The 56,931-nt window shown below is 58.3% G+C and carries 53 protein-coding genes (1 of these 53 running past the window's edge); 32 read left to right on the forward strand and 21 right to left on the reverse strand.

What is annotated here, in order from left to right:
* Positions 1 to 363, forward strand: the 3' portion of a protein-coding gene (locus ACRQ5Q_RS07875; RefSeq protein ID WP_439396876.1) for a Rieske (2Fe-2S) protein. It extends 33 nt beyond the left edge of the window; the window shows 363 of its 396 coding nt (coding positions 34–396); its start codon lies off the left edge, out of view; it ends in the stop codon at positions 361 to 363.
* Positions 364 to 372: 9 nt separating this feature from the next.
* On the opposite strand, the gene ACRQ5Q_RS07880 is transcribed toward ACRQ5Q_RS07875, so the two are convergent.
* Entirely contained in the window at positions 373 to 963 is a 591-nt protein-coding gene (locus ACRQ5Q_RS07880) for a hypothetical protein (protein WP_439396878.1), read from the reverse strand.
* A gap of 262 nt (positions 964 to 1,225) precedes the next feature.
* Between ACRQ5Q_RS07880 and ACRQ5Q_RS07885 the strand changes: the two genes are divergently transcribed.
* The 10 genes from ACRQ5Q_RS07885 to ACRQ5Q_RS07930 all read left to right on the forward strand — a co-directional run bounded on the left by ACRQ5Q_RS07885 (position 1,226) and on the right by ACRQ5Q_RS07930 (position 9,059).
* Positions 1,226 to 1,546, forward strand: coding sequence for an iron-sulfur cluster assembly accessory protein (locus tag ACRQ5Q_RS07885; protein ID WP_439396880.1), 321 nt, complete (start codon positions 1,226 to 1,228; stop codon positions 1,544 to 1,546).
* Between the two features lie 320 nt (positions 1,547 to 1,866).
* Positions 1,867 to 3,039 (forward strand): cysteine desulfurase NifS, encoded by a 1,173-nt coding sequence (gene nifS, locus ACRQ5Q_RS07890; RefSeq protein WP_439396882.1) that lies wholly within the window; start codon positions 1,867 to 1,869, stop codon positions 3,037 to 3,039.
* A 5-nt stretch (positions 3,040 to 3,044) separates the two neighbouring features.
* Positions 3,045 to 3,269 carry a putative nitrogen fixation protein NifT gene (nifT, locus tag ACRQ5Q_RS07895; RefSeq protein ID WP_271600047.1) on the forward strand — a complete coding sequence of 75 codons (225 nt, stop codon included), beginning with the start codon at positions 3,045 to 3,047 and terminating at the stop codon, positions 3,267 to 3,269.
* A 682-nt stretch (positions 3,270 to 3,951) separates the two neighbouring features.
* Positions 3,952 to 5,511 carry a nitrogenase cofactor biosynthesis protein NifB gene (gene nifB / locus ACRQ5Q_RS07900; RefSeq protein WP_439396884.1) on the forward strand — a complete coding sequence of 520 codons (1,560 nt, stop codon included), beginning with the start codon at positions 3,952 to 3,954 and terminating at the stop codon, positions 5,509 to 5,511.
* A gap of 10 nt (positions 5,512 to 5,521) precedes the next feature.
* Positions 5,522 to 5,746, forward strand: a complete 225-nt coding sequence (locus tag ACRQ5Q_RS07905; RefSeq protein ID WP_439396886.1) for a 4Fe-4S binding protein — start codon at positions 5,522 to 5,524, stop codon at positions 5,744 to 5,746.
* Between the two features lie 339 nt (positions 5,747 to 6,085).
* Positions 6,086 to 6,400 (forward strand): nitrogen fixation protein NifZ, encoded by a 315-nt coding sequence (locus ACRQ5Q_RS07910; protein WP_439396888.1) that lies wholly within the window; start codon positions 6,086 to 6,088, stop codon positions 6,398 to 6,400.
* A complete protein-coding gene (locus ACRQ5Q_RS07915) occupies positions 6,397 to 6,591 on the forward strand; it encodes a nitrogen fixation protein NifZ (protein ID WP_439396889.1) in 195 nt (64 codons plus the stop codon). Before ACRQ5Q_RS07910 ends, ACRQ5Q_RS07915 begins: the two co-directional genes overlap by 4 nt.
* A gap of 62 nt (positions 6,592 to 6,653) precedes the next feature.
* Positions 6,654 to 7,013: a DUF3024 domain-containing protein gene (locus ACRQ5Q_RS07920; protein ID WP_439396891.1), complete on the forward strand. Its 360-nt coding sequence runs from the start codon at positions 6,654 to 6,656 to the stop codon at positions 7,011 to 7,013.
* Between the two features lie 34 nt (positions 7,014 to 7,047).
* Positions 7,048 to 7,236, forward strand: coding sequence for a hypothetical protein (locus ACRQ5Q_RS07925; RefSeq protein WP_439396893.1), 189 nt, complete (start codon positions 7,048 to 7,050; stop codon positions 7,234 to 7,236).
* A 1,433-nt stretch (positions 7,237 to 8,669) separates the two neighbouring features.
* Positions 8,670 to 9,059 (forward strand): (2Fe-2S) ferredoxin domain-containing protein, encoded by a 390-nt coding sequence (locus ACRQ5Q_RS07930; RefSeq protein ID WP_439396895.1) that lies wholly within the window; start codon positions 8,670 to 8,672, stop codon positions 9,057 to 9,059.
* 403 nt (positions 9,060 to 9,462) lie between these two features.
* Here ACRQ5Q_RS07930 and ACRQ5Q_RS07935 read toward each other — a convergent pair whose 3' ends face one another.
* Both ACRQ5Q_RS07935 and ACRQ5Q_RS07940 read right to left on the reverse strand, forming a co-directional pair.
* A complete protein-coding gene (locus ACRQ5Q_RS07935) occupies positions 9,463 to 10,194 on the reverse strand; it encodes an OmpW/AlkL family protein (RefSeq protein ID WP_439396897.1) in 732 nt (243 codons plus the stop codon).
* Between the two features lie 460 nt (positions 10,195 to 10,654).
* A complete protein-coding gene (locus tag ACRQ5Q_RS07940; RefSeq protein WP_439396898.1) occupies positions 10,655 to 11,068 on the reverse strand; it encodes an ArsC/Spx/MgsR family protein in 414 nt (137 codons plus the stop codon).
* Between the two features lie 573 nt (positions 11,069 to 11,641).
* Here ACRQ5Q_RS07940 and nifH point away from each other — a divergent pair.
* From nifH to ACRQ5Q_RS07975, 7 genes are all read left to right on the forward strand, one after another.
* Positions 11,642 to 12,526 carry a nitrogenase iron protein gene (gene nifH, locus ACRQ5Q_RS07945; protein WP_128948000.1) on the forward strand — a complete coding sequence of 295 codons (885 nt, stop codon included), beginning with the start codon at positions 11,642 to 11,644 and terminating at the stop codon, positions 12,524 to 12,526.
* Positions 12,527 to 12,673: 147 nt separating this feature from the next.
* Positions 12,674 to 13,450 carry a nitrogen fixation protein NifQ gene (locus tag ACRQ5Q_RS07950; RefSeq protein WP_439396900.1) on the forward strand — a complete coding sequence of 259 codons (777 nt, stop codon included), beginning with the start codon at positions 12,674 to 12,676 and terminating at the stop codon, positions 13,448 to 13,450.
* Between the two features lie 487 nt (positions 13,451 to 13,937).
* Positions 13,938 to 14,075 (forward strand): hypothetical protein, encoded by a 138-nt coding sequence (locus tag ACRQ5Q_RS07955; protein ID WP_439396902.1) that lies wholly within the window; start codon positions 13,938 to 13,940, stop codon positions 14,073 to 14,075.
* Positions 14,076 to 14,328: 253 nt separating this feature from the next.
* Complete coding sequence (gene nifW, locus ACRQ5Q_RS07960; RefSeq protein ID WP_439396904.1) at positions 14,329 to 14,670, forward strand: nitrogenase stabilizing/protective protein NifW; 342 nt, start codon at positions 14,329 to 14,331, stop codon at positions 14,668 to 14,670.
* 902 nt (positions 14,671 to 15,572) lie between these two features.
* Complete coding sequence (locus tag ACRQ5Q_RS07965) at positions 15,573 to 16,682, forward strand: electron transfer flavoprotein subunit alpha/FixB family protein (RefSeq protein ID WP_439396906.1); 1,110 nt, start codon at positions 15,573 to 15,575, stop codon at positions 16,680 to 16,682.
* Between the two features lie 11 nt (positions 16,683 to 16,693).
* Positions 16,694 to 18,001, forward strand: coding sequence for an FAD-dependent oxidoreductase (locus tag ACRQ5Q_RS07970; RefSeq protein WP_439396908.1), 1,308 nt, complete (start codon positions 16,694 to 16,696; stop codon positions 17,999 to 18,001).
* 38 nt (positions 18,002 to 18,039) lie between these two features.
* Positions 18,040 to 18,336, forward strand: coding sequence for a ferredoxin family protein (locus ACRQ5Q_RS07975; protein WP_439396909.1), 297 nt, complete (start codon positions 18,040 to 18,042; stop codon positions 18,334 to 18,336).
* 225 nt (positions 18,337 to 18,561) lie between these two features.
* On the opposite strand, the gene ACRQ5Q_RS07980 is transcribed toward ACRQ5Q_RS07975, so the two are convergent.
* The 4 genes from ACRQ5Q_RS07980 to ACRQ5Q_RS07995 all read right to left on the reverse strand — a co-directional run bounded on the left by ACRQ5Q_RS07980 (position 18,562) and on the right by ACRQ5Q_RS07995 (position 24,249).
* Positions 18,562 to 19,110: a carboxymuconolactone decarboxylase family protein gene (locus ACRQ5Q_RS07980; RefSeq protein WP_439396911.1), complete on the reverse strand. Its 549-nt coding sequence runs from the start codon at positions 19,108 to 19,110 to the stop codon at positions 18,562 to 18,564.
* 6 nt (positions 19,111 to 19,116) lie between these two features.
* Positions 19,117 to 19,671, reverse strand: coding sequence for a peroxiredoxin (locus ACRQ5Q_RS07985; RefSeq protein ID WP_439396913.1), 555 nt, complete (start codon positions 19,669 to 19,671; stop codon positions 19,117 to 19,119).
* A 974-nt stretch (positions 19,672 to 20,645) separates the two neighbouring features.
* Positions 20,646 to 21,908, reverse strand: coding sequence for a molybdenum ABC transporter ATP-binding protein (modC, locus tag ACRQ5Q_RS07990; protein WP_439396915.1), 1,263 nt, complete (start codon positions 21,906 to 21,908; stop codon positions 20,646 to 20,648).
* A gap of 2,044 nt (positions 21,909 to 23,952) precedes the next feature.
* Positions 23,953 to 24,249 (reverse strand): hypothetical protein, encoded by a 297-nt coding sequence (locus ACRQ5Q_RS07995; protein ID WP_439396916.1) that lies wholly within the window; start codon positions 24,247 to 24,249, stop codon positions 23,953 to 23,955.
* Between the two features lie 887 nt (positions 24,250 to 25,136).
* On the opposite strand from ACRQ5Q_RS07995, the gene ACRQ5Q_RS08000 reads away from it, so the two are divergent.
* Complete coding sequence (locus tag ACRQ5Q_RS08000; protein WP_439396918.1) at positions 25,137 to 26,783, forward strand: NEL-type E3 ubiquitin ligase domain-containing protein; 1,647 nt, start codon at positions 25,137 to 25,139, stop codon at positions 26,781 to 26,783.
* 278 nt (positions 26,784 to 27,061) lie between these two features.
* On the opposite strand, the gene ACRQ5Q_RS08005 is transcribed toward ACRQ5Q_RS08000, so the two are convergent.
* The 11 genes from ACRQ5Q_RS08005 to ACRQ5Q_RS08055 all read right to left on the reverse strand — a co-directional run bounded on the left by ACRQ5Q_RS08005 (position 27,062) and on the right by ACRQ5Q_RS08055 (position 39,751).
* Positions 27,062 to 27,781, reverse strand: coding sequence for a hypothetical protein (locus ACRQ5Q_RS08005; RefSeq protein WP_439396920.1), 720 nt, complete (start codon positions 27,779 to 27,781; stop codon positions 27,062 to 27,064).
* Between the two features lie 59 nt (positions 27,782 to 27,840).
* A complete protein-coding gene (locus tag ACRQ5Q_RS08010; protein ID WP_439396922.1) occupies positions 27,841 to 28,590 on the reverse strand; it encodes a hypothetical protein in 750 nt (249 codons plus the stop codon).
* A 1,455-nt stretch (positions 28,591 to 30,045) separates the two neighbouring features.
* Positions 30,046 to 31,488: a M16 family metallopeptidase gene (locus ACRQ5Q_RS08015; protein ID WP_439396924.1), complete on the reverse strand. Its 1,443-nt coding sequence runs from the start codon at positions 31,486 to 31,488 to the stop codon at positions 30,046 to 30,048.
* Between the two features lie 11 nt (positions 31,489 to 31,499).
* Positions 31,500 to 32,873, reverse strand: coding sequence for a M16 family metallopeptidase (locus ACRQ5Q_RS08020; protein WP_439399720.1), 1,374 nt, complete (start codon positions 32,871 to 32,873; stop codon positions 31,500 to 31,502).
* Between the two features lie 1,597 nt (positions 32,874 to 34,470).
* A complete protein-coding gene (locus ACRQ5Q_RS08025) occupies positions 34,471 to 35,061 on the reverse strand; it encodes a tetratricopeptide repeat protein (protein ID WP_439396926.1) in 591 nt (196 codons plus the stop codon).
* Between the two features lie 54 nt (positions 35,062 to 35,115).
* Positions 35,116 to 37,191: a type III secretion system export apparatus subunit SctV gene (gene sctV / locus ACRQ5Q_RS08030; protein ID WP_439396928.1), complete on the reverse strand. Its 2,076-nt coding sequence runs from the start codon at positions 37,189 to 37,191 to the stop codon at positions 35,116 to 35,118.
* Between the two features lie 9 nt (positions 37,192 to 37,200).
* Entirely contained in the window at positions 37,201 to 37,626 is a 426-nt protein-coding gene (locus tag ACRQ5Q_RS08035; protein WP_439396930.1) for a tetratricopeptide repeat protein, read from the reverse strand.
* Between the two features lie 2 nt (positions 37,627 to 37,628).
* A complete protein-coding gene (locus ACRQ5Q_RS08040) occupies positions 37,629 to 38,165 on the reverse strand; it encodes a hypothetical protein (RefSeq protein ID WP_439396932.1) in 537 nt (178 codons plus the stop codon).
* A 33-nt stretch (positions 38,166 to 38,198) separates the two neighbouring features.
* Complete coding sequence (locus ACRQ5Q_RS08045) at positions 38,199 to 39,092, reverse strand: SctD/MshK family protein (RefSeq protein ID WP_439396933.1); 894 nt, start codon at positions 39,090 to 39,092, stop codon at positions 38,199 to 38,201.
* 115 nt (positions 39,093 to 39,207) lie between these two features.
* The gene (locus tag ACRQ5Q_RS08050) at positions 39,208 to 39,399 is read right to left on the reverse strand and encodes a hypothetical protein (protein ID WP_439396935.1); all 192 of its coding nucleotides are present in this window, start codon (positions 39,397 to 39,399) and stop codon (positions 39,208 to 39,210) included.
* Positions 39,400 to 39,442: 43 nt separating this feature from the next.
* A complete protein-coding gene (locus tag ACRQ5Q_RS08055) occupies positions 39,443 to 39,751 on the reverse strand; it encodes a hypothetical protein (RefSeq protein WP_439396937.1) in 309 nt (102 codons plus the stop codon).
* Between the two features lie 909 nt (positions 39,752 to 40,660).
* Between ACRQ5Q_RS08055 and ACRQ5Q_RS08060 the strand changes: the two genes are divergently transcribed.
* Positions 40,661 to 42,115, forward strand: coding sequence for a DUF1521 domain-containing protein (locus ACRQ5Q_RS08060; protein ID WP_439396939.1), 1,455 nt, complete (start codon positions 40,661 to 40,663; stop codon positions 42,113 to 42,115).
* Between the two features lie 668 nt (positions 42,116 to 42,783).
* Here ACRQ5Q_RS08060 and ACRQ5Q_RS08065 read toward each other — a convergent pair.
* From ACRQ5Q_RS08065 to ACRQ5Q_RS08075, 3 genes are all read right to left on the reverse strand, one after another.
* Positions 42,784 to 42,987 carry a hypothetical protein gene (locus ACRQ5Q_RS08065; RefSeq protein WP_439396941.1) on the reverse strand — a complete coding sequence of 68 codons (204 nt, stop codon included), beginning with the start codon at positions 42,985 to 42,987 and terminating at the stop codon, positions 42,784 to 42,786.
* Between the two features lie 540 nt (positions 42,988 to 43,527).
* Complete coding sequence (locus tag ACRQ5Q_RS08070; protein WP_439396942.1) at positions 43,528 to 44,394, reverse strand: hypothetical protein; 867 nt, start codon at positions 44,392 to 44,394, stop codon at positions 43,528 to 43,530.
* 298 nt (positions 44,395 to 44,692) lie between these two features.
* The gene (locus tag ACRQ5Q_RS08075) at positions 44,693 to 45,388 is read right to left on the reverse strand and encodes a secretin N-terminal domain-containing protein (protein ID WP_439396944.1); all 696 of its coding nucleotides are present in this window, start codon (positions 45,386 to 45,388) and stop codon (positions 44,693 to 44,695) included.
* Positions 45,389 to 45,572: 184 nt separating this feature from the next.
* On the opposite strand from ACRQ5Q_RS08075, the gene ACRQ5Q_RS08080 reads away from it, so the two are divergent.
* From ACRQ5Q_RS08080 to ACRQ5Q_RS08135, 12 genes are all read left to right on the forward strand, one after another.
* Positions 45,573 to 46,067, forward strand: coding sequence for a nodulation protein NolB (locus tag ACRQ5Q_RS08080; RefSeq protein ID WP_439399722.1), 495 nt, complete (start codon positions 45,573 to 45,575; stop codon positions 46,065 to 46,067).
* 8 nt (positions 46,068 to 46,075) lie between these two features.
* Entirely contained in the window at positions 46,076 to 46,942 is an 867-nt protein-coding gene (gene sctJ, locus ACRQ5Q_RS08085; RefSeq protein ID WP_439396946.1) for a type III secretion system inner membrane ring lipoprotein SctJ, read from the forward strand.
* An 11-nt stretch (positions 46,943 to 46,953) separates the two neighbouring features.
* A complete protein-coding gene (locus tag ACRQ5Q_RS08090; RefSeq protein WP_439396948.1) occupies positions 46,954 to 47,589 on the forward strand; it encodes a nodulation protein NolU in 636 nt (211 codons plus the stop codon).
* Entirely contained in the window at positions 47,586 to 48,206 is a 621-nt protein-coding gene (gene sctL, locus ACRQ5Q_RS08095; RefSeq protein WP_439396949.1) for a type III secretion system stator protein SctL, read from the forward strand. Before ACRQ5Q_RS08090 ends, sctL begins: the two co-directional genes overlap by 4 nt.
* Positions 48,203 to 49,558 carry a type III secretion system ATPase SctN gene (sctN, locus tag ACRQ5Q_RS08100; RefSeq protein WP_439396951.1) on the forward strand — a complete coding sequence of 452 codons (1,356 nt, stop codon included), beginning with the start codon at positions 48,203 to 48,205 and terminating at the stop codon, positions 49,556 to 49,558. The genes sctL and sctN overlap by 4 nt, the downstream gene beginning before the upstream one ends.
* Positions 49,534 to 50,070, forward strand: coding sequence for a hypothetical protein (locus ACRQ5Q_RS08105; RefSeq protein WP_439396953.1), 537 nt, complete (start codon positions 49,534 to 49,536; stop codon positions 50,068 to 50,070). The genes sctN and ACRQ5Q_RS08105 overlap by 25 nt, the downstream gene beginning before the upstream one ends.
* On the forward strand, positions 50,067 to 51,188 hold the full coding sequence (sctQ, locus tag ACRQ5Q_RS08110; RefSeq protein ID WP_439396955.1) for a type III secretion system cytoplasmic ring protein SctQ: 1,122 nt from the start codon (positions 50,067 to 50,069) through the stop codon (positions 51,186 to 51,188). The genes ACRQ5Q_RS08105 and sctQ overlap by 4 nt, the downstream gene beginning before the upstream one ends.
* Positions 51,181 to 51,846: a type III secretion system export apparatus subunit SctR gene (sctR, locus tag ACRQ5Q_RS08115; RefSeq protein WP_439396957.1), complete on the forward strand. Its 666-nt coding sequence runs from the start codon at positions 51,181 to 51,183 to the stop codon at positions 51,844 to 51,846. Before sctQ ends, sctR begins: the two co-directional genes overlap by 8 nt.
* A gap of 2 nt (positions 51,847 to 51,848) precedes the next feature.
* On the forward strand, positions 51,849 to 52,124 hold the full coding sequence (locus ACRQ5Q_RS08120) for an EscS/YscS/HrcS family type III secretion system export apparatus protein (protein ID WP_439396959.1): 276 nt from the start codon (positions 51,849 to 51,851) through the stop codon (positions 52,122 to 52,124).
* A gap of 10 nt (positions 52,125 to 52,134) precedes the next feature.
* Complete coding sequence (sctT, locus tag ACRQ5Q_RS08125) at positions 52,135 to 52,956, forward strand: type III secretion system export apparatus subunit SctT (protein WP_439396961.1); 822 nt, start codon at positions 52,135 to 52,137, stop codon at positions 52,954 to 52,956.
* Positions 52,953 to 53,990, forward strand: a complete 1,038-nt coding sequence (locus ACRQ5Q_RS08130) for an EscU/YscU/HrcU family type III secretion system export apparatus switch protein (protein WP_439396963.1) — start codon at positions 52,953 to 52,955, stop codon at positions 53,988 to 53,990. Before sctT ends, ACRQ5Q_RS08130 begins: the two co-directional genes overlap by 4 nt.
* A 1,220-nt stretch (positions 53,991 to 55,210) precedes the next feature.
* Positions 55,211 to 55,612 carry a hypothetical protein gene (locus ACRQ5Q_RS08135; RefSeq protein ID WP_439396965.1) on the forward strand — a complete coding sequence of 134 codons (402 nt, stop codon included), beginning with the start codon at positions 55,211 to 55,213 and terminating at the stop codon, positions 55,610 to 55,612.
* Positions 55,613 to 56,931 lie beyond the last annotated feature (1,319 nt).

Here is a 56,931-nt window from a genome sequence, read left to right on the forward strand (position 1 = left end):
TTTAACGACATTCCGAGCCGCCAGGCCACGGGATTCCATCTAATGGTCGTCGAAGATGACGGCAATCACCGGCCGTGGCCCATCGTTGTGGTGCGCTGGGGCAAAAAGGTGCTTGGCTATGTGAATAAATGCCCGCACAACGGCGTCAATTTGGACTGGGAACTGAACCAATTCCTCGATCCATACGGCATCCGGCTGATGTGCGGCAAGCACGGTTCGACCTTCGAACTCGGCACCGGGCGGTGCGTCGAAGGTCCATGTCAAGGCAGAGCGCTCACGCCGATCGCGTTAGTCGTTCTGGATGGTGACATCTGCGTCGTCGGTGTGCATCTTGTGGAGGACGATGCGTCGGCCAACAACTGAAGACCGCGCTCAGACCGGCCGGTTCTCGTTGCGGTTTTTCACAGCCTCCATCTTCTTGAGCCCGTCGTCATACGAGATCTCCTCATAGGATAGATCGAGATCCTTTGTGGCATCGAGGAGGTAATCGAGCTTGCCGCCCGGATCGAGCTTCTTGACGTCGTCCTTGTTCAGCCCGACCAGGTCCATCAGCTCCTTCCAAACGGTGGATTCATCGCACGGTAAGACGTGGAAGTTAAACCCGCCGAGCTTAACTCGGTATTTAGCCAGCAAATCGATGTTGTTGCAGAAAATGAAGTAGCGGCCGGTTGGGCTTAAGGCACCGTCGAGGACGGTCGCGACGTCAGCAAGATACGCGAAGGAATGTAAGTAGCCGGCCAGCACAGGAATGGTGCGTTCTCCGTCTAGCGCGATCGTCAGAACCTGCTCGATCGAATAGTCTGGCGGACGTTTCTCGTCAGCGACCTGAGTCTGGAACTTTAGTGCGATGTCGCCCCGAAAGCCGAACCGGCCTGGCTTGGTGGTCGCGCCTTTGAGTACGGCGTTGAGAAGGCGGCCCTCCTTCTCAAGTCTGCCGAGTGCGGTGTTCTCGATTGCAGTCATTAAATTGTCCTCGACTAAGCTCCTCACCGACCCTTTTGTCGGTGTCAGATGAGATGCAAATCGCCTGCCGCCGCATGCGTGGCGGCGGCCTTCAATGTAGCTTAGAAAGAAAACGCGCCCGTGGCCGGAACCGCCTCAAGTAGCCTTGTCATGATCCCGACATCCGTTCCGAAGCCGACCGCGCGAAAGTGAGCATCACTCGGCGTCAGCGCGCTGGCACGTGACTTGCTCTTAGCTGGGTCCAAGCTGATGAGGGAAAGACGTGATCAACCTGACGGATAGCGCAGTGAATGCAATCAAAAGCGCCATTTCATCGTCGGCGCGCCCAGCCGGCGGTCTGCGCGTCATGATCGAAGCAGGCGGCTGCAATGGATTCAAATACAAGATGGGCCTCGTCGAGGAACCAAAGCCTGACGACACCGTAATCGAACGCGATGGGCTGAGGGTGTTCGTAGATAACAAGAGCCGTGAGCATCTGGTCGGCACGACTATTGATTTCGTGCTGTCACCGGAGAGCTCTGGCTTTACCTTTCATAACCCGAACGCGACGGCGAACTGCTCCTGCGGAAAATCGTTCGGCTGATGGAAAACATTGGTCAATGATGAGGAGAAGGCATTGAACCGAGCCGGCCGAACCAGAACAACTGAGGAGATCGTCGTTCACTACGAAGCGGGAAGGTCGCGTTCGCTGCACGCACGAAGAGATCCGGCCCAATCTGCAAGCCGGCGGTGGCGATTGTTAGCTGATCGGCACGGTAGCAGCATGCACTTGGCAGGGCCGGCCGGTACTGGCAGGTCGTGCAAGCTTTCGAGAAGGTTAGGAGGCATTCAGGCGCGACTGGTAAATACGATCGGAGGATTGGATCGCCTGGTCCTCGTTGCTGCTGCAGGCGAGGTGGTGGATTGAGCGAAAATCGAGCGCCGATCTACCTCGATAACAATGCAACGACGCGGACTGATCGATCCGTCGTGCAAACCATGTTGCCATTCTTCACTGAGCAATTCGGCAATGCCTCGTCAACACATGCCTTCGGCAGCGAAGTCGCAGTCGCTGTGAGGCAGGCCCGGAGAAGCCTGAGCGGCCTGTTGGGTAGTGCATACGATCACGAAATCGTCTTCACCTCGGGAGGGACCGAGGCCAATAATGCCGCAATCCTCTCTGCGCTTGCGACGCAAGAAGGTCGGGACGAGGTGGTCACCACTTCGGTTGAGCACGCCGCCGTACTTGCGCTAACGGAGCAGTTGGCGGCAAGGGAAATCAAGACGCGCATTGTACCCGTAGATGCTTGCGGCAGGCTCGACATCGAGGCGTTTCGCTGCGCGATTGGGCCACGAACAGCGATTGCCTCGGTTATGTGGGCCAATAACGAGACCGGAACGATGTTTCCTGTGGAGTTTCTGGCCGGGTTGACCCGTGAGGCGGGCGCGCTGTTTCACACAGATGCGGTCCAGGCGATTGGTAAGGTCCGCTTAAACCTAAAGGACAGCGCGATCGACATGTTGTCGCTATCCGCGCACAAACTGCACGGCCCCAAGGGGGTCGGCGCGCTATATTTGCGCAAAGGGATTAAATTCCGGCCGCTGCTCTGGGGCGGATCACAGGAACGAGGCCGACGCGGCGGGACCGAGAATATTCCCGGAATCGTCGGGCTGGGAAGAGCTGCCGAGCTTGCGGCGGAGGGGCTTGAACCCGAGCGCCTCCGCATTGGCGCGTTACGCGACCGCCTTGAGCAGGGAATTTTGCGCAATGGCGACTGCGCTGTGCTCGGCGACATCGGCAATCGGTTGGCGAACACGACCAATATTGCCTTCGACCATCTCGAAGGCGAAGGCATTGTCCACCGTCTCAACCGGGCGGGCATCGCCGTGTCGCTCGGATCAGCCTGCAGTTCGGGCTCAATGCAGCCATCGCATGTTCTGCGTGCCATGCAGGTGCCGGCGTGGCGGATTCACGGCGCTATTCGCTTTTCTCTTTCGCGTGAAACCACCTTCGCTGAAGTCGACGAGGTCGTGTGCACAGTGTCAGATGTCGTGGCTCGCATGCGCGCCACCTCCAGCGTCACAGTCGGGGAGTAGACCTCGTGAAAATCATGATCCGCCGTTCTCCGGACGCGGGCCTGTCGATCTACGTGCCAAAAAAGGATCTCGAAGAGCCAATCGTGGCCTCCGAGTACGAGACCTTATGGGGGGGCTGGATCAAAGTAGCTAACGGCTGGGTGCTCGATTTGCCCGAGATGGCGAGCGACACACGGTTACCGATCACAATCGACGCGAAGAAGCGGGATGAGAGCGGCGACGATCCGTGAAAGGCACTCACGGATATCGGCTTTGTCGATGTGGTGGACGCAAAGCTAACTTTCGTGGACCTCGGCGCCCGCTTGGGGACCGGAAGTATTGTCATCTATCTCGTCCTGGTGTGACGGAATTATCCATATGCGATGTGCTGAGCGCACCCAGAGGCACCGGTCGGCTTCCTTTGCCCGCAGATTGGCCCTGCCCCGGGAGAATTTGGGGAAAGAATGGCTGTCGGCGCAGCATATCAAGATCAGCACGTGAGCCCTCCGTGACGGCTTGGTTGTCGCAGACAACGCTCGGCCAGTTGAGTCGAGGCGATCGCACCATCATCTTTTGCCCTCATTGCTGCCCGTCATAGTAGGACGCGTGTCGCCCGCTATTAGCCTTCAGTCCGGATCCACCCAATTGCAAGCGGTAGCGCGTGAAGGCCCGTTTAGATGAAGCCGCATGCGGACGCGTCCAGTGCGAGAGTGGATGCGCGCAAGCGATGGAGCTCTGAGTGAGAACGGCGACGCGTCTGTCGCTTGTCCGACAGGCTCATCATTGCTGTTCTTGCAAGCGCCAACGCTATCGTCGTGATAACTCGGTGGTTACGGTTGCAATCGCACATCCTTGCCATGGCATGCAAGTTGCTACGCAGCGAAGCGCGCTCAAGAATGACCTGGGGCGATGATGCTTGCAGAGAGAATGGGAATGAACGCGGTCGTGGGACGCGGAAAGTATATCAATGCTGCAGTGAATGGCGGAAATATTATGCAGCCCATCACCGAGCATAAGGGCTGCCGCGCTTCGGCCAACACCGGGCGGGCGAGCTGCGGCTCGCAGGACAGTCAAGGCGATCTGCCGATCGGGATCTGGGAAAAGGTCAAAAACCACCCCTGCTATAGCGAAGATGCGCATCATCATTACGCTCGCATGCATGTCGCGGTCGCGCCTGCTTGCAACATCCAGTGCAATTACTGCAACCGAAAATACGACTGCGCCAATGAATCGCGTCCCGGTGTGGTGAGCGAGAAACTCACCCCTGAGCAGGCGGCGAGAAAAGTGATTGCGGTGGCGACGACCATTCCACAAATGACAGTGCTTGGCATAGCTGGTCCCGGCGATGCCCTGGCCAATCCAGCAAAGACGTTTAAAACGTTCGAGCTGGTCAGCCAGGCGGCTCCCGACATTAAGCTGTGCCTGTCAACCAACGGACTCGCACTGCCGGACTATGTCGATACGATCGTCAACGCCAAAATTGACCACGTCACCATAACGATCAACATGGTCGATCCGGAAATCGGAGCCAAGATCTATCCGTGGATCTTCTTCAACCACAAGCGATACACCGGCCTCGAGGCGGCAAGGATCCTCACCCTTCGCCAGCTGCAAGGCCTCGAGATGCTTAGCGAACGCGGCATTTTGTGCAAGGTCAACTCGGTGATGATTCCCAACATCAATGATGACCACCTGGTTGAGGTCAATAAGGCGGTCTCGTCGCGCGGTGCCTTCCTGCACAATATCATGCCGCTGATCTCCTCGCCCGAGCACGGAACAGCATTTGGCCTCAACGGTCAGCGCGGCCCGACGGCGCAAGAATTAAAGGCGCTGCACGATGCTTGTGAAGGGCAGATAAACATCATGCGCCATTGCCGCCAGTGCCGCGCTGATGCGGTCGGTCTACTCGGCGAGGATCGAAGCGCAGAGTTCACAAACGATCGGGTGATGAAAATGGACGTCCAATATGACTTAGCGATGCGCAAGGCTTATCAGGAAAAGGTAGAGAACGAGCGCCTTTGCAAAGTCGCCGCCGGCCAAAAGGAGCTTGCGGAATGTTCCGGAGACATGAGCGCGATCACTCTTCTGGTGGCGGTCGCCACCAAGGGCTCCGGATTGATCAACGAGCACTTTGGACATGCAAAGGAATTCCAAGTGTACGAGCTTTCCACATCCGGCGCCAAGTTCGTCGGTCTACGGCGTGTGGAAGGTTACTGCCAGGGCGGCTATGGCGAGGAAGATAGACTATCCGCGATCATGCGCGACATCCGTGACTGCCATGCGGTCTTCGTGGCTAAGATCGGCGGCTGCCCGAAAAGCAGTCTGATCAAGGCGGGAATCGAGCCGGTTGATCAATTCGCTCATGAGTTCATTGAGAAGTCGGCGATCGCTTGGTTCAGATCCTATCTCGACAAGGTGAAGCGCGAAGAGATCCAGCACGTGCAGCGCGGCGAGCCTGCGTGTCGGTTGGCAGATCGGGTCGATGCGGCGTAAGGAGAAATATGTGCCGTTCAAAATCATCGCCTCGCAGTGTACGAGCTGCTCAGCCTGCGAACCCGTATGCCCGAACGTTGCTATCTCGGAGAAGGGGGGAAGCTTTGTCATCGAAGCGGCAAAATGCACCGAATGTGTTGGCCATTTTGACGAGCCGCAATGTGCCGCCGCTTGTCCGGTCGACAATACCTGCGTGGTTGACACGTCGTTGCCTCGCTACCAAGCGCCAGTCTAAAGCGTGAGCCCCTCATGAGCGGCACGCCAGGACCTGGTGCTGAGTACGTCGTAGGCGTCGCCCGTTGGATCGCAGGTGCCGACGTTCGCTCTCCTTTATCGACGGCGACTGCTCTGGATTACCCTGCGATAGTGCTGTTGCTGGTCGGCAGCATGGCTAGGCGGCATTGCGGCGCATCGAGGCCGCTTCGTAATGCCGAGAGCGGCCTTCCCGGCCGCGCTCCCATCGTGGACGTGATTGACGATATCGCGCGCGGGCACGAAGTGATGTGGAATGTCGCCTGGCGGGCTATGCGGCGTCCCTGCATCTCTAGAGCGAGCGATGCATGAGGAGCGGTATATGAACAGAATTCTTCGCGACAGTGACGTCGTCGAGCTAAGAGATCCGCCGGTCTTCAGCTTTGGCCAGAAGCTTCGAGCCAATCGCACCATCCGCAATGATGGCACCTATCCCGGTAAGGAGATTGGCGACGTCTTAGTCAAGAAGGGGGAGGTGGGCTACGTCATCTCGATCGGTACCTTCTTGCAGCAATTCTACATCTACGGTCTAGAGTTTTTGGAAAGCGGCCGCCGCGTTGGCATGAAACGCAAGGAGCTGGAGCCAGTAGATGCCTGCGAAGAGGTCGATGATTTGCCATTACCGGAGGAGTCATGACTAAGCAAGGTGTTACCAAATATCGGCGGGGCCAGCGGGGCGAACCCGCCGCCAACCTCATCAAGAACCGCTCATCTACCAATACGCAGCCCGACGGACACCTGCTCGTCCCCAAAGCCACCTTCCAGACCGTCATCGATACTCTCACCAACGAAGCTTATGAGCCGATCTTTGTTGTGCGATTTTGGTGAGGAGCTGCTCATCTGCTGGTCTTCGAGATGAAATCAGAGTGCTTTGAAGGGAGGCCTTCGTCATGAATGCCGCACTGATGAGGAAAGCAAAGACGGGGCTAGTGCCTCACCCCAACGAGCTTGATCGCAAACGGATCGAGCGCGGCTTGAGCGCGCGGAAGCGCTATCTCTACGTCTCGCCAAACGTAACGCCAGTGAGGGGCGGCTACCTCATCGAGAGTCCCTGTTGCTCGCGCAACATCGACAAGGATGGCGCTTTGGTCGACGTCGCGCTGATTCTCTATGATTCCGTGAGCGGGATCTGGAAGCTGTTTCACAAGAATCACGCGGGGGGAGTCTGGGAATTTTACAGCCTCTATCACCGCTTGACTCCTGCAATCGACGAGTTGAACGCGGATCCCGAGCGCCTGTTCTGGCAATGAGAGGCTGCCGTGTCCGAGGGATAGAGGAACGACGATGACGCCCGCGACGGGCCGATTGATCGAATTCGAACAACTGCGTGCTGTCGATGACGCCGACATGGGTCACTTTGTCGAGCTGCGCCGCGGCTCTCCGCAGCTGGCTTGTGTGCGCTGTGATGCGTCAGATTTGTCGGATCAGCCGTTCCAACAGTGTCCTGGTTTCGATCTTCATCTGCTCGATTGATCGGACCACTGCGTGCAGCTTACGGCCGACCGAACGCGAGCGACTGGGATCGTATTGGCTAAGATGAAGCTTGGGCGGTGAGCACTGAACCAGCGGAATATGGCCTAGCGCATTTTAAGCCTTCCGATGAAATCCCACAGGGTGTCGAATGGTCGCGCAGTGTTACGGGGGGCATCTGCAATCATGTGAAGGTGTCGGGTCGCTTTATGTTGCGCCCGATGTGACAGAGGTGAGTTGATCGCATGCTCCCGGTTATGTTGAGGTGCACTTCACGCGATCGGAGCACTGCGTCGTTATCGATGAGCAGCGCGGCACACCGGTTGAAACGGTGTCCATATTGCGCGAATGCTTGCAACGCAACTAACCTATCGCCGGCTACGGATGTGGCTACTTTCTGCTTGCGTAGAAGATAGCCAATCGCGTCTTGTCGCTTCCATTTCACACCGGTCTCGCGAACAAGAAGTGCGAGTTTATCGTCGAGACCATGAAATATGTGGCGAAAACGTGGGCGCCTGCGCGGCGATTGACTGAGATGCTCGTCATCGAAGACAAAGAAGTACGAGAGGTTCACATTGGGGTGAGCTTAGGGTTTGTCAGCGCAAGTGATGAGCAAGCTGACCAAGGATACCTGGTTTGTACGGCGTTTCCGAGCGAGATCGTGATCCGCCCAGTGCAGGAGGGGGCCGGCCCGCCGAAGACAACGCATCCAGAATGCCGCAAGAGAAATGTTCCAGAAATCGGGAATCGGTATGAACTCTCAACAAGTCATCATCCACGTCCGCTTCGCCCCGAACGGGCGCGTGATACAAATCAGCGAGCGTCCAGCAAAGCTTACTCCGAACCAGTGGTTTGATGTCCTCAACACCCGTGCGAGCTCGGCTTATCGGCCGCTCGCTCGGGGCCGAGGGGTTTTTCGGCTGAGCCGGACTGCGGTCGATGCCTTCAAGCAGGAAGCCGCGGGGCCGGCATCAGCGAACTGATCGTCGGCGACTTGATGAGCGAGCAGATCGAATCAGTCCGACCGACGCATCATTCTGAGCGAGACCATGGGCTTTTAGCCCGATCTCGGATCGCTACTATGGGCGAGAATGCCGACATTGTTGCGACTGCGGCGAATTGGAAGACGCGCCCGTTACACATCTGGTGTGCAACTTGCTTTCGAGACTTTCGGTGCCAAGTGAGTGGTGAATGAATAATGAAATCGGGATGACGGAAGAAGACGTTGGTATCGATCAGGAAGCGGTTTCGGAGGCCAAGGTATCGATTGCTCATCTTAAGCGGCGACAACGACTATGCCGCCCTCTCATTCCGGCTGCTTTCGCAAGGCGAGTGAGAATCAGTCGTATCGATCGCCAACGGGCGTTCGTTGTTACACGTTGTGGGCGACTATGTGCTCACACCTCATCCCTCGTCCACTATCGGAGAATAGGTGTGTGAATTCAGAAAACAAAGTTGATCTTCCTCAGCTCTATAGGCATTATGTTTTCGCGTGCAACACGTGGCGTCCGCCAAGCCATCCGCACGGCAGTTGCGGCGCCTCCGGCGCGGAAGCTCTCTGGGATCGAATGGGCAACGCCATCGAAGCGCAAGGCCTCAACGATATTGGCTTCGCGACAGTGGGCTGCCTTGGCTTTTGTAACGATGGTCCCTTACTGGTTGTCTATCCCGACGGGGTCTGGTATCGCGCGACCACGCCTGAGGACGTTGACGAGATCGTCAACTCCCACCTCAAGCAGGGCAAACGTGTCGACCGCCTTGTCATGGTGCTTCAAGCGAAGCTAGGGGCGTCGCTTGCGGCCACTTGCCCTGGCGGGCGAGGATGAACGGCTTGTTCGTCCGTGAGCCGGCCGTTGGGAACTCAGATCGTCTGAGGTTAACCGGCACCTTGCGCTCAGGAGTCCGTTGACACCAGGTCATTGAGCTTGGCGCGGCGTACCGGTTCTATAAAGCCAAAACTGGAAAATGGCTCCGTTGCACCGCGCGACGAAACAGCCATATGATTATAAGCCGTGTCAAGGTTTGTGTACTGTGACTCTCGTGCGGCACGATCCGTAAGTGTCGCAGCGGGCGCAATGCTGCGAATGGGTCCCTCTCTTGCGAGCTGACGCGTCGTTGACGCGTCAGCCGGCTTCCTGTCACAGTGCGGTGAGAGTCCGAGATGCGCTCGATGAGCTCGCTGCGTCCGAGTTGATCAAACGAAGTCTCCTTTATGACCCCGTTCTCTGGTCAGAACTTGTAAGCGACGCCGCCGCTGACGAGCCATGGATCGATATTTGCGCGGCCGGTAACGCCAATCGCATTGTTTATGGTCGCCGAGTACTCCGGCCGCAGCCACAGCTTCTTCACGTCAAAGTTGAGGCCCCAGTGACGATCAAGCATGTAATCGAAGCCGAATTGGATCACAGCGCCGAATTGGTTTCTGAGGTGTAGATCGGTGACGGCAAGACCGGCGAGCGACGTGTTGGCCGCCGATTGATTGAAGAATACAGTGTAGTTGATGCCGGCGCCGAGATAAGGTTTAAGCGGCCCAAAATCGGGGAAGTGATATTGCAGGGTCAGTGTAGGCGGCAACAGCCAGGTTTTTCCGATATCGAGCCCAGTGAGCGCGCCATTGCCGCTGATGTGATGGCTAGTCACGCCGAGAATGAGTTCAGCGGCTAAGTTGTTTGTGAAGAAATAGGTGATGTCCAGCTCTGGTATGACTTGATCGCTGATCGAAAGCCCAGAACGTGGTGATGAGAGCGATGGCGTCCCGGAAACGTTGACCGAACTTCCTGCGGTATCCGGCAAAACGCCGAGCACGCGCAAGCGGATCATCCATGGGTTGCGGGGTTCAATTGGAGGCGCTTTATAGTAGACGGGCGCCGGATCCAGATCCGCACTACGTGCCGAGTTGCTGGCCAACGGGGGCGCTAGCGCGAGGACCGATGCCATCGCCAGAACTGTTCTTGCTTTCATCGAATTCTCCATTCCAAAGTCGCGCGAGATGCCGCGCAAGGTCTCTGTCACACATTGGGGCTGCCGGAGGATTTGATATCGATCAAAATGAGAGCGGCGGTTAGTGCAATCATGCCTGTAAGTTGTATTAGGATCACACCGGTGAAGCGTGGTGATCTGTTCTGATCGTTAGTGTATCCAAGAGGTCGTCTGAGCGAGGCTCTCGAAGCAGCTGCCTCTCGGCTTGGTGCTCTGATCTAATCCAAGCCACGGAAGTCATGCGTGATAAAGCCACCCCTGCGGCGAATCCTCTCATGGGTCGCTAAGGCGGACGGGCGACATTCAAGCGCAATATTGGCGATGCCTCCCTACGGAGTAGGCACCTGCGCGGGCCGTCTCAGCAGAGGCCAACTCTGTTACTGCTCGTGCAAGCCGCCAGTGGAGCACGTCATTTTTGGCATGGCAAACGCTCAGCGTTTCCTCACGTGTGCGGGCAACACGTGCGGCTCGCTTCTTGCGAGCATCCATCGAGCTCATCGTGAGCCTTGCGGCCAAGTAGCGACAGAACGAGCCCATGATCGAGTCCGGCACATCGTGCCCCGTCTACGTCAATCAGCGGTCGTCGTATCAGGAGCGGATCGCCAGCCATCAGTGCAAGTGCGTTTGCAGCATCGACAGCATCGGGGTTGACTTCGCCCGACTTGATACGAGGCGCGGCTCGGTTGAACCAGGAGCCGACGGGCATATTGCGGAAGAAGCTGCGCAATTCGTCCGCTTGCCATGGCTCTGTCAAGATGTCTTTGACGACCACGTCGTGGCCCGCGGATTGAAACGCTTGAATCTGACGCGCATTCGTGGCGCAGCCGGGCTTCTGATAGAAAATGATTGTCGCCACGGCAAACCTATGTACGCTCTGTGAGACGAACGGGTGGCACGGCGCTGCTGCATCCGGCTGCCGTGTTTGAAATGCTTGCTGATCATCTCCAATATCAGCGCACAAGGCGCCGTACCGTAGTTGCAACCGCCGCCGCGGGTACGCCAGGTTTCGAGCCCGACCGGCATGTTCATTCTCCTCAAATTGCCCCCTCTTATCAGAGGAACGGCAAGTTCCGTTCCACAACTGAGACATCGGAATAGGTGCCGTCAATTCCGTTTTCTGGCGCTGATGGTTGTGGTTTGTTCGATGTCCGACAGCCGCGCAGGTTCTGTTAGATCCAAATGGCCAACGATCACGCACCAGCTGGTTGGCTTTTGGTAACGTAATCAGAAGCTTAAGGTGCGCGGTCAAGCGTTGGCACGGCCGTTGCTAATAAGCGGCAGCAACACTGAGTGAGGGCTGAGTGCAGGCCGACGCGTAAGGCGAGCGATGCGCTCCTTCCCTTCAACCCGTGTGGCCCCCGCTTCTGCGAGAGAAACAAGCTCGCGCGAGAAGCGCGAGCTTTTGGACAATCGGTTGATGGAGAGCAACATGGCTTCACTAAGACAAATCGCGTTCTACGGGAAGGGCGGCATCGGCAAGTCCACCACTTCACAGAACACGCTGGCGGCGCTAGCCGAGCTGGGTCAGAAAATTCTGATTGTAGGGTGCGATCCGAAAGCGGACTCGACCCGCCTCATTCTGCACGCCAAGGCTCAAGACACGATTTTGAGCCTCGCCGCGAGCGCCGGCAGTGTGGAGGACCTAGAGCTCGAGGACGTAATGAAGGTCGGCTACAAAGACATTCGTTGCGTGGAGTCCGGTGGTCCAGAGCCAGGTGTCGGCTGCGCCGGCCGCGGTGTCATCACGTCGATCAATTTCCTGGAAGAGAACGGTGCCTACGAGAACATCGACTATGTCTCATACGATGTGCTTGGCGATGTCGTTTGCGGTGGCTTCGCGATGCCAATCCGCGAGAACAAGGCGCAGGAGATCTACATCGTGATGTCTGGTGAAATGATGGCGATGTATGCCGCAAACAACATTTCCAAGGGGATCTTGAAATACGCGAACTCTGGTGGGGTGCGGCTGGGCGGTCTGATCTGCAATGAGCGGCAGACCGACAAGGAACTGGAACTGGCGGAAGCGTTGGCCAAGAAGCTAGGAACTCAGCTGATCTACTTCGTGCCCCGTGACAACGTGGTGCAGCATGCAGAGCTACGCCGCATGACGGTGCTCGAGTATGCACCGGATTCCAAGCAGGCTGATCACTATCGGAAGCTCGCGGCCAAGGTTCACAATAATGGCGGCAAAGGCATCATCCCGACCCCGATCTCAATGGATGAGCTCGAGGACATGCTGATGGAGCATGGCATTATGAAGCCCGTCGATGAATCAATCATCGGCAAAACTGCCGCCGAACTCGCAGCTTCGTAAAGGTCGCGAGTCGCGGCCTTATAAAGGCGCGCGACAGATGCCGGTCTCCCTCACCATCCTCCCGGGAGACCGGCATACTGACAAACGAAGGTCGCCAAAGCCAGGGTGCGCCGTAACAATCCTTGCATTGGGAAGACCCACAGAGTTATGTCCGAGCCGCACATCTTTCCGTTCGTGGCTGCTTGTGCTGTTGATGCCAACAGCCAGTCGCATAGGGGAATTACGGCCTACCGTCTGCTCACCGGCAGGCATCCTGCAGATGCCGATATCGCCACAGATAGCAATTTCGATCGCCACGTTCTGGCGTCTATCCTAGCCGCTGCCACGATGGACGGTGGCTCCTTTCTTGAGAAGGTTGGCCTATCCGGCGTTGAACTAGCGGCCTTGCTGGAGCGGTACTTTCCCTCAACCGAGATCAAGGCCGCAGAGCAGGCTTTGCCTTTCAGGTGGGAAGACGACGAGGAGATCGCAATGGTTCGCGATCTGTTGCTCAAGCAACGCTCGACCGAAGGGGATATCGGCCGCTGGCTGGCCGCGATGATCGCGCGCCGCGCCATTGAGCCGGACCATCTCTGGGAAGCTCTGGGCTTGCGCAATCGTGGCGAACTCTCTCTGCTGCTGAGCCGGCATTTCGCGCCGCTCGCCGCGCGCAATGTCAATAATATGCGTTGGAAGCGCTTCCTCTACCGCATGCTTTGCGAGAATGAAGGGCTTGGGATGTGCACGACACCCGTGTGCACTCAATGCGACGACTTCAACATCTGCTTCGGCGAAGAAAGCGGCGAGAGCCGGATGGCCGAGCGCCGGCGCGATTTGCTGTTGCAGGCCACAGCTTGGCCGGATGTGGCCAGCGGCCAGGTATTTGAAATGCCAGGAGAGCCCGCAACCGCACCCTCACCCGAGACAGCGTCGTCGGATTTGTAGTCCTCCGGGTGAGAGGAGGACGTGGGTGACGCATTTGGATGCGAGCGGATGGCCACGTGTTCAAGGCGGCAGGATCGAGTGCTCCGCTACAATTCTCTCATCCTGATGCGCCGCAACGAACCTGTCGTAGGGAGGCGCGTTCCGTTTCATAACGCTGTCGCATTTGCGACAATCCATTGGCTGAAGAAGATCGGAAAAAGAGGCGTTAGCTTCTTCAATGGGTCGACTGTTACGACCGGCTGGCATGCTGGTTGCTGGAGTGTCGGCAGTTCAAACGATGAGGAGCTCCCGAGTGGTTGCGGCCAGCACCCCCGCCAAATCGGCTTGGTCCGATAAACCCGTGCGCCAACTCAACCGCGGTAAACGCGGCGCCGTTACGCCATGGCCAGCAGGCACGTGGCGTTGCGTTCGCCGACGAGGAGAAGCTGGCGATTGCGCGGCCGCCGGCGTGGGGCGGGGTCTCAAAGACTCCGACGGAACGCCGTGCATGAGCAACAAAGACATCGCTACCATCCGCGCCATCATCGAAGCAGATCTTCCGCTGCCATCACGGGCTGGTGCGCGGACACGGGAAGCCGGTCCCGACGTGGCGATCGAAGCAAAGGTGGTCATGATCAATACGTGATCCCAACCTGCGATATCCAGACCGCCTCCAAGCTGTGTGGTCATCAGGACTCGGTGTGGAATGGGTGAAGTAAGTACTAGGATATCGCGGGGTGCGAACATGAGGTCGCCGTCGATGATGAGAACTCCCTCCGCGCCGTCACCGATTTCTCATAGACGGATAGCCAGCGCAAAAGACGCGCGCGCGTCGCTTTAGTATTTCAGATCCGCTCAGTGTGGGCGCTGTTCAGAACTAATCCGAAGGAGAATGTTCCATGACCAACTCATCCCCAGGAGCGGGTATCCTGGATCGACTCGGCAAGGCCGCATCGGCAGAGGAGTTTTTCTTGCTGCTTGGGGTCGAGTACGACCCTAAGATCGTGAATGTCGCGCGCCTTCACATTCTAAAGCGCATGGGACAATACTTCGCCCAAGAGCAATTTACTGGTGCCGCAGAGCCGGAAATCAGAGCTCGATGCAAGGCGATGTTGGAGCAGGCCTATGCAGATTTCGTAGCATCGTCACCGATCCAGGAGCGAGTGTTCAAGGTTTTGAGGGATGCCGTCGTAGACCCTAGGAAGCCTGGGGCCTTTGTCCCTTTGAGCGAGTTGAAGTGACTGAGCATTCCACTGTAAGCGAAGTCTGCCCGAAGGGGCCGAGGCGCTCCGTTAATGCAAGCTTTCTGTTTTCGGGGGCAAGTCCCTGCGGCCATCACCCCAGCAAGGACTGTCGTATTCCCGCCCATGTCTGAATTGTTTTGTTCGTGACTACGATATCAGCAGCGGTTTGAAGTGTGGCGCAAGCCATTACTTTCCACCGACTTTCACCGTCTTTGCAACTGGTACGACACTTGCCTGATGTCCCGCTGATCCGATCATCAATGCCGACAGATGGTAGTGTCGGCAATGATTTTGAAGGAGGAGCCATGATGCTGCTGTTACTGCCTGCCGAGCCGCCCTGCGCCGTCTTATCGAGGCGCACGATCCCGGCAGGGCCCTTCGCAACGGTCTCTGACGCGGTCGCAGTTTCGTAGCGACGGTGAGATGGTGGTCAATGAATAAGTTTCCCCTTCGCGCTACTCCTATGGCGGGTACGCACAGCAGCATCCGCATCAAATCGGCTCCCGATTCCGCTCAAATTTGTCTCCATCTCATAGCGGTTAGAAACTACGCCACGAAGAGCGGTAGCATCGGCCCATACAGACTGCTGGCGCTCGAGGCGCGGCGAACGGACTCATCAACCAGGGCTGGGAGCGGCCGGTTAGAATCAGCACGGCGTCCTGGCCAGCCGCGGTGGCGCTCGTCGAACCTCGCCCGCAAGGATTCAGTTTGCAAGGTCTCTCCAAATCCGGCCGAACGGGTACGTCTATTGCGACGACGCGTATTGTTGTGCGACCGGTGTGAGCACGCAAGCGGGCATAGCAGTCAGCCACTTGCTGACCAAAAGTGAACTTCAGTTAACGCGAGCGAAAAAGCAACCCGTGGCGCGGGCGCGCCTATCGTTGAGAGGAATTTAGACTATGAGCAACGTCAGCAGAACGGCCATGCTATCGGGGGCCGGCCGCGGTGCAGCCAAAAAAGAACTGCCGGAGCACTTCAAGTCCTACAAGCACGTCTGGGTCTTCGTCGAGCTGGAGCGTGGCCAAGTGCATCCTGTTTCCTGGGAGCTCATGGGTGCGGGGCGCGGCCTTGCCGACAAGCTAAAGGTGAATCTTGCCGCCGTCGTTATCGGCCCGGAGGGGCAGCACACACGTAATGCCGCACTTGACGCCTTTTGCTATGGCGCCGATCTGGCCTATCTCGTGAGCGACAATGTTTTGTCAGATTACCGCAACGAGTCCTATACCAAAGCACTTACCGAACTCGTCAATACTTACAAGCCCGAGATATTGCTGTTGGGTGCGACGACGCTCGGTCGCGATCTCGCAGGTTCCGTGGCGACGACTCTGTCGACGGGGCTCACTGCCGACTGCACCGCGCTGGACGTGGACGCCGATGGTTCGCTTGCGGCGACGCGTCCAACCTTTGGCGGCTCGCTGCTCTGCACAATCTATACCTTGAATTATCGTCCGCAGATGGCCACGGTCCGCCCGCGGGTCATGCCGATGCCCGAACGTGTTGTGCGCGATGCCGCTCGTATTATCGTTCATCCGCTCGGCCTTCTCGAAGAAGATATAGTCACAAAAGTATTGTCGTTCCTACCCGACCGCGATGCAGAAACGTCCAATCTTGCCTATGCCGATGTCGTGGTTGCGGGCGGGCTGGGGCTGGGAACGCCTGAGAATTTTCGGTTGGTGCGCGAGCTCGCAACTCTGCTTGGCGCTGAATATGGCTGCTCGCGTCCTCTTGTGCAAAAAGGGTGGGTTACGCCTGACCGGCAAATCGGCCAGACGGGCAAGACCATCCGGCCGAAGCTCTATATTGCCGCGGGCATTTCCGGTGCGATCCAGCACCGAGTTGGCGTCGAGGGCGCGGATCTAATCGTGGCCGTCAATACCGACAAGAACGCTCCGATCTTCGACTTCGCCCACCTCGCGATCGTCAGTGATGCCATGCAATTGCTACCGGCGTTGACGGCCGCATTTCGCGCGCGGCTTTTGCCGGAGTCGCGCGCCAGGATTGCGGTCTAGAGGAGATTCTGATGATTGAAGAGAGATTCGATGCGATCGTGGTCGGAGCCGGTATGGCCGGCAACGCGGCGGCATTGACGATGGCCAAACAAGGTATGAAAGTGCTGCAGCTCGAGCGCGGCGAATATCCCGGATCGAAGAATGTGCAAGGGGCCATCCTCTATGCCGACATGGTGGAAAAGCTGGTTCCCAAGTTTCGAGAGGAGGCGCCGCTCGAACGGCACGTGATCGAACAGCGGTTCTGGATGATGGACGATCGTTCCCATGTCGGCATGCACTACCGTTCAGAGGACTTCAACGAGGAGCGGCCGAACCGCTACACGATTATACGTGCCCAGTTCGACAAATGGTTTTCTTCCAAGGTCCGGGAAGCTGGCGCGATCGTGCTGTGCGAGACGACCGTCACAGAGCTCGCGCAGGACGACCGTAAAAGGATCGTCGGTGTTCGTACAGATCGCCGAGACGGGGAAATACATGCCGACGTCGTCGTTCTGGCCGAAGGCGTCAATGGCCTGCTCGGCACGCGTGCGGGCCTGCGCGCGCGTCCGACCCCCGATACCGTTGCGCTTGCCGTGAAGGAAATGCATTTCTTACCTCGTGAGACCATTGAAGCGCGCTTCAACCTCAAGGGCGATGAAGGCGTCGTGATCGAGGCTGCCGGTACGATTTCCCGCGGCATGACTGGGATGGGTTTCATCTACGCCAACAAAGAGTGCATTTCGCTTGGCATCGGTTGTCTCGTCGCCGACTTCCAGCGGACCGGCCAAACGCCGTACGGCCTGCTCGATCAATTCAAGAGGCATCCCTCTGTGGCGCCCCTGATAGCAGGGTCGGAAGTAAAGGAATATTCGGCGCATCTCATTCCAGAAGGCGGGTACAAATCCATCCCGCAGCTTTATGGGGAAGGCTGGGTCGTAGTGGGCGATGCGGCCCAACTTAACAATGCCATTCATCGTGAGGGCTCAAATCTCGCGATGACCTCCGGCCGTATAGCCGCCGAAGCGATCGGACTGATCAAATCGCGCGGTGAACCGATGACTTCAGCAAATCTGTCAATCTACAAGAAGATGCTGGACGAAACTTTCGTCATCAAAGATCTGAAGAAGTACAAGGATTTGCCACCCCTCATGCATACCCACTCCCAAAATTTCTTTCTCACCTATCCGCAGCTCATCTCCAAGGCGATGCAGAACTTTGTGCGCGTCGATGGTACGCCCAAGGCTGAGAAGGAGAAGGCGAGCCTGAAATCCTTCGTCAAGGCGCGGTCATGGTCAGGTCTGGTCGGCGATGCTTGTCGTCTTGCCAGGGCCTGGCGCTGACCGCAACAGTGTGAAGCCCAACAATGGAACGCAAAAGCATGAATGTCGAACCCTCCGTGCGCGTCGAAGACAAGCTGTATTACAACCGTTATCTTGTCGACGTCGGCCACCCTCACGTCAGGATCCGTGCGCACAAGACGCCATCGCCGCAGCTCCTCGCACTTTTGAAGGCATGCCCGGCGCGATGCTACGAGCTCAACGACGACGGCCAAGTCGAGATAGCAGTTGACGGCTGCATCGAGTGCGGTACCTGCCGCGTGATCGCCGAGCCAAGCGGCGACATCCAATGGAGCCATCCGCGTGGCGGATATGGCGTTCTGTTCAAGTTTGGCTGACGAAGGGACGCAGGGCAGTGGTGGGACCAACGTTAGGCGTAATCTCACCGTATCCGTGGCGCGTTCACCGTCAGTTGGATCTCCGGGTATTCGAGCAAGACACGCCATGGGGACGCTGCGCAACGCATGACTTGCAAATATCACACTCGTTCGGAACCCGCAAAGGGCTGGTTGTGGCGCCACTGAGTGCGCCCCAGTGCCCTGGAGCGGATGGCAGAGGAAAGATCAGTCTCCCGCCTGAGGGGAGACAGGCCCAGCGGCCTCGATTGCGATCGCCACTGACTGTATGATCGCAGCAAAGCGCACGGCGGTTTGGATCGCTTCCGAATTGACGCCCACGGCTCTCAGTGTCTTCTCATGGGCATCGATGCAGACACCGCAGCCGTTTATGGAGGAGACAGCAAGCGACCACAACTCAAAATCGGCCTTGTCCACGCCGGGATTGGCGCTCACGTCCATACGCAGCCGCGGCGGCATCGTCTTGTATTCCGGGTTGGAAGCGAGGTGAGCGAAGCGGTAGTAGACGTTGTTCATCACCCCTAGAGCCGCCGCGGCTTTCGCTGCAGCGATCGCTACAGATGTCATCACGGCGGCGGCTGCCGATTCGACCGCGGCAATCAGAACTGAATTGCGGGTGGCAATGGCGCTCGCCAGCAGCACCCCGTATTTTCGTTGCGGCGAAAGCGTGTCATCGGCCACCAAGGAGGTCAAGTTAAGCCTGACATCCTCCGCGAAGTCGGGAATCCTCTCGTATATTTGTTCGATCGACGACATGCGACGTCAAGCAACTTTCAATGTTTCGCCGCCGATTTCGCGGTTGCAGGGACAGAGCTGGTCGGTTTGCAGTGCGTCCAGAACGCGGAGTGTGTCCTTAGGACTGCGCCCGACGCTGAGATTCGTCGCATAGACGTGCTGGATCGTGTTTTGGGGGTCAACAATAAAGGTGTAACGATAGGCAACCCCTTCGGGTGAACGCACACCAAGACCATCGACGAGTATTCCCTTTGTGTCGGCAAACTGCCAGATTGGTAGATTATGCAGGTCGACATGTGAGCGCCGCCAAGCGAGCTTGCAGAACTCGTTGTCAGTCGAACCACCCAGTACAACCGCATCGCGGTCAGCGAATTCCTTAGAAAGGCGGGCAAACTCAGCGATCTCCGTCGGGCAGACGAAGGTAAAGTCCTTGGGATAGAAGAAGATGATCTTCCATTTTTCCGGAAAGCTCATTTCGGTCAGCGTCTCAAATGCACTCTGTCCTTCTTCTTCCTGCGCTTGAAAACCGGGCTTCACGCCCGTGATTTCGAAGGGCGGCAACTGACTTCCAATTCCGAGCATGCTGTCCTCACACATTTTGCTTTTTTGGATCGTGACCTCACTGCTGGAGCAAACTATATGCCACCCCTTCCTAGGACGGGAATGGGCGCAACAAGACAAACCCAGCGGCTTGGTTTCAGGCATGCTCGCGCGCTTGGTGCCTCGATCCCGCTAAGCTGGCGGTCATCTGGAGCACCTGCGCTCGCACACAACGTGTTGGGGCCACCCTAAGAAACACCCCTCTACGCCAGCAGACGAATGCCTACGATCGCGGTGCCTTTGAGCTCGACAGTACGCGAGCGCAGGCTGGGCGGTTGGCGCGAACACGGCAGCCAGTCCTGAACCGTAGCAATCTCGTTCTCGACCGGCGGGCACGGCAGAGGCGACTAGGGGTTGACGTCGGCTTGGGCTATTTAGCGGACGAGCCGTTGAACTGCGACGTCTCGCCATTGAAGGCCAACAGTTGGCGCGTTCGCAAGGGATCAAGGCGGGCAGGAGCCGACACCCGAGCTAAGGCGGCTGCCGGAGATGGCCAACGAGTCCGATGGACGATATCCGAGCCGACGTACTCGGCAGCCTCAATGTCACCTTCAAGTGGTCCGGTATGGTCCTGACCAATAACCGTAGCTGCCGCGCGCCGCCGCTTGGGATATGAACCCTGCTGCTGAAATAGTCGACGATCACAAGGCACCAGCGTGCCAAGTTTCACGGTGAGGCTCGCCAGCCGGCAAGGCATGTTTCCGGAACGTCCGTTAGCCGCGGGTTATCGGGACGAATTCGGCGCGTAGGCGCCTGCCAGCTGCTTCTCGTTGTTTGGCGAATCCTCGATCTCGAGGCTCGGCTGCCGAGTGGTTGGGAATTCTAGATCTTGTTCCGTCGCAACGTCGATTGCGAGCATAATGTTCGTGCCATTTGCTTGCCTCGAGTGTCGCCGCTCCTGCGGCCGACGCCTACGCTTTGGCTGCGCGACATCGTGAGCCAATCCGGCCAGTAGCCTATCGACATCGTCTTTTGGAAGGTAGAGAACTGCGCAGGAAGCTATTCGGATCTACTTCATCTAGATCACGGCCGTGGTCTTGTTGGCGTCTCTCTCGCATCCGGGCATACCTGTCTCGAAGGTGCTCGTGCGGATGCGGCGGGTGTTGCAAGCAACCGGTCGGCAGCCCGAGCGGAACGGCGCGCGCGACCTCCGCGAATACTTCCGCTCCAATGCTGAGCCGTAGCACATCAAAGGAGCGGCGCGTAATGCGCGCCAAAAGCGGTACGCTAGAACGGCCGGTTCCAAGGATGAGAACCAAGGTGACCTCAGCCTCGCCGTGCGGCAGGGAGGCTGTTATGCGTGCTCGAAATGCATTGAGGATAGAGCTTGCGCGCGGACGTTCGCACGCAATGCTGACGTCGTCGGCAGCGATGCGCAGCCGCAGCTGTGCGCCCGGTCTAAGCGGCACTCCAGGTATGAGAAAGCGCGCAGCCTTGATGCGGAGCATGATCAGCCCATAGCGCCCGTCATAACCGCCGACCACCGTATCAAGACAGACTGCCGCTTCGCCGCGCTTGGCAAGCGCCGGATCGCCCTGAACGACATTGAGCGGACCGGCCGCAGTCACGGCGCCATCTTTCATTATGACGAGCTGATCGGCAATACGCTCGATATCAGCGATGTCATGGCTGATGTAAATCAATGGCAATGGAAGCGTTTGCCGCATGCGCTCAAGAAATGGCAGGATCTCGTATTTGGCGGCGCGGTCGCGCACAAGAAGCGGATCGTCCAGCAAGAGTAGCCGAGGCTGGCCTAAAAGCGCGCTGCCAAGGGCGAGTCGCTGTCGCTCGATCCCGGAAAGATGTGATGGCGAACGCTCGAGCAGCGGGGCCAGGGCGAGCAATTCGACCACACCATCAAAATCGATCAGTGTCGGTTCCGATTTTGAGGCGTTGTATAAAAGGGTGCGTCGTACAGACAATTGAGAGGAGAGAATTGGTGGCTGGAAGACATATGCGACGCGGCGCATATGAGGTGGTCGAAACGTCGTCTCATCCTGCCAAATCTCCCCATCAATCGCACAGAATCCATTTGGTAGGCGCTGCACGCCAGCGATGCAGCGCGCGAGTGTAGTTTTACCGCACCCGGGGGGACCAAAAATCGCTGTGACGCCTTTGGCGGGTAGGCTGAATTGCGCATCCAGCGGAATGCTTGCGGGAGAGCCGTTGAAGGCAACTTCAATATAGCCCTTTTTGGCTTCTCTGATGAACCTACGCATGTGCTGTATCTTCTCATCTGTGTCACGATCCCGGTGGCTGCAATGGAGGTGGTCGCCATGCCTCCGACGATCCATTCTATTCCGCTGCAGCAGGGTGTTTTCAGCTCGCCTGAGGGCCATAAGGTGCGAGGGCGGACCGTAGATCGGTGACAAGACCTCAGTCTTATTGGCCATCTCCGAGCCGCTAGGCTCGTGGCAATCGGACGCTGTGCGCTGCCCATTGAGAGGTAAGCAGCTTTCCAGCCGCGCGAGGTTGTCAGTCTCGTTGGCGGGCCGAGGGCTTCTGCTGAATGTTCGAATGGCGCGGCTTGAGCGGTGTGCCGGTAAAGATGTCGGATCACGCCAGGGCTGAACACCGGCTTCGGGACGGAAATCGGCCTCAAGCATCCCAGAGTTTCGCGAGCCGATTTGAAGTTTGCGCCGGTCCGCATGATAATTGCGGCCTTTGCACTCTCAGGTGCGAGCAGCATCAAAGCCAAATCAATCAGAATGAATCGAATAAGCCTCATTGGAACCCCGGTCCGCCGGCACCGCTTCCTTCGCGGCGACTGGCTGATCCTCACCCAGCAATCGGTGTGCCGTTTCAAGGAATATCTGGGCGGTTAGTGGCAAGCCAGGCTTTGTATCGGTCTCCACTCAGCGTCTCAAATCGTTGCATCTTATCGTAAGACTTTGGACGTTCGCGTCACCAACCGCACATGTAGGAGCTACGAGATGCCACCCGAATGATACGATGCCTCTCGCAGAGGGCATGATGCTTGGCGAATATGCGTCCGTATACTCGTCAGTGATGCACAAGCCCATGCCATCCGATTGGTGTATCTCCCCATCTGAGCAGAGGAGACGGATGGCGATCCGTCGTTTGGGAAAAGGGCTGATATGAGATGATATGCGGTGCCTGCGCGCTTAAAGCGCTTGAATCGACCGTAGCGTCAGGTTGTAGGCATTGCGGCGCAGAACGCCATATCGGGAGCCAACATCGGCACACAAGCGCTAAATGGCAGATCTCTGTTGCATCCCGGTCTTCGCAATGCGTGTTGCGAAAGATGATTTTGGCGCCCTAGTCATTGCGTCGGTCCGCACAGCGAGCCAGTGGCTGCGGAGGCGCTCCAATCCGGTAAACGGATCCCCCTCGCGGGGCAAAGAAAATAGTGAAGCATATGCGGATTAAGAGAGGTGTGGTGAAACAAGCGCGACTAATGGGCTGGACTTGCAACGCGCATCGCTGTGCAGCCGCCCTCGCTGCGATCGCGATCGCAGCGACGTGGTGCACAGCATACGCTCGAGCGCGAGATCGTCGCGCCGAGGACGTTTTGGTGTCGTGCAAACCAGACGTGATCCGCTTCTGTGACCGCTTTACAGGCCGCAGCGATGTTGACGTGGCCATTTTTTGTCTTAAGGACAACTTCAAAAACTTGCGCCGCGAATGCCGACGCATGATGCCAACTCCCGCGGACGGAAACGAAGGACCGAGAGAATCTCTGAATAGGCGTCCCGTGGGCCTTCATCGAGAGTGAGGGGCGGCAGTTGCGAGCTCGAACGCTAGGGAGATGCTCAAACTGACTAGCGCTGGGGGGTGGCCAGCGTGGTGGCAAGGCGATCGGGCTGGAGCATCAGCCTGCCGAGGTACAGCTTCAACTGTCTGAGGACTGATCCGTGAATCGATTGGCCTCGATCAGCGATGAGTGCGCCCACCCGTGTTACGTGCGCCCCTAATTTCGATTTCGTACTGCAGCATTTGTGCTTTATTCAGCGCTGCCGCATTCGGCGACTTCGAGGCATTCGTCAGAGGGCTGTCGGTTCGCTGTAAGTGTCCGGCGGACAATCTGCGTTGTAGAGATGATGGGCCGGACACATGCGGGAACTCTGTACTACTCACCAATCGATGGTGTCGTGGTCGGCACTAGGTGTTTTAGGGAGGTGGCGAAGTCGCTTGTGACAGGTAGAAGACCATCCCGGTTTTTCTTACATTTCCCAGCTGGCGATTAACCTTCGGCTGGTCCGCCGGCCTGAAGGCAACAGATTGAGCTAGAAAACTCTTTTGTTAGCCGCTGATCGACTTGTCGAAGGTAACGCTTGATGTCATCGCGGCGTTCTCGATGACCGCTTCAGGGGAATCGCTTCGCCCGGTGGTGCTCTCGACCGAATACACTGTTGACCCCAAGGTCAAAGGAAACGCCGTCGACAAGAGTCCTTCAAAGACAGAAAGCTGTTCAAGTAGCCGCTTCTCAACGAGCTTGCGCTCCGCGCTAGGAAGGCCAGCACTAAGTAACCGACGGCAGCGCCAGATTTCGTTTCGCAGCCATCTGATCTCACTGAGTGTATCATCAATCGAAGTCATACAGATGTTCGTCCCTGGAGTATCAAGCATGGCAATCGTCGTCGAGCGGCCGTCCCTCGGCTTTGCGTTCCGATTAGTTGAGCCGAGGACTTGCGATTTCCCGCGCCGTTCTTCCTGACGCGAGCAGTTCGATGTATGCAACTCTTGCCAATCAATATCACCCTACACTGCTCGCGTGACGATAAACCGCGGCAGATCATCGCCTTTTCACGGCGCCGCGATACGTGTGTCCTGCACAATTCCAGCGCTCTACAGGATTGGTGTGGCCGGAGAGTAGTTAAATAGATCCGCGCTGCTACGGGCATTCGCAATCGCCGATGTGGTCGCCAAACTACAGAATTGAACAAAAATCAGAGACTAAGTTCTTGCGCCAGGCGGAGAATGACGGTGGGGCTAGCTCGCCCCAAGCCACAGCAAGTTGCCGGCGTAAGGGCGCCGCTGCCGTCGTGCCTGCACGCAGCACCAGGCGGTCTAGCTCGAACTGATTCGTCTGCGCAGGACCGAGCTTAACGTTGAGAAATCGAGGTGGCCATCAGTCTTCTTCGTTGCTCCGGTGTCCGTCAGCTTAACGACACCTAGCTTCCATATCATGAACATCGCTACTCGCTCTCAGGCTCGGCTCAAAAGGCTCAAATCTCGGAGGCGAGACCGGGGTGGACTCCGATATCAGCCGATCCACGGGCGAGATGTCGCCGGCTGCACCGCCTGCACTTGCTCGGTGGCACTTGCAGAAGCCTAGTCGCGCCGGTCGTGCGGGAGGGCCGGATTGAGGGATCACACCTCGTTTCGATCGGCCGGTGGAGTGCCAGCGATAGTGGGGGAGTACCAGTCTAAGATGCGCCGCCCCGGCGCGTTCGCTCCATTTTGCTACCTAAGAAACCAAATCGATGAACCCAGAACAGCTCGGCGCAGGTACTCCTTCCGCAACTTCCGATTCCGAAAGCTCCCAACCGGGCTCTCCGGCCGCGTCGCAGTGGGGAGAGGCCTTGAGGGACGTGCACGCGTCCGCTGCCGAGGCGGCTCCCTGGCAGGAGGAGGTGCTGGCCGACTGGGCTGCCGAAGACGGGCAGGGGCAACATGAGGATCGGCAACAGGCGATAAGTCGAACGAGGGCTTGGCGGGGCACGGGTGATCTCGATGAGCCTCTAGGTCTCTCGTCTCTATCCCTGACTGCGTTATCTGCGCCCATTCTGGCCGGCGTGCGCCGCCTGAATGTCGACAACAATCAGCTGGCAAGCCTGCCCGAACAACTTCCAGCAACGCTTCAGGACTTGGACGCCAGCCGTAACCGCCTGACCCACCTACCCCGGCTCCCGGCCGGGCTCGAGTTTCTGAACGTCGACTACAATCAGTTGACGGAGCTGCCCGAACCTCTTCCGGCCGGGCTGGAATGGCTTAGCGCCAGCCACAATCGGCTGACCAACCTGCCTGAGACCGTCCCGCACCAGCTGATATGGCTCGGCGCCAGCAACAATCAGCTGACCAGCGTACCCGAGACCCTGCTGACGCGCCTAAGTGGTGAGTCGAGCGTTGATCTGGAGAATAATCCGCTCGCCGATCGGGTGCAGGTCGGTCTGGCAACAGCGATGCACGCCGGACACTATGCCGGCCCTCAGGTTTTCTTCTCGACCACGAATCGAGCGTTGGAGGTTGCGGCGCGATCCCTGCAAGAGGTTGCCGCGGACTGGCTCGAGGGCGAGCCCACGGTAGTGGCCGCTTGGCAACACTTCGCCCATGAGCCGGGGGCCGCGGACTATGCACGTTTCCTTGACAGGCTCCGGGGCACCGTGAACTACCATCATGAGACGTTCCGCCAGGCGGTTTCCGAAGGTCTGCGGCAGGCAGCCGTCAGGCCGCGTTTGCGCGAGCAGTATTTCGAGTTGGCTTCAGGAGCGAACGCGAGCTGCGAAGATCGCATTACTTTGGTCTGGAACGGCATGCAGACAGCGCGCCTGAACGCTGATGTGGAGGACGGCGTCTATGACGGGCGCGTCGGCGAATTGCTTCAAAACGGCCGCGTCATGTTTCGCTTGGAAGCGCTTGATGGGATCGCGCGCGAGAGGGTCAACTCGCTTCGTCGTGCCGATCCCGGCGCGGACGTCGATGAAATCGAGGTCTACCTTGCCTACCAGACCCAGCTGCGGGACGCGCTGGAGCTGAGGCACATCGCTCCCGACATGCGCTTCATGAACGTTTCTCACGTGACCGAGGAGGATGTGGCGAGGGCCGAGGCATCGGTGCGGGAGAAGGAAGCGGCGGAATTTCCGGACTATTTGGCAGCGCGCTGGCAACCATGGGAAAGTGCGGTGAGGCGCATCGCGCCCCAAGTCTATACTGAAATGCAGGAGCGGCTCGTCGACGCCATGGGCGTACAGTTTGAAACCCGCTTGAATGGGCGACTGGCCGAGCATGGCCTGACAGGCGATGCCGATGCCGAGCGGGTCCTCGGCGCAGAGATACGAAACGAGATCGCCCGGGAGATCAAAAGTGCGGTCTTGCATCAGGTGCTCGGGAAACTCGACCTTGAGCTATGAGCGCCCTCCGAAGGAAGGCCCCGCCGATCCGCCTAACCGATCACAACGTCAAGAGAGTCATCGATTCCTTCGACGACGTGCTCTTTGAAGAGGCATTCGCGAATGAGCCACCGTCAATTGCCCCTCGTGCTGTCCTTCGGGACGATTACGGTAAGGATGGAGATCCAAGCGAAGAGTCGCATACAAAACTCCATGCGTTCGCGTTGCGAACGCCATCAAAGTCAGGGATCAACGACCATTCAGAGCCCGGGCGAATAGATGGCGATCAGGCCGAACTCTCAAGTGGATCTTGTGCAACGTAGGCCATCGACATCCGTCCACCGCGGTCGATCGGACTTTCGCAGCGTCACACTCGAATCCAGATCGCGAAACATGCTGTAGTTCCGTCGGATCCATTGATGCAGCTCGGTGGACCAGTCCTTCTCGTTGCGCAGATATCCAGTGAAGGAAAAGCTAAGCCGGTCTATATACCTTTTTAGGAACAGCGGAAGTGCGGAAATGCGAATCACCCGCTCGCTATCCATCGCCTCAGGTAATCCGCCGCGCAGTACAAATTCATTGTGGACGGTGATCAGCGACGTCGGCGGAATTCGTCGCCGCAGCATGTCATAAGCGCGAAGGGAGATACGGTCTGCGGCTGCGACGAAGAGGATGATAGGGGCGACATAGCAGCGCGCCGTCTCCTTCATGAAGCCAATCTCCTCGCACATTTTGAAGAATTCGTCGAAGGCGTGAAAGCCGAGGTCAATTACCTTGGCTACACGATCGTGGATGATAAGAGGGTCCATCAGCTGCATCTTGCCGTAAGTGTCGATCACATCCGCGGTCTCCGTGATGTTGGGGAGGTAGTCGAGCAATGACGGATCTTTCAAGTTGACATCAAACGACAATGCTGTGCCGTTTTTCAGCAGCAAGAATTCGCTCATGGCCCGAGCGATGAGGGTTTTACCGACCTGCGGGCTAGGAGAGCAGATGATGTAGATGGGGGTTGCTAACATAGCCAGCAGATCAATTTCGTTCCGTACGTGGGCCCGACCTGAGCTCGCCAGATATGCGACTACTTCTCGCCGGCCCGGGTGGCGGACTTGGCTCCGGCCAACTCCGTCAAGTTGATTCGGTCAAATTCGCTCCAGACATTTGCCAGCCAGTGCCGGACATAGCCGCGCAGCACGAAGGAGTTGTTCGCGGGTTCATCGTTCCGTGCTTTGTTTGCGACGAAGTCTATGAATGGGACGGATGCGATCTCCACCTGCTCATAGGCCATCTCGTTAAGCTTCGGTATGGTCAACTCAGTCGCATGTTTGATGCGGTGAAAATAGGAATTGTAAGTCGCTTGGTCCCACTGGAAGAATTGAGTGTCGTTAATGAAGTTCTTGACCAGGTAGTACTTTGCGCCGCTCATGAAAGTCGCGGTTTCCGCGATCTCGTCTAGCGACGCGATGGATGATCCAAGGATGTGGAACACGGCAAATGTGATCTGGCCAGACCGTGCCGAGTCCAGAAAGCCGATGTCGCGCAAGGAAGCCAGCGCAGACGACAGTAGGCCTGCGCGAGCATCGATGACAGTGACGGACAGCCCTGAATTCAAGGTATCGAAGATCTTCATCTGGTCCGTGGTCGTCGTCATGTCGACGATCTCAGTAATCCCAGGATAAAAGCGCTTCAGCGTTCCCCGAGGCCACTCTGTGTCGAATGCGCGTGTTTGCACGTTGTTCACGCTGAAGTAGTCCAGTAGCGTTCGTGATACGGTCGTCTTCCCGACTCCTCCCTTGTCCGCACCGACCACAATTACCACGGGCTTTACCATAGAAACGTCTCCTGTGACTCTCGCTATCGCCGCGCGCGAAGTGCGCAATCGGCGGGTCTCTGCTTTGGTTGAGAACATGGCGGAAAGAAGGGGCAATGAATCTTCGATGCGAGAGTTCTGCAACTGATAGACGTTTTCAACATCAAGCGAGTAACGTCGTGTGGTGATGCGAGCCGGGGAATGGAGCAATCACCTGTAGCGGTGATTTACGTGAGGTTTGTGGGCGGCTGGAATGCGGGGGGCAAGAATCAACTTTCTGCCGGGTGATCGTTGCATTGCCATAGGTGAGCGATGGAAGCCGTCGCTACCACCATCCAATTTTCATGAAGCGAACGAGTCATACGTTGCGTCAGATTGCGAGCTAAATGAGAGCGAAAATCAAGCGATGCTATGCGGCCCGACTATGGATTGGCCGACCATCAAAGGTCTGCTGGATCAGATCGTCTTCTATTCGGACGAGAGCGAATTGGCTGCCTAATTCCCGAGAGTTGACCCTGAACGACCGAGCTCTCACTCTGCTGAAGAATGTCGGTATATGCGAACGCTGAAGCGCGTTGGTGATGCAATAGCAGGCATGCATCTGTTCGGTCTGCAGCGAGATTATCGCTGTCACTGAGACCAAGATCGAAGGGAGAGCTGACCGCTGGCCGACGGTAGGCACCGGTGGGGAGCGATATCGGACGCCCGTTAAAAGAAGCCGACGTCGGATGATCGGAACCGGCGATCTTGTCTTGGACAGAGATTTCGCCGAGCTACGTACTATCGGGCGACAAGGATTCTTAGTGGAATGAACGATAGCCTGGCGGGTGTGCACTCTCGTTGGGCGCTTCCTTGGGGCGGAAGACATTGTACGCTAGGGTTTTAAGGCGCCCACTCTGACCACCCTTCGATATGTTAGGCAGGTCCGCCTGAAATCGGTTGCGAGCTGCGCGTCAAGTTCTCTCTCTTCTGATCGATCGCGCTTGACGTAATTGATTTGCAAATTCCGGCTCGGCCTAAAGCTACGTCATGGTCAACTTCGTATAGAATAACAACCGGAGCATGCTGAGGCCGCCCGCTATAGTTTGCGCTCCAGGCGATCCTGCCGGTCTGGCAAGGCAATGCAACTCGAACACGCTTGAACGCGATTAAGCCGGATACTCACCGTAACAATCGAGGCATGCCTGAAAGGAGGGGGCGAGCTCGAAGCTGCCGCCGAAGGCGGGCCGAAAGTAGCGATCCCCCTGGCGCTGCGAAGAGCTCCGATCCGGGATCTCTGGCAGGTTGGCACCGTCTTATTTGGCTAACCCAAAGATTTTGGCTCGGATTGCCGCCTTGCTTAAACGCGTTTGCACAAAACCGGCCCCGAGCGAGGGCAGGGAAACTGCGTAACCAACGAATATCTCCACGAGCGAAGGCCAGTGGCCAGACGCACTCTGCGCGCAAGAGCAAGGCGCTTGCTAAGCGTCTGGGCTGTTAGACAGCTAAATTGGGCGGCGTCGTCGGGGCGGCGTCTAGCTGATCGACGCCTGGCGGGGGTGTGGGCCCCAATGGCACGGTAATCGGCCGCGCTGCGTCCGTTGGGGAGCGGCCGACGATAATTGTGAGCAGACCTTGGCCCCACAGCCGCTGCGCCGCTCTCTTGGCGTCCTCCAGCGTCACCCCATCGATCACGGCATTCTGCTTTTCGAAATAGTCGATGGGCAGCTTGTCAAGCTGATGCTGCAGTAGCGTTCGCGCGAGCTTTGATGATGTATTGAGAGCCACCATTTGCGAGCCCTTCAGGTAGGACTTTGCGTCATCGAGTTCTTGCTGAGTCGGTCCTTCCTCAGCGATGTGACGGACCTGCTTCTCGATTTCTTTGACCGTTTCGCCGGCGCGATCGGCGCTGGTGCCGCTGTTGCCGAGAAACATGGCTGAATGATCCAACCAGACAAGGCGCTCACCGACGGAATAGGCGAGGCCGCGCTTCTCGCGGACCTCGCGGAAAAGGCGGGACGTCAGTCCGCCGCCGCCGAGGATGTGGTTGACGATATAGGCGGGCATGAAATCCGGGTCGCTGCGACGGACGGCTGGACCGCCAAAAGTCACAATTGTCTGCGGCACATCGAGCCGAATGAAGACCCGCTGCGGCGGCTTTGCTGCGGTGACTTCGGCAACCGGCATCGCTTCCGCGCTGCTGGGCAGGCTGCCAAAGGTGTTGTCGAGCAACTTGCAGACGACCCCTGCATCGACGTCGCCGACCACTGCGATTTTGAGCGTGTCTTTTGCGATCACGCGTCGGACATAACCCTTCAGATCCGCGACCTCGATCTTCGGCACGCTTTCCAGCGAGCCTTCGGCTGGGCGAGCATAAGGATGATCCCCAAACGCGACTTCGAGAAACTTGCGATGACCCAGAGACGAAGGATCGGTCGACTCGTGCCGAAGGCGCGCGAGCACAATAGCACGGATCCGTTCGACGTCGGATGCGTCGAAACGTGGCGAGGTTAGCGCCATCCGTAAAAGCGCGAAGGCCTCGTCCGCGTTGTCCTTCATCGTGCGCAAGGCACCGCGGACGTGATCATGGGTCGCGTGAAAATGCATCTCAATAGCACGACGGTCCAGCCGCTGATGAAAGGTCTTGAAGTCAAATTCGCCGGAACCTTCCTTGAGCAGGCCAGAAACCATGCGGCCTACGCCAGGTCTTTGAGCGGGGTCCTGAGTCGCGCCGCCGGTGAAGGCATATTCCATCGAGATCACTGGGACAGTGGAATCCTGCACGAACCAGGCTTCAATACCGGAAGGCGAAATCAGGCGCTTGATCCTAGTCCGATCAAGTGACCACGGGGCGGCAACCGAATTTGGGGAAGCGAGCGTCGTGATGGAGAGCGAGGCTCCCCCGAGGAGGATCCCACGTCGTGTGCAAGGATGGATCACTAGAGCTTCTCCTAGTGTTGTGGAGTGGACTCTTTGATGAGATAGCCGGTCACCGCTCGTTTCTTGTCTAGCCATTTCTGCCCGACGTCGTGCACCTGCTGTGCACTGACCGCGCGGATGTGGTCCGGCCAGCGTTGAATATCCTCGATGCATAGTCCCGTCGTCAGGCCGCGGCCATACCGGTGCGCCAACATTTCCTGACTATCCAGAGCGTATGTGACCTGCGCGATCAGCCGCGTCTTCGCGCACTGGAGATCTTCAATGCTCGCGGGAGTGCGGGCAATGTTGGCGATTACCTCGTCGATGGCGCGCTCGATCAGGCCGAGGTTGATGCCAGGTTTTGGTATGGCGGAAATCTCGAATAGCGAGGGATCGAGCGCGGCAGCGTGGTAGCGCGCTCTGGCAGTGACCGCGAGCTGCTTTTCGACCACTAGCAAGCGATAGAGATATGAGTTGACGCCGCCGCCCATCAACTGCTCGAGCACCTCCAGCGCTGGACTCTCCCCCGCCACCGCGGTGCGAGCCGACGGTACGAGATAATAGCGGTGCAGGGCTGGCTGCTCGACGCGCGAATCGGCCAACGTCACCCTGCGCAGCGCGGCCGGCGTCGGCTCCTGCGGCCGCAGGCGCTCCGGGGCAATCGATGGTTGAGCGGGGATGGCGCCAAACGTCTCCTTCACCATCAAGCGCACTTCCTTGGGGGCTACGTCGCCCGCGACGATCAGGATCGCGTTGTTCGGTGCATAGAAGCGCTTGTAGAACGTAAGCGCGTCCTCTCGTGTAAGCTTTTCGATTTCCTGGCGCCACCCGATAATAGGGTGGCCGTAGGGGTGGTTGAGGTAAAGCACAGCCATCATCTGCTCAGCAAGCCGGTTGCCGGGATGGTTGGCGACACTCATATTGAATTCCTCAAGCACGACGTCGCGCTCGGACAGTACGTTCTCGTCCTTCAGAATGAGACCGGTCATGCGGTCGGCTTCAAATTCCATCATCGCGCCGAGGTGCTCGCGAGGCACGTGCTGGAAGTAGCTCGTGAAGTCGAATCCGGTAAAGGCGTTGTGATAGCCGCCGGCGCGCAGTACGGCCTTGGAGAATTCATCGGCCGGATGGTTGGACGTGCCCTTGAACATCAGGTGTTCGAGGAAATGCGCAAGCCCCGATTTGCCGGGCGGTTCATCCGCGGAACCCACCTTATACCAGATCATCTGAGTCACGACGGGTGTGCGATGATCCGGGATCACGACCACCTGCAGGCCGTTCTGAAGCGTAAAGCTTGCTGGTCGATCTGATCTTACCGTCCCGGCAGAAACGTTAGCCTCGCCAGAGAGGCAAAAGCCGGCGCTATCATCCGTTGTGCTCTTGACCGCCGGGGCGCGGCGCATCATCGAGCCCGAGGCTTTGTCGGCGCTGCCTGCCACGTTGGCGATGACCGAAATCCGGTTCTTCATGGCATCGCCTTTCCGTTCCATACTGGTTGCTGTGGTGAGAAAATCCGACAGGGAGGGTCGCCTCGTCATGGGAAACAGTAGAGCAAGAACCGGACCAATCGCGGCTTGGCGCCTCGCGCACGCAGCGGGACACAAAACAGAACCGCCGCGTAATGTTTTGGCCAAATGTAAACCGTCGACGTGTCGTGAACACGACCTTGCGCACAGCGGGTCACGATATGACGCCGGCACAACGCCCGGCAGGCTTGCCGTCACACATATCGCTCTACACGATGATTGGCTTGACAATACGTCTCATGGTCGCGAAGCGGGAGTGAGCGAGCAGCTCCGTAGACCCGGCCCCTCGCCAATAGCCGAAGAGTGCATGGAGAGTTCGTATCTTAGAAATGGCTTTCTGCTGCATAGGCGCGCCAAGTGCCATCTCATGAAGTGCGATCATAACCAGTAGCGAGGAGTCCTCCTTCAGATGTTTCAACAATCGCCCCAAATGATGCGATCAAGCGTCCCAAGCCGAAGCCTAGCTCCGTCACCTTAGCTAATTTTTCTCTCTGTTATCTGATCAACGAGCTGAACCCACGGGACGCCAAAAGCGCCCAGATTAGAGCACTGTCGGGCGGGTTTGATGTGGACGTGTTCCTCTGAAGACGTTCATGTCGGCCGCCGTCATGCCGGCAAGGCTCTTCATGCCGTCCGCTCCCGACGGCCAACGGACGAAAACGGTTTTCGACCAATTTCTTGCGCGGCTGGGGAGTAGATTCTCACATGACCGGACTGTCTGTCATGTTGAAGGTGCCGCCGGCACCGCGCTATAGCCTCGCGGTGCCGCTACACCGCGGGATTTCGGCTAATGCAAGCCCGCGTTATCGATAAACGGATGAGTAACCCGGACAGCTATTGTTGAGTTAGATTTCATCTCGCCCAGGAATTGTTCGCGCCAATCATGGTTGCTCTTAAATAGCTCACTCATGCAATCTCCGGGTTCCGTTCTCAGTAGCCCGACGCTCTTATTCCCGAGCTGATAGCTGAAAAAACGTGCTTTCTCCGAAATAGACTTCGTGCCGAAGCGAAACGCCATGTCCGCTGAGCGTTGAGCCTTTTGGAAATCCAACGAGAGTATCGCTGCGGCTTAGCAGCTATATCCTCTATCTCTCCTCCATAAAATCCCGCCAGCTTGTCCTCAAATGAAGATCTCGAGATCTCAACCACCGCCCGCTCGCCAAACAGCGCGTATGTCGGAACTGCTCGCGAAGATGCATCAGAACATGAGCTCGATGGCTCAGAATTCAGATGGAGAATACATCCGAAAACCTTTGACTATCCGTATAGGAGTCATCGGTCGCGCTCGTTCTCATTCATCGGACCCGGAAACACGTTCCCCATTTGATGGATTGTAAGTGTGCTTAAACATAACACTTCCTGTTCGTGCCGACGAGGGCCGTGCCGATTGAGAGTCCCCGCTCATAGTAAGCCTACTGTCGGCAAGCTGACAGCTAAGCATCGAAATTTGCTTTTCCGCCTCTTTCTTGATCGCCACTTATCTTGAACGAACCAATGCTTTCCGGCCGTCCGCCTTCGGCGCTGGGTCGCTGTCGCCGGCCTCCGCCTTGCCTTCAAGGGCGAGGGACAATCCGAAATTGTTGCGCAGCATCGGGTTTGCAGGTTCCACCGCGAGAGCTTGGCGGTACAGGTCCTGGGCCTCCTGGTGCCGGCCCTCGTGGTCGAGAACAACTGCTTTGGCATTCAATGCGCGCAGGTCGCCAGGGGCTGCCAATAACACGCCATCGAGCACCTCGAGGGCATCATTCGGACAGTTGCGTGCCAGCAGCGCTCGCGCAAGAGGGATAGCCGCATCGATGTTATTTGGCTGTTGCGTTAATGCATCGCGCAGAGCCGCTTCGTCAGGATCTCGGCCGAGCGCGTGCGAAATGCGCTCGCGCGCGGCTGGGTCGATCTCTTTGGTGTCTGCGAGGCCTGATGTGGACGTCTGCTGCGGGGATAGGCCATGATTACCTGGGCTAGCGCAGCCAGCGAGCAGCACAATAGCGAGCACCGCAAGCAAAGCCGGCCGCGGCGTCGGACTGGTGAAGCACAAATATCGGCGGCACCTGGTTTCATCAGATTTCATAGGCTACTCACGAGAAAGTGCCGCGCACTCTTAGCTTGCAGTTGTTAGGAGCCCTCATGACGAAGGCGCCTTGGGAAGCTTGACGGATCCAATCGGTTGGACCGTGAAGTCCGCGGCGAGATCTTGATAGGACAGAACAGGCAGGTCGATCCCGTTGCGCGTGAGAAAACCGCGCACAAAACGCCGGATATCCATCGAACCGAGGACGACAGGCTGACTCTTACTTTGCGCGATGGTCGCATGGATCTGACGAAATTGTGCAAGCAGCTTTTCGCTCTGCCATTCGTCCAGGACGAGGTATGGTCCGACGGCCGTTTCCCGTACTGCTCCGCGGATGATTTCCTCGCTCTCCCGCTCAATGATAAAGGCGACGACGACGCGATGGGCGTTGGCATACCGAAAGCAGATTTGCCGCTTTAAGGTAGCACGAACATATTCGGTGAGAAGGACGGCGTTTTGTTCGCGCTCGCTCCATTCTGCCAATGCCTCGAGGAGCAAGCGGGTATTGCGGATTGGAATGCCCTCATCGAGCAAGCGGCGTAGGACCTCGGCGATCCGAGGGACGGTGGCTGTACGCAGCACCTCCTTCACCAGATCAGGATATTCCTGCTCCATCCGGGCGAGCAATTGGCGGGTTTCCTGGATACCCACCAGGCGCTGTGCATAGCGCGTCAATGTGGAATGCAGACGTAAGGCAAGAACTTCGCTCAGCTGATGATATCCGATTCCGGCGGCCTTGAGGGCCGCTGCATGCCGTTCTTCGATCCAGACCCGATTCGTTTCAGGGTCTTGCTGAAAGGGGATGCCGCTCAATTCGATGTTCGCCAAATCGTCATTGAGCGCCAGGTGGCCAGGATTGATCACATCGCGTTCAACTGGCACACTATCGACATCCACCCGGAATTGCGACGAGGACAAGCTCTGGCCAATCTGGGCCGGGATGCGCGGAATAGTGATGCCAAGGTCCGCCGATACGAGCCTAGAAACACGCAAAATGCTCTCTTCCAGCTCGTCTTTGTCGAGCGAATCCGTCAGGTTAGGTGCAAGGAACAACGCGATCGGAAGTGCTTCCGCATGTGCGGTCTGCTTCTGAGCCGCTGCAGGGGTCGGCGCCGAAGCAGCGGCGCCAGCTCCCATTTTGGCAGTAGGCTTGTCGCCTTTGGGGGTGACCTTGACGTAGCTTGCCGCAGCGAACAGGACGGCCAGCGCGACAAACGGCGGCAAAGGAAAGCCGGGAACGAGCCCCATGAATACCAAGACGCAGGCGGCTAGCCTAAGTGCCTGCGTACTCGCGGTAAGTTGGTGAACGATATCGGCGCCGAGTTTGAGCTTGGAGGGTCCGTTGACGCGCGTGACAATGCTCGCGGCGGTAATTGACAGCAGCAACGCCGGAATCTGCGAAATGAGCGCATCACCGATCGTCAAAAGTGTATAGTGATGCAACGCTTCGTCGAGCGACATACCTTTGGAGAGCAGACCGATGCTGATTCCGCCCAGCATATTGATGCAGATCACGATCAGCCCGGCGATCGCGTCTCCCTTAACGAACTTCATGGCACCATCCATCGCGCCATGAAGTTGACTCTCTTGCTCCAACGCGGCGCGCCGGCGACGTGCTTCGTGTTGATCGATGTGGCTGTTGCGCAGTTCCGCATCGATCGCCATCTGCTTGCCTGGTAGCGCGTCAAGCGTGAAGCGCGCAGACACCTCTGCGACGCGTTCGGCCCCCTTGGCGAGAACCATGAATTGGACCATGGTCACGATCAAGAATATGACGATACCGACCGCAATATTCCCCGAAATGACGAAGTCGCCGAAGGTGTGAATGATGCTGCCGGCGTCGCCCTCGGCAAGGATCAGCCGCGTTGTTGCAATCGTTAGCGCGAGCCGAAATACGGTGGAGATCAGAATGACGCCCGGCAACGACGAAAAATCAAGCGGTGTGCTGAGATAGAGAGCAACCATCAGCAGCAATATGGCAAAGCCAAGATTGAAGCCGATTAGCATGTCGATCACGACGATTGGAATCGGCATGATCATCATGCCGATCGCCAGAAGCAGCATCAATGCAACCATGAAATCCGGCTGGGCCGGAGCGCGCACGAAGAAGTCACGCAGAACGTTGGCCATGATAGATCCCTATTGCGTTTTGACGAGCCCGGTGCTCGCGCGCAGTGACACATAGCGCTGGAAGACCTCGCGAGCCTCGGGCATGCGGCCTGCGTGCCGCAGGGCGTGACTGCGCAACAGCGTCATCGGTATGCGGGAAGAGGGTTGGATATCAAGTGCGTCCAGCCGGTCCAGAACATGGAGTGCTTCGTTGCCAAGGCCCTCGGAGATTAGCGTGTAGGCTAGAATGCGCAGTAAACCGACGTCGTTGGAATGCTCGCGAGCTGCAATTCGCAGCAGAGCCAGACTCTGTGCGCTCTGCCCGCACGCAAGATGGACATATGAGAGTGCGCAAAGAAGGTCGCGCTCCGGTCCGGAGATCGACGGAACATCGCCGGATTTGGAGACTTCTGGAACCAAGGGAGCGTCGAGATGCTGTCCATCAGGATCGTCCATGGCTATCCTTTGATTAAGCTGTTTTGATTTTGCCGGAGCATTAGTAACCGCTGACGTTCTTGCTGCAGGATTGCCAAACACTCTCGCGCCGTCTTGTCTTCCGGCGACGCCTCCAACGTTCGCGTCAAGCGTTCCAGAAGAGGACCATGCTTGTCGGCGCGCAGTACGTCCGGATGACGGAGGCGTGGAACGACGAACGAGAGTAGTCCGCGAGACAGATTGGGACCATAAAGCGAAGCTAATGCCGCACGTTGATCTGTCTCATTCGCTTCTGCCTCGCCTTCGAATAAAGTGACGCGCGAGACGGCGCGCACTGAATGGACCTCGAGCGCCGCTTCGTTCGTACCGTCAATTGGCAGATCATGCGAAATCGCATCTCGCCACGACGCGCGCTTCGTGCCGCTATCCGAACGGGCGCCTCCGACTTCGAGTTTGTCACCTTGCGAGGGAGGCGAGCCGATGGCCGCTGCGTGCTGGCCCGCATCTAATCCCTGCGATGAGGTGCCGAGCCCTACGGACTGCTGGGGCAGCCTAGCCATCGCCTTCTCCTTCTTTCTTGCAGGGTAGAGACCTTAGTAGGGCAAAGCGGCAGATCTTCCGTTGCGGCTGAGCAGAACTCGTCCATCCTCAATTCGATCAACGGTCCATCCATTACTTAAGAGCGCGCCGACAAAATACTTCTGCCCGGCAATAAGCAGATAAGGTTCGCTTCCACGCCAGACGGCTTGGACGGCAATCGAAGACGGCATCTTCTCCTCTTTCACGATGACAGCATTCACAAGCGTCGGGGTGCCATTGGTTTGACGATCGAACCATTGCTGGATTTCTTTCCATTTGGCGACGAGGTTCGGCGCAATTGTGCCTTCCGCAGTCACGACGCCGGGACCGCCCCCGATCTTGACGTCAAGAAGGCCCGCTCGTTCGATCTCTTGCCGCAGCGATACGGCCATTTCATCGGCAGTTCTCGCATCAAAATGATCCACGGGTGGCTTAGCGGCAATCTCGGCCGTGCGCGATGACTCAGTCCTTGTCGCCATCGCCCTATCGCCGGGGGCGAACATACTTGAGAAGGTGCCGATCGCGATACAGCTCAGCAAGATCATGCTGAGGGTCACGATCGAGCTGCGAGAGCGCTTGCTCGAAGCAACTGGCTGGACATCCTCTGTCGACCAGCGGATGGAGATCGCGCCGGCATGCACGACCGCGGGAAGAGGCACTCTGACGCGCTCACCTGAAGTGATGCTCGCGTGACCGTCTATGCTAATATTGGCAGCGAGGGCCTCGACCTCGATCCAATCACGCTGCGGGGTGATGCGAAGGTGATGCGGTTCAAGCCCTTGTTCAACGAAGATTAGGTCAGCATCGAGGCCGCTGCCCACAATGCTGTCGCCGCCCGCCGCCTTTCCTTTGAGCCCGGTATAGAGTCCCGAAAGCACCTCGAACTCGAGCGAAATAGAGTCGTTCACGATAATCTCCTGAATAACGAGAGAAGCCGTACGGCGGTGCCGTACGGCTCATCCAGAGTTCGTCATTCACGGCGCGGCGACGGTAGCAACTCGGTGAGCCACCCGTCTTGCAGAATTACTGGACGCGCTCGTCGGCGACCTTCTTCTCGGACGAGAGTTCGGTCGTAATTCTGCGCATTGCCACGGCCTGGGCCTGAACTTTCTGGCTCACACGCTCGAATTCAGCCATCTGGTTCTGGAAGCCGGTATCTCCGGTCTGCTGAAGACCAGCAGCGCCGCCATTTCCGCCAACATTGTCAACTGCCATGTCTATTTACCTTTCTTTTGGGATCTGACCTGGTTCTGATTTTTTACGAGAAGCGGGCCGGCGAAACGATCGCGGGAATGGAAAGAAACATGGGCGTGCCGCCGAGCGTGCTGAGCCCAAGGTTCAGTTCCGGGCTCTTGCAGGCAGTGTCGGGCTTGGGTTGTACCTCGCTCTTTTCGCCGGCGTCTTTGTGGTCTGCGGCCTTATCATGGCCAGCCTTGTCGGGCACCAAGGCGTGGACCACCGTGTCAAAGACCTTGTCCACGGTCCCGCCCAGCGCCGAACCAATGGCCGCTCCGGCCGGCCCGCCAAGGTATCCGCCGGCAGCGCTTCCGATCATTTCTCCGATCATCGCATTCTCCTATGCTCGTCTTTTGCGCTCAATAGGCAACTGCTCGCCTAGATTCAGCGGCCTTATGCTAGGGACGCTAGCTTTCGAAAAGCTGACGAGCCTCATGTTGAGGCGAGTGGACTGCACTTTTGCGGCTGGACTGCACCTGCTCGCAATCATCGTTTCTCCCGGGAGCGCCTATAGCCGACTTGGCTCAAGGCGCGTTGAGCGGTGCTTAGTACGCGTTCAGGAATGAGTTTACCTCGTGGAGGCTGCGCAAGCGCCGGGCCTGCAGGGTAGAGCGCGGAAGCGGGATAAGGTCACCGAGCCGTCGGACCTCAGCTCTCGCTTGTCGCGTTGTGGCTAACATGGGCAGCTTGCGAAAGGCTCGCGTTTCGCGAATTCTTAATGCTGAAAACCGGTGGCAGCGCATGTTCAAGCTTATCGACCGGTCCTCGCAGATGATTATGCGCGACCGGCGGGTGCGCTGGGTGTGCGGCGAGGGTGGGATGATTGGGTGGTGTCCGGCAGACGTCGCGTAACTTGCCATGAAGAAACAGGGGCACCTCTGGTCAGACGAGTCTTGTTGAGAGGAGCATTGAAGCTTGCCATACAGTTCACCGAAGGATGCGTTTCGGACATCTGATCAATGTCAAAGTGAGTGCGGCTTCGCTCGCTGATCGTCGTCAGCTTTTCGACAGGTATTCGGGCTACCGTCTCTGCGAGTTAAATGCGCGTGATGTGCTCGTGCGGTTACTGTGATGGGGCGAGAGCAAGGATCTCACTAGGGCTGCCGGACGGTTCTGGCAAGAGAAGTGGTCGTTCTAAATGATCCGTTCTCATGGAGATCTGAAGCGGCGCGCCTTAGTTGACTATGCGCGTAACGCTCACAGTTCTACAGATTTCGTCTATGCAACAGGAGTGAACTAAATGCAGTATCTTCCCGTGGCCGGTCTCCCAGTGGTGGGCGCGCCCGACTCGATGAACGGAGTGTTGCCAGAAGGCGCGGTTGTCACTCCCGCTTTCAACGCCTTGTTGGGGCAGTATGCTCCGGCGAGCTACCAGTACCTGCCGGTAGCCTCACCAGCCCTCGTCAGTTCTGTCGTTGGGAGTGTCGTGCCGGTCGCCGTAACGCCAGCCGTCGTTACGACCCAAGCGTACATGATGGCGCCTCCTCCTCCCACCATGCTGATGAGCCAGCTGAATCAGAATTCCGAGCCTGCTGTGGATCCGGTGTGGACGCATGAGGTCAAGGATGGCAAGGCCACAATCAATCTTGGGGACAAGTATACGATTACGGCCGATGAGAAGGACGGAACCTGGACGGTTCGCAACAACCAGACCGGTCATGTCACGGTAATTCATGGCGACCCCCACGTTGATGCCGACGGAGACGGGAAGGATGACTTCGATTTCAAGAAAGATATGACGTTTCAGCTCGACGACGGCACGAAAATTACTGTCAATAATGTGGACTACGGTAATGGTGAGGCCATCTCTTCAAAGCTTACCATTACCAACGGTCACAACGCGATGGTTGTCGAGGGCCTCGGCGACGACAAGGATGGCAAAAACAATCTGAGGGTGACGCAGTCCAATGCTGGGATGACCCTTGACGAGTTGACGTCCGATGGTGCTCAAACGATTCATGAGAGTGGCCAGGGATGGGTCGATGGCGCCGGACGCGCCGTGAATCAGGCGAGTATCGATGCAGGCGAACAGGGGCGCGGGCCGGGCAACTACCAGTATGCGAGCGCGGCGCCTGCCTCTACGGTCCCCGTCTTCTTCGTTCCTCCTCCTCCTCCGCCTCTTGCGATGGTGCCTGTTGCGGCCGCCCAGGTGCCCACGCAGTCGTCTCAGTCGGCGCCAGTGTGGTCGCATGAGGTCAGGGACGGCAGGGCTGAGATCAAGCTTGGTGAAAAATATTCGATGCTGGTCGACGAACATGACGGAACGGTGCTCATTCGTAACAATCAAACAGGCAAGATCACGTCGATTAAAGGCGATCCCCACGTCGATGCCGACGGTGACGGCAAGATCGATTTTGACTTCAAGAAGAACATGACTTTCCAGCTCGACGACGGCACGAAGATTACCGTCGACACCGTTGATATCGGCAATGGCAAAACGATGGCCTCGAAGCTGACCATCACCAACGGCGACAATGCCATGGTCGTCGAAGGGCTTGGAGACCGCTTCGACGGTAAGAACAATCTCAAGGTGACACAGTCGAATGCCGGCCGTACGCTTGATCAGCTGACTTCGGATGGTGCCCAGACGATCTATGAACAACCAGGCTCAGGCTGGGTTGATCGGTCTGGACACCAAGTGAACCAGGCGATCATCGACAGCAATGAGAATCCAGGCACACCGTCGGATGCTTGAATTGGGCGTAAGCCCGGCTGATGCTGCCAAGCGATCCCAGCCTATCGGGTAAGTCACTGAAGCGGGCGCCAGCGCCCGCTTTTCGTGTTCGCGAGGGAGACGAAGATGTTAAGTGCGGCGGCGTATCGATCAGGATCGCCGCTCTCATCGCGCGATCGGGCCTTCTGAGCTCGGGCGCCAATCGTACCGACAAACACGCTATGACCTCAGGATCGGGCACCCCCAACATGTCTCGATGCTGGGGTCAGCGGTCCAGGAGTTGTGAAGATATGGGCGCAGCGATGCTGATGTTACGGAAAATCTTAGAGAACCTCTCTGGCGCACGATCTCGCGGGCGGCTGCAGAACCAATCGAGGATAGCCGGCTGACGCAATTGATCATCAAGGGGGAAGTGCTCGGTTTCGCTTGAATCTCTATTGGCCTGGCTAAAGAGCGCTCCTGATGAACGCTCATCGAAAATATGGGGTATGCTCGGGTGAGCAAGGCGCTGCGGCGCCTTCCCAAAGTTCCCAGTGATTTGCGGACCGGCCGCACCGCTGGCCTGGAGGACCACCTAAGACGCGTCTAGCGGCTCCTATTGCCAAGTCCGCCTGCTTCGGCCCGACCGTTCTCGGTTCGGCTTGCCTTCCGGCAGATCCTTCCCTGTGCGCGTCTGATTATCTGGCCCTTCACCCATCATCTAGCTCGCTCATAGCGTCATCCATATCTGACTGGGAATCGCTTATGACCTGGGTAGCGACCGCAACCAGAGCCTTTTCGAAGGCTCGCTGCAACAATGCTGCGGGCGAATTGTCGCCGCCGTTCGCGGCGTTATCGTTGTTTGCGCCAGCTTCTGGCGCCGTGGCTGGAATATCGGCTGCGCCTGTGTCCATGTCGTAAAACCCAGATGGCGGTGGTGCCGCGAGATGACCTATTCTTGTCGTGCTAGCAGGGACAGCTTGCAAGAAGCTGACGAAGAGTGAGGCTGGATTAATGCCGTGATTCCTGCGCTCAGTGTTCTCAGGTGGTCCCGTTTCGTGGAGTTTTGATGCGCAAAGGACTTGCTGGTTGGAATCATCCGGCCACTGCGTGTCTGCCGAACATTGGCGCACATAGGTCCGGCTCCCGACGTTTGAGAGCCAGTGGATCGGATGGACATCTGCGTTCCGCTACTTTGGGATAGAGAGGTGGCCTTTGTCTCACGATAGGAGCCAAAAAAAGCGCGCCATGGAAGTGCACGTTTTGGCCCGCGCGAGCTTTGACTAGACCGCTGCCCTCGCGCGAGCTGATCTGGCACTTATGAAATGGCCTGAAAAGAGAAGCCTGGCCGCGGAATAGCCGCCGGCAAGGTCGCCTCTTACCAGGTGTCCTGCCATTGAAAAGGCCGGTGTCGGCCCCGCGGGAATCGCCCCGCCGTTGTTCGGCTACAGCCGTTAGCCGATCGGCGGATCTTCCGCCTCGTCAGGTTGCTCTTGCTCTCCCTCTTCAGGCCAAAGGGTCGGATCTAGCGAGGGTGCGAGACGAATGAAGTCCTCCTCTCTCCATTCTGCCGTATGAGGCACGCCGAGAATGGTAAAGATTGTTGTCGGGCGGTCCTGGCTTGGCTTCACTCCGCTTCGCTCAAGCATGTCGATCTGAGCGCCTGTGGCTGTTTGAGGCGTAAACACCCAATAGTCCTTGGCGAGATGTCCGTCCCACATACGGAACGCGGAAAGTTCGGGCGGAGCTGCGGAAGACCCAGCTCGGGACGGTGCCGCCTGCAATGGCTGGGCATGGGAGAGGCCGGCGTGCGCCGGCTCACCCTGAAAAGGGGCGGTACGCGATGGACCTGCATGCGAGGTCCCCGCTTGTGGCTCACTCTGATGTGGCTCAGCCTCCGATGGGCCGGCATCCAGAGCCTGCCATATCAGATCTTGATCGAAGCCGGGATGTTCCTCGATCGCCTGAGCGATGATCTGCGGCGAGAGATGCCGCGAGCCGTTATCCGGCTCTGGCGCGGCGACGGCCGCAGGCGCGGCATACAGACTATCCTGCCAACCCGAGCCTGCCGAATGGGGATGGGCTAAATCTGGGTAAGGCGGATAGAGGTGTCCGGTTTCAAAGTATGGAGAGTAGGGATGGCCCGCGTCCAGATAGGGTGAATAAGCCTCGCCCTGCCGCACGGGATGGGCGACGCCCTGCGCCAAAGCGGGGGTCTCTGTGCCGCGGAGCTGCCGCTCGAACTCGGTTGCATCTGTAGCCGCCCGTGCTGTGTCGGGCTCCGGGCTCGTATTGGCCGGGGCGACTGCATCGAAATCCACCCTGTTTCTCCTTCTCGCGCGCATCGAGCCTACGCGAAGCCTCAGCTTGCTCGAAAGCACGCGCTCGGAGGCCACGTTGATCCTTGATCCCTCGCGCTGCGTGCAAAGACAGCGCTATCCATTTCCCTCGAGCGTCCGGTTTCTGATCCATCTATCGGAGCTGTCACAAGCAAGGCAGCCGTCCAGACCCCGCAGGCTCATGCTGGGGACTCTAGCTTTCGAAAAGCTGACGACCGGATGATATAGGCGGACACCGGATGGACCGACTTCGCTCGGAGCGGTCCTGCAGCTTTCACCATCACTTCTGGCCTGGACCGGCTTCGTGCAAAATGCCCTCATGGTGCGGCGTTTCGGGAGAAGCTACCAGCCGTCCGTCCCGCAAGACCGTGCTCGAGGAGCCGCGAAACAACATCAAAACCGACTCGTGTTGTGGCCTCTCGGCGGCGACGGGACCGCGCCGGGCCTGCGATTCCGCCACAAGGCCCTTAAGGGTCTGGTCCACCAGCGCAACAAATCGGGGTGGGCCAGAAGCAAGGATGAGGCCCTCTCCCGGAGCCGGTTTCACGATATAGCGCTCATCCGAGATGTTGAGCGCGTCGAGCGCGGACTTGAGCACATCGAAGCTGATTGGGTTCAATACAATGAGCCTGCTTTGCGCCTCGTGGGCGGCGGAGATGTAAAGCACGAGCCCGTCGTAATACCACTGAAGATTGTACAGGGCAGTCAAACGATCAAGGAATTCTCGTGGCGGCAGGTCCGGCATTCGTCCGCGAATCCGGCCCCTGACGTCGGCGCTTACATTGACCCTGATATCGAGATTGTTTCCGAACTCCTGCAGCGCCGCAGAAAGATCCTGATCGAGAACGGTATAGCTATAAGGGGCGGACGGCAGCGAAAGTGATGCAGCAGACGAGCGCATTATTCCGATACAGATGAAAACGCCGGCACAAAGAGCTCTTTTCAAAATATGTACCACCGTGGATCGCGCGAGCATTCCTGGACGCCTTCCGCTCATCATGAGGTTGGAGTTTCGTCCAAGCTTGGAAGCCAAACGTGATCTTTAGATGACGCAGGCAGCCCGATCTCCGTCAGGTTTTCGTCAGCTCGCCTGCCTATGAACTTGATCGGTTCATCGGCTAACGCCTAGGTCTCAACAAATGAGCGCAATGACTCACTCCATGTTGTTAGGCGCAACGCCGTTCCCTCCCAATTCAGCCGACTGTCTTTCCAGTGCCTGCTCGCCGGCAGCTGCTGGCGAGCAGGCGCGCTTTGAGCAGTCCCTGGCGCAAGTAGCTTCCAATTCTGCTTTCCCGCCCGCGGACCGGCCCGCAGCAGCTCCGCCAATATTGGAGGTCCAGCGCACGAATGTGCTGGCGAGTCCGCCCGGTGACCGAATCCTCCAGACCCTTTCGAGTATCTACCAGGGCCGCGCCGTTCCTCCGCCGATTGCGCCGGCTGCCGTGACTGTCGTGCAGCCTGGACCAGCTGCGCAGCCGCTTTTGCAGGTAGATAACGTTGGCGCACATGCGACTGTTAAACCGGTTGGGGCCGATTTTGAATCGATGATGACGAATCTGCGAGACGTATACAGGGATGTTATTCAGGTTTCCCTCGTCTCCAAGGGCACCAGCGCCGTCAGCTCGTCGCTAAACAAGCTGCTGTCGGCCGGCTGAGTAAGCTGATGACTGGCCATATGAAAAGGGGTAGCTGCGGTGGCCATCAATCGTGGCGGCGGCTTCGCATGGGTTTTTCTATGCCCCTTCTCCTCTCGCTCATCGGTTGTAAGGCTGATCTCTACACCAAAATTCAGGAGCGCGAGGCTAATGAGATGCTCGCGCTTCTCCTTGGCAAGGGCGTTGATGCCGTCCGTGTTGTCGCCAAGGACGGAACCAGTACAATCCAGGTGGAGGAAAAGCAGCTCGCTCATTCGATTGACCTGCTCAATGTTGAGGGGCTGCCGCGCCAATCCTTCAAAAATCTTGGCGAGGTTTTCAAGGGATCGGGCCTCGTTGCCTCGCCAATCGAGGAGCGGGCACGTTACGTTTATGCTCTAAGCGAAGAATTGTCGCGCACGATTAGCGATATAGATGGTGTCCTTTCAGCGCGCGTCCACGTGGTTCTGCCGAAGAACGACTTGTTGCGGCAAGATGCGACCCCATCTTCAGCCTCGGTCTTCATTCGCCATGGCTCCAGCGCGAAGCTCTCGGCACTGCTGCCGCAGATCAAGATGCTCGTCGCAAACAGCATTGAAGGGCTGTCCTACGACAAGGTCGCGGTCGTCTTCGTGCCGGTCGAGCGCGCTCCAATCGAGCAGCCTGCCGCACCGGTAGTCCCTACGGCTCAATCAGCAAGAGCCGGCTCAGCGCCGTTACTTGCGCTGGCTGTTGGAGGCGCCGGAGCGGTATTGGGCATCGTATCTTGCGTATTGCTGGGCCCGCGCGTGCGTCAGTTTGGACAATCATCACGTAAGTTGAGCATATTCGGTCGGCGCTCGCGTGTGCCTGCTGACCAAGCGGCGGGCAAAAAGATGATTGCTGATGCGTCATAGTCTGGGCGCTCATGTCGGCATTAATGTCAACCACAACCACAAGACCCAATCCTTCGTTCACGGTTGCAGATCGGCTGCGCGAGCTTGCTGCCTCGGTCGATCCCGGTCGTGTTGCTGCGCTTCTTGACCCGCTACTTTCGCCTTCCACGTTGGCTCGGCTACAGCAGAGTGCCAGGCTGCAGCCAAGGCTTGCCGAACTGCTGCTGGGCAGCAAAGTGGAGGCTAGCTGCGCCGATTGGAATGAAGATGCTCTCTTCGGGCATGATCCGCGGCGGGCTGCTCTGCTCGCGGGCGGCATCTGGCATGCACGTTCCATCCTCAAGCTGGTTTCCAGGCACGATCTGCCCATATTGGTAGAGTCGATCGGTGCCGAAGCGCACGTTTTCGCTGTCCGGCATTTATCAAGTGCCGTCGCAACGACCCCGATCTTCGATCCAGAGCAATTGTCGCGACAGATCGAATATGACGGGCATGCTTGTCTCGGCGCCTGGCTCGAACAAACTTCGTCCCTTGCTCGTATCCGCGTGCTTCTACGCTTGCCCGTGGGGACGGCCGCCGAGATTCCAACTGCTGAGCACCGTAGCGCAGCAGGTCCGCTGCTTTCCCTCGTCTTGGCTCATTTGCGTACAGAGGATGCCGGAGCATGACGGCCGATGCCCTAGGATTACCCGCGTCCCCGCAGATTCGGCCTCTTGGACCCCTGATAACAGCTGCTCAGCTTGAGATCTGGCACGATGCCGTACGGGCGTGCGCCGCTGCCGAGCGGCATCTGCAGCGGGTGCGCGGGTGGGCACGCCAGGCCTATGAGCGGGAACGGGCGCGGGGTCGCGCCGAGGGTTCAAAGGCAGGCGCAGAGGAAATGGCTCGGCTTATTGCGCAGGCGACTTGTGAACTGGCGCAGCGCAAGGCAGTTCTTGAGCGGGAATTGCCGCAAGTGGTCTTTGAGATCGTTCGCGATCTGCTTGGCGCGTTTGATCCGGGCGAGATGCTGGTCCAGTGCGTTCGTCACGCCATCGAGCAAAGATATAAGAACACGGAGATTTGCCTTCACGTATCCCCACTGAAAGCCGACCTGCTAGCCAGTGAGTTCAAGGACTATGACGGAACTGAGGGCCGTCCGAAGGTCAGGATTGAGGCGGATCCAGCGCTAAGCACGGATCAATGTGTCTTGTGGAGCGAGTTTGGCAATGTCGATCTTGGACTTACCGCGCAGCTGCGCGCGCTTCGCCTCGGCTTTGGCTTGTCAGAGGAAGCTGAGTGGTGACCGTGCAACGATCGACCCATCATGCCGCGGCCGCAGAAGGAACTGTAAAGGCCGCACTCTCATCCTTGAGATCTTCCGCCAAGAACATCGATACACGCGCTGTCCGCGGCCGGATTACGCGGGCCGTGGGCACGCTGCTGCACGCCGTCTTGCCGGAGGCCCGGGTCGGGGAACTATGCTTGTTGCAGGATCCTCGCAGCGGATGGTCGCTCGAGGCCGAGGTGATCGGTCTGTTGCCGGACGGGGTGTTACTCACGCCCATCGGGGACATGGTGGGGCTGTCCAATCGCGCGGAGGTGGTGACGACTGGGCGAATGCAGGAAGTGGCTGTGGGCCCCGATTTGCTCGGCCGCGTCATCGACAGTTTTGGCCGACCGCTCGATGGCAAGGGCCCGATAAAAGTCGCCGAAGCCAGACCGCTGCGCGGCAGGGCGCCCAATCCGATGAAACGGCGCGGGATCGAACAGCCGTTCCCGCTCGGCGTCCGTGTCCTGGACGGTCTTTTGACGTGCGGAGAAGGTCAGCGGATCGGAATCTATGGTGATGCCGGTTGCGGCAAGTCGACGCTGATGTCGCAAATCGTAAGAGGCGCGGCGGCCGACGTCACTATCGTCGCGCTGATCGGCGAACGCGGTCGAGAGGTGCGCGAATTCATTGAACGTCATCTTGGCGAAGCCCTTCACCGTTCCGTCGTTGTGGTGGAGACCTCCGACCGTTCGGCGATGGAGCGGGCCCAATGCGCCCACATGGCGACAGCACTGGCCGAATATTTTCGTGATCAGGGCCTTCGCGTCGTTCTGATGATGGATTCTCTGACACGCTTTAGCCGCGCTATGCGTGAAATCGGCCTTGCCGCAGGAGAGCCGCCGACGCGGCGCGGATTTCCGCCATCCGTATTTGCGCTGTTGCCCGGCTTGTTGGAGCGCGCCGGCATGGGCGAGCAAGGCTCCATTACGGCCTTCTATACCGTGCTTGTCGAAGGTGACGGCACGGGTGATCCAATAGCGGAAGAATCACGCGGCATTCTTGATGGCCACATCATTCTCTCACGCGCGCTGGCCTCTCGGGAGCATTTTCCGGCTATCGATGTGCTGTCGAGCCGCAGCCGCGTCATGGATGCGATCGTGTCCGCGCCGCATCGCAAGGCGGCATCCTTCTTCCGTGATCTGCTCTCGCGCTACGCTGAGGCCGAGTTCTTGATCAAGGTGGGTGAATACAAGCAAGGCTCTGATCCGCTGACCGATCGGGCGATCGCCTCGATCGAGCAGCTGCGGGCCTTTCTGTGCCAGGGGCAGGGTGAGGCGTGCAGCTTTGAGGAGACGATCGCATGGATATCGCGTTTGACCGCCTAAGTCCCGCCCACGCCTCAAAGCTGCGGCTCGTAAAGGACATGCGGGAGCGTAGCGCCTTTCGAGAATTGTCTGACATGGAAGCCAAGCGCCACCTCGCGACTCAAGCTGTCCAACAAGCTTGCGAGCACCTTGCACTTGCCGAAGAGCGCCGCGCAAAGGTCGAAGCGGAGCTCTATCGGGAGATGCTCGCAGCCAATGCGATATCTGTGTGCGAACTGCAGCGGCGCTATCATCTCATCATTGGGCGACTCACAGACGAGATCACAGCGGCGCAGCGCATTCTTGACACCGCCCGTGCTGCTCAAGAGCAAGCTGAGGCTGCGGTTCTCGAGGCGAGGGCCGTTTGGACCAAGCGTTCAGCGGCGAGCCAGAAATGGCGAGAGATCGATCAGGACGTTCGGCGCATCACGAATACTCATTTCGAAACCGCCACCGAAATCGAAGCCGATGATGAAGTCTTGCTCCGCTACCGGCGAGGCCCATCAAGGCAGACGGGAGGTGAGCCAGCATGATTGCAGATACTCTCCCGCGCGAGCTAGGGGACTGCGGCGCGGAAGCCGCACCGGCATCATATCGACCGGCTGAGCCCGCAGCCTTCATGCCGGCGCTGATCCTCTCGCACGCCGTAGCCTCGTGGCTTAACGAGATCGCAGCGTCGCGTGCGCCTGTGCAAGGCCTCCTCGGAGAGAAGCCGCTCTCTGTGCGCGTGAGACGAACCGTCTGGCAGGCGGAGCCGGCTGCGGCGTCGATGCTTGACTGCGTCTTCGAGGTAGATGGTGAAACCTTGATCCTGTCCTTGCCAGGTAAGCTTGCGGAAGCGCTGGTTGGGACCGTGCAGGATGGGCTTACCTTGCCTTCTGAGCCGACGCGTTCGCTAGTCCTGGAACTTGCGCTTGAACCCTTGCTTGCCCCGCTGGAAAGAATGACGCAGCGGAAGCTGCAGCTTGTTCGGACCGAGGAAGCGCGGAGTACGAGGCCTTATCTTGAACTGGACATCGCGTATGGTGAGCTCGCCAGCAAGGCTCGGCTGCTTCTGTTCTCGCCGCTCGACGGTCCCGTTCCGCCTGCTTTCACCGTCCTCGGCGGGCTGCTCGGCCGATTACCGCGACAGACGGCCAGACTGGTTTCCGAATTCCCGGTCATCGCTGCAGGCCATATCGGTTCGCTCCGCGTCGCGATCGGCGTTCTTCGCCAAGCAGAGCAAGGTGATGCGCTGCTCCCGGACGCAATTCCACTCGCGCGAGGCCAGATCATTCTCGCTGCAGACCGATTGTGGGCCCCTGCAGAGATCGGCGGCGACAGGCTGGTGCTGCGAGGCCCATTCCGGTTGCGATCCCACCCCCTAAAAAGTGAAGATGTGATGCCCCAAAGCCAGTTGCAACAACAGCCGCCGTCAGAGGCGGATATCGACAGCATCGAGATCACACTCGTATTCGAATGTGGCCGCTGGCCGATGCCGTTGGGAACCTTGCGAACCATCAACGAAGGCCACGTGTTCGAACTTGGCCGGCCTCTTGATGGGCCGGTCGATATCGTTGCCAACGGCCAACGTATCGGCCGGGGCGACATCGTGCGGATCGGCGACGAGCTGGCCGTCAGGTTGCGCGGCAGGCTGGCGCTTAATGACTGAGATTCAACCCAGCATCCTTGCGCTTCTTGCGATAACCGTCGGCCTTGGTCTCCTGGCCTTCGCTATCGTCACAACTACTGCCTTTATCAAGGTCTCGGTTGTTCTCTTCCTCGTGCGCAATGCGCTGGGGACTCAATCGATCCCGCCGAACATCGTCCTTTACGGGGCGGCACTGATCCTGACCGTCTTCATCAGCGCGCCGGTCTTCGAGCAGACCTATAACCGCCTTACCGATCCACAACTTCGCTACCAGAGTTTCGATGACTGGGTGACTGCGGCCAAGGAGGGACAGGAGCCGCTGCGTGCTCATCTGAAGAAATTCACCAATGAAGAGCAGCGCCGCTTCTTCCTGTCGTCCACCGAACATGTCTGGTCGGAGGAGATGCGCGGCAGCGTAACGGCAGATGATTTCTCAATTCTCGTGCCGTCGTTTTTAATTTCCGAACTCAAGCGCGGGTTCGAAATCGGCTTTCTTCTCTATCTTCCCTTCATTACGATCGATCTGATTGTCACGACGATTTTGATGGCGATGGGTATGTCAATGGTATCCCCCACGGTGATATCTGTCCCCTTCAAGCTCTTTTTGTTCGTCACTATCGACGGCTGGTCACGTCTCATGCACGGGCTGGTACTAAGCTATACGACGCCAGGAGGTTGACCATGAACGAAGCCAGCATCCTTACGTACCTGAGTCAATCGCTCGTGCTCTTCATGATCTGGGTTTTGCCGCCGCTGCTCGCAGCTCTCATCTCCGGACTGATCATTGGCCTCATCCAGGCGGCAACTCAGCTCCAGGATCAAACCCTGCCACTGACGGTCAAGCTCCTGGTCGTCGTCGCCGTGCTCGCCGGGTTTTCTCCCGTGCTCAGCGCTCCACTGATCGACCAGGCCGAGCACATCTTCAGCGAGTTTCCAGCACTCACCGCGAGATATTAGCAGAGCTTGCATGGCTGGCCCGTCGCCCGCAGAGGCGCAAGCTCTCGTTCAGGGCACGATCGAATTCGTCGCCGCAACCGGCCTGAGCGCGGCCCGCGCCCTAGGCATCATGCTGGTGCTTCCCGTCTTCACTCGGCCGCGTATCAGCGGTCTCGTTCGGGGAAGTCTTACGATTGCTATCGGCCTGCCGTGCCTCGCTCAGATTAAGCTCGGGCTGCAGGCCCTGGACCCGAACACGCGCCTGGTCAGCGTTACTATGCTTGGCCTGAAGGAGGTGTTCGTCGGTCTTATGCTCGGCATCCTGCTCAGCATTCCACTGTGGAGTATACAGGCAGTCGGCGACATCATCGATACTCAACGAGGAATTTCGAGCCAAGTTGCGGGGGAGGATCCCGCGACGCACAGCCAAGCGTCCGGAACCGGGCTTTTTCTCGGTGTTACGGCGGTTACGATCTTCGTTCTGGTCGGCGGGCTGCAGACCATGGTGAGCGGCCTATATGGCAGCTACCTAGTGTGGCCTGTCTATCAGTTTTTGCCTGCCGTGACAGCGCAAGGGGCAATGGAATGTCTGGCCCTTCTCGACCGTATCATGATGACAACCTTATTGGTCGCCGGGCCGGTGCTGGGCCTGCTGCTGCTGGTTGATATCGCCGTCATGATGCTCGGCCGTTTTGCGTCTCAGCTCAAGATGAACGATCTCTCCCCGATGATTAAGAATGTTGCGTTCGGGGTCATCATGGTCAGCTACACCGTCTATCTGCTTGAATACACCGGAGCTGAAATCCTGACCTCGAACAACATGCTAGAGTATCTGAAGAAGCTGTTGAGATGAGCTCTACGAGTGAGGAGAAAAAGCTTCCTCCGACGCCCAAGAAGCTGCGCGATGCACGCAAGAAGGGGCAGAGCGCGCGCAGCTCGGATCTGGTGAGCGGCGTCAGCGCTTGTGCCGGTTTCGGTTGCCTGTGGTGGCGAGCGGGTGCGATCGAGGAAAAGTGGCAGGAGACGGTCCGGCTGGTCGATAAACTGCAGGAGCAGCCGTTCACAAGCGCGGTGCCACAAGCGCTCGGCGGCTTGCTAGAACTTTCGATTGCCGCTGTCGCTCCGTTGCTCGCCGCTGCCGTGACAGCAGCTCTTCTGGCCAATGTCCTGGCTAATGGCGGCTTTATGTTCGCTTCGGAGCCGCTCAAGCCGAAGCTCGAGAAACTGGATCCCATCAAAGGCTTGAAACGCATCGCCTCGAAACGTTCGGCCATCGAGCTCGGCAAGACCGTGGCTAAGGTGGTGGTGCTTGGTGCGGCCTTCTTTCTCACCGTGATCGCGAGCTGGAAAGCGCTGGTGTACCTGCCAGTCTGCGGCATGGGCTGTTTTGGCTTCGTCTTCACCGAGGTTAAGCTACTGATAGGGATTGCCGCTGGAGCTTTTCTGGTCGGCGGATTGGCTGACCTTCTCATCCAGCGCTGGTTGTTCATGCAGGACATGCGCATGACGGAAACGGAGGCCAAGCGGGAGAACAAGGAACAGCAAGGCAACCCGCAGGTGAAGCGTGAGCACCGGCGTCTTCGGCAAGAGTCGGCCAACGAGGCTCCGATCGGCATCAGTCGGGCCACGTTGATATTGCGGGGATCGGCAACCTTGATTGGGCTGCGCTATGTTCGCGGCGAGACCGGCGTTCCGGTCTTGGTCTGCCGCGGCGAGGGCGAAGCTGCTTCGCAGCTGCTTGGTGAGGCGCGCGCGCTGTGCCTCACCATTGTGGATGACGATGTCCTGGCGCGTCAACTGCTCGGCAATGCAAGGCTCGGCAACCCGGTTCCCTCGCAATATTTCGAGTCGGTCGCAAAAGCACTCTATGCGGCGGGGCTAGTCTAGGTCATCCTGTCCTGACGCTGCGATCTGCAGCCTGGCGCTCCATGGACGCTCGGATGTTCGGCGAGGCGACGATGCGCTAGCCCGAAAGCCTCTGGGCCGCGGCTTCGCCGACCGGATCACCGGATCAGCTGCGGCGCCAAGCGCAACAACTTGTTCGCCCATTTTCGAGAGCTTCAGCGGCTACACCCTCCAGGACGCCGACTTGTACTGAGGGGCCCTGCCGTTCGGTTGACAAGCCGGTAGTGCTGATCGTCAATTAGGACGGCTGCCATCTGGAGCATGCTCTCTGGTCGCCTATCTTGAGCCGCGCTGCTACAGGTTCATACGATTACAGCGCTTATACGTCTCAAGATCAGCCCGAGTGCCACATTGCGCCGGACACGTTCGAGAGCCGCAGGGCGTGAGTCTGCGTGCGGGGGGAAAAGCAAGCCTCCAGCTAAACTCGGGACGCAAGGGTATTGCCGCCATTGTCCATCAACGCCGTCTTCCAGCGCAGGGTGCCTGCAGCGTCTATTGCTTCACCTAACCCAACCCGCTAGCTGACACCGGACAAGCTTCGCCGAATATGGAAGGTTTGCGCCGGCAGTTAGGTCGTCCTATCGAGGCATGGATTTCGCATTCGGTCGGCAAGAACCTCTGGATGATCCGATATACCGGTGCCGCGGCGGTTAAGTGCCTGGCGGTCGGCCGGTTGCGCGAGCCGCCGAGATGGTTCTAATGGATCATGTACGCAGCCGGCCGTATCTGCTTCCAGCCGTCGAGGGCATCCACCGCGATTCAAAGTCGCTTTCATGTGGCCCGTGCAGGAGCGCTCGTTGGCTCAGATGGCAGGGCCGTCAACAGGCCGAGCAGGCTGCCAGTGAAGCCTTCGAAACAGGGTGGAAGCGATCGCCCGCTCCAGCGAGACAATTATTGCTACTCCACGTACGTACACTCACCGACTTTGAGGCCGCCAGCCATCTACGCGCGGCCGCGACCATCCTCCATCCGATCGCCCGGTTCTCAGCCTTTGGGCGGGCACCGGTGGGCATAGCGACAGCACACGGACGCGCTTTACAGCCAGGGCTCTCGCCGTATCGCGTTCACTCCCTCCTTTGCTGGCACGTTACCAAATGAGGTGGGTATCGCGTGTCGGCAATTGTGGTACCTTCTAGGGCATGATCGAAATGAGCCGCGAACAACTTGGTACGTTGTAAGCCCTTCAGGCTAGGAGATCTCGAATGGCACCGAATGCAAGCGAAGACGAGAAACGCGAGCGGCGGCCACATGTCGGGCACGACCCGGCTTTGGTATCGGGCGCTTCCGCCGATGGCGCTGGAAAATCTACGACAGCTGCATCGCCGATTCCATTTACGTTTCGGGAATGGCAGAGCTCGATCGAAGCGACAAGCAACCTGTTCGCTACGACACTGAAGGACGGACTAGGTTTGACTGCCTCCATTGTGCATGACCAGGCCACCTTTCTGAAGAATATTGCGGACTCCAAAACTTCCTCGGACCTGTTGAGGTGTCACCTGGATTTCCTGGAGAAATTCTGGTCGAGGTCGTTCAGCGCCGGGTCGAAAATATTGGATCATCTCAAGCCACAGCCATCACCTGCGGGAAGGCAGGCGATTCACTGAGCTTGCAATAAGAGCCCAATCGCAGCTACTTCCTTCAGAGCGGAGAGCATATGTCGCCACAGATGAAGGTGTGGAGCGCTGCAGTGGGTTCAGCTGACCCGCCAAGTACTCCTACGATTGCTCTGAACTCAAGATGCCGCGAGGTATCTACGATTCGTATTGCCGTAGATACCTCTCTTTTTGTCGGTTAGAGCTTTTGTTGGGCGGAGGCAGGCAGCCGCTGCGCTCAAGGGGGCGCAGATCCGGTTGGGCGGCTGATGCCGGGATGAGTGATGACGTGATCGCCACAAGCTGCGTCGGCCACTTGGCGGTCTGCCACCCTTCGACGTTTTTATCGAAGGCAACCTGGCGGAGAACCAAAGCGAAGAGCCGCCTACCGGGCAGAGCGCGAGCTCAACGACAAGGAAGAGGCCCTTCTGGTGGCCGCCGCCTGCAGTCCTCCGAGAGGCCGGGTGCTGCACACCGGAGCTGCTGGCTGGCGAGATGCTCAAGCTGACGTGATACCAGAGCCTGTCGCCGGAATGTCGTTCTCACTCTCGACCGCAACTGGCCCCACACGGGCCGCTTTCGTTTTGGGAATTGCCGGGTCTCGTCAGCTTTCTGTAAGCCAGCCGGGATACAGAGCCGTTGTGGTTAACGGGACGTGGCAGGGACAGCGCTATCTATCCAGAACGGTCAGCGCCGAGTCACGCTTTCCGCTAAACTCAACGGCAGCGCGGGGCGGCAGGGATAGTGCCTTTATCCAGCCCCCCAGGTCGGTAGGCGCCAGGCCGCGCCCGCGCTGCTACCTGTCGCTGACCTTCTGTGGTCAGCTTTAGTGGTTTTAAGCGTTCAGGGGGTAGACATGGACGGCTTCAACTCAACATCTTCGCCTCATGCACCGCAAGTGCGGCGCAACCAGCCGTCGCCAAGTTTGTCTCTTTATGTGCCCCCGAGCTGGCAGCACGGAGATCAGTGGGCGCCGGAAGAAGTCAAGTTGCGAATGGATTTGCACAAGCTTCTGCCATCCGTGTCTGAGCCAAAGAAATGTCTCACTCTCGGGGACGTGAACTACACAGCCAGTATTGGGCCGCCAGGCTCGGAACACGAGATTTTTCTCCGCAGAACTGAACTGGCTGCCGATTGAAATCAGCCAAGGCGGCGAGTCGCGCCCACGCTGCCTGCGATCCGAAGCTGATCGCCGAGCCACGAGAGGCGACTACCAGTCCTGGGGCGAGAGCTTCGTCGCCCTGGCCGAGGGTCTGCAGAACGCGCCGTGGTCGCTCGGCGGGCCAGCGCGTGAGCATCGCACCGGGCCAAGGCTGTTCAGTGACAATGGT

Source organism: Bradyrhizobium sp. PMVTL-01 (genome assembly GCF_051861855.1).
In the GTDB taxonomy this organism is placed as follows: domain Bacteria; phylum Pseudomonadota; class Alphaproteobacteria; order Rhizobiales; family Xanthobacteraceae; genus Bradyrhizobium.

Bases quoted from the DNA above. Each gene is read 5' to 3' on its own strand.
- ACRQ5Q_RS07880 (WP_439396878.1), bottom strand. From the start codon at position 963: ATGACTGCAATCGAGAACACCGCACTCGGCAGACTTGAGAAGGAGGGC.
- nifB (WP_439396884.1), top strand. From the start codon at position 3,952: ATGAACGCGGTCGTGGGACGCGGAAAGTATATCAATGCTGCAGTGAAT.
- ACRQ5Q_RS07910 (WP_439396888.1), top strand. From the start codon at position 6,086: ATGAACAGAATTCTTCGCGACAGTGACGTCGTCGAGCTAAGAGATCCG.
- ACRQ5Q_RS07915 (WP_439396889.1), top strand. From the start codon at position 6,397: ATGACTAAGCAAGGTGTTACCAAATATCGGCGGGGCCAGCGGGGCGAA.
- ACRQ5Q_RS07920 (WP_439396891.1), top strand. From the start codon at position 6,654: ATGAATGCCGCACTGATGAGGAAAGCAAAGACGGGGCTAGTGCCTCAC.
- ACRQ5Q_RS07925 (WP_439396893.1), top strand. From the start codon at position 7,048: ATGACGCCCGCGACGGGCCGATTGATCGAATTCGAACAACTGCGTGCT.
- ACRQ5Q_RS07935 (WP_439396897.1), bottom strand. From the start codon at position 10,194: ATGAAAGCAAGAACAGTTCTGGCGATGGCATCGGTCCTCGCGCTAGCG.
- nifH (WP_128948000.1), top strand. From the start codon at position 11,642: ATGGCTTCACTAAGACAAATCGCGTTCTACGGGAAGGGCGGCATCGGC.
- ACRQ5Q_RS07950 (WP_439396900.1), top strand. From the start codon at position 12,674: ATGTCCGAGCCGCACATCTTTCCGTTCGTGGCTGCTTGTGCTGTTGAT.
- ACRQ5Q_RS07955 (WP_439396902.1), top strand. From the start codon at position 13,938: ATGAGCAACAAAGACATCGCTACCATCCGCGCCATCATCGAAGCAGAT.
- nifW (WP_439396904.1), top strand. From the start codon at position 14,329: ATGACCAACTCATCCCCAGGAGCGGGTATCCTGGATCGACTCGGCAAG.
- ACRQ5Q_RS07965 (WP_439396906.1), top strand. From the start codon at position 15,573: ATGAGCAACGTCAGCAGAACGGCCATGCTATCGGGGGCCGGCCGCGGT.
- ACRQ5Q_RS07970 (WP_439396908.1), top strand. From the start codon at position 16,694: ATGATTGAAGAGAGATTCGATGCGATCGTGGTCGGAGCCGGTATGGCC.
- ACRQ5Q_RS07975 (WP_439396909.1), top strand. From the start codon at position 18,040: ATGAATGTCGAACCCTCCGTGCGCGTCGAAGACAAGCTGTATTACAAC.
- ACRQ5Q_RS07980 (WP_439396911.1), bottom strand. From the start codon at position 19,110: ATGTCGTCGATCGAACAAATATACGAGAGGATTCCCGACTTCGCGGAG.
- ACRQ5Q_RS07985 (WP_439396913.1), bottom strand. From the start codon at position 19,671: ATGCTCGGAATTGGAAGTCAGTTGCCGCCCTTCGAAATCACGGGCGTG.
- modC (WP_439396915.1), bottom strand. From the start codon at position 21,908: ATGCGTAGGTTCATCAGAGAAGCCAAAAAGGGCTATATTGAAGTTGCC.
- ACRQ5Q_RS07995 (WP_439396916.1), bottom strand. From the start codon at position 24,249: ATGACTTCGATTGATGATACACTCAGTGAGATCAGATGGCTGCGAAAC.
- ACRQ5Q_RS08000 (WP_439396918.1), top strand. From the start codon at position 25,137: ATGAACCCAGAACAGCTCGGCGCAGGTACTCCTTCCGCAACTTCCGAT.
- ACRQ5Q_RS08005 (WP_439396920.1), bottom strand. From the start codon at position 27,781: ATGTTAGCAACCCCCATCTACATCATCTGCTCTCCTAGCCCGCAGGTC.
- ACRQ5Q_RS08010 (WP_439396922.1), bottom strand. From the start codon at position 28,590: ATGGTAAAGCCCGTGGTAATTGTGGTCGGTGCGGACAAGGGAGGAGTC.
- ACRQ5Q_RS08020 (WP_439399720.1), bottom strand. From the start codon at position 32,873: ATGATGCGCCGCGCCCCGGCGGTCAAGAGCACAACGGATGATAGCGCC.
- ACRQ5Q_RS08025 (WP_439396926.1), bottom strand. From the start codon at position 35,061: ATGAAATCTGATGAAACCAGGTGCCGCCGATATTTGTGCTTCACCAGT.
- sctV (WP_439396928.1), bottom strand. From the start codon at position 37,191: ATGGCCAACGTTCTGCGTGACTTCTTCGTGCGCGCTCCGGCCCAGCCG.
- ACRQ5Q_RS08035 (WP_439396930.1), bottom strand. From the start codon at position 37,626: ATGGACGATCCTGATGGACAGCATCTCGACGCTCCCTTGGTTCCAGAA.
- ACRQ5Q_RS08040 (WP_439396932.1), bottom strand. From the start codon at position 38,165: ATGGCTAGGCTGCCCCAGCAGTCCGTAGGGCTCGGCACCTCATCGCAG.
- ACRQ5Q_RS08050 (WP_439396935.1), bottom strand. From the start codon at position 39,399: ATGGCAGTTGACAATGTTGGCGGAAATGGCGGCGCTGCTGGTCTTCAG.
- ACRQ5Q_RS08055 (WP_439396937.1), bottom strand. From the start codon at position 39,751: ATGATCGGAGAAATGATCGGAAGCGCTGCCGGCGGATACCTTGGCGGG.
- ACRQ5Q_RS08060 (WP_439396939.1), top strand. From the start codon at position 40,661: ATGCAGTATCTTCCCGTGGCCGGTCTCCCAGTGGTGGGCGCGCCCGAC.
- ACRQ5Q_RS08065 (WP_439396941.1), bottom strand. From the start codon at position 42,987: ATGGACACAGGCGCAGCCGATATTCCAGCCACGGCGCCAGAAGCTGGC.
- ACRQ5Q_RS08075 (WP_439396944.1), bottom strand. From the start codon at position 45,388: ATGCTCGCGCGATCCACGGTGGTACATATTTTGAAAAGAGCTCTTTGT.
- ACRQ5Q_RS08080 (WP_439399722.1), top strand. From the start codon at position 45,573: ATGTTGTTAGGCGCAACGCCGTTCCCTCCCAATTCAGCCGACTGTCTT.
- sctJ (WP_439396946.1), top strand. From the start codon at position 46,076: ATGACTGGCCATATGAAAAGGGGTAGCTGCGGTGGCCATCAATCGTGG.
- ACRQ5Q_RS08090 (WP_439396948.1), top strand. From the start codon at position 46,954: ATGTCGGCATTAATGTCAACCACAACCACAAGACCCAATCCTTCGTTC.
- sctL (WP_439396949.1), top strand. From the start codon at position 47,586: ATGACGGCCGATGCCCTAGGATTACCCGCGTCCCCGCAGATTCGGCCT.
- ACRQ5Q_RS08105 (WP_439396953.1), top strand. From the start codon at position 49,534: ATGGATATCGCGTTTGACCGCCTAAGTCCCGCCCACGCCTCAAAGCTG.
- sctQ (WP_439396955.1), top strand. From the start codon at position 50,067: ATGATTGCAGATACTCTCCCGCGCGAGCTAGGGGACTGCGGCGCGGAA.
- sctR (WP_439396957.1), top strand. From the start codon at position 51,181: ATGACTGAGATTCAACCCAGCATCCTTGCGCTTCTTGCGATAACCGTC.
- ACRQ5Q_RS08120 (WP_439396959.1), top strand. From the start codon at position 51,849: ATGAACGAAGCCAGCATCCTTACGTACCTGAGTCAATCGCTCGTGCTC.
- sctT (WP_439396961.1), top strand. From the start codon at position 52,135: ATGGCTGGCCCGTCGCCCGCAGAGGCGCAAGCTCTCGTTCAGGGCACG.
- ACRQ5Q_RS08130 (WP_439396963.1), top strand. From the start codon at position 52,953: ATGAGCTCTACGAGTGAGGAGAAAAAGCTTCCTCCGACGCCCAAGAAG.
- ACRQ5Q_RS08135 (WP_439396965.1), top strand. From the start codon at position 55,211: ATGGCACCGAATGCAAGCGAAGACGAGAAACGCGAGCGGCGGCCACAT.